Origin of the sequence: Solimicrobium silvestre (assembly GCF_002976435.1) — a bacterium.
GTDB lineage: Bacteria > Pseudomonadota > Gammaproteobacteria > Burkholderiales > Burkholderiaceae_D > Solimicrobium > Solimicrobium silvestre.
This window is the reverse complement of the sequence record NZ_PUGF01000001.1, coordinates 461,373-519,043: the sequence shown is the minus strand read 5'-3', so window position 1 is coordinate 519,043 and position 57,671 is coordinate 461,373. Positions and strand designations below refer to the sequence as shown.

The following is a 57,671-nucleotide window of genomic DNA, read 5'->3' as shown; positions in this document are numbered from 1 at the left end:
CCCGGCGGTTAGACAGCAAAGTCAACTCATCTAAGGTTGCCATTTGAACTGCGGCAATTTCTTGCTCTGCCATGCTAGCAAGATCGCGCAAAAGTTTACGGTCGTCTTCATTCAAATCACGAGGGGTCATATCAATTAAACATAGGGTGCCCAGTTTGCTTCCATTTGGAACCGTTAACGGGCAGCCTGCATAAAAGCGAATATGAGGATCGCTGGTGACTAATGGGTTATCGAAAAAACGCTCATCCGCAAGAGTATCGGGTACGGTAAAGATTTCGTCGGACAAGATTGCATGCCCACAAAATGAAATTTCCCTTGGAGTTTCACTTACCGATAATCCCATGCATGACTTAAACCATTGTCGATTTACATCGACCAGACTGACAAGCGCAATGGGCACATCAAAAATGCGTTTTGCCAACCGCGTTAATCGGTCAAATCGTTCCTCGGGTGCCGTATCTAATATATTGAATGATCGCAACGTGTCGATTCGGCTGACCTCATTGTCCGGTTTTTCTGGAATAAGCATTTAAGATTCCAATATATAAATTGAAACAGTCAATCTTTTTTAATAAGCTGGATTCATCTCAATCGGTCTAAATAATCATCTACATTTAAGATAGGTTAGATTGCAAATAATTACAATTTCTTATTATATCGGCGCAAATTAGATGTAATTATCTGGCTGAATCTATTCAATTACATATTTTGAATGCCCATATTTTTGCACATAGAAAGTCAGCAATGGGTTAGTGATGACGATCGTGTGGCATAGAGACTGGGAATAAAATATATTGTTTAAAAATAACTTTTGAGTTATTAAAACCGCATTTGATACGTTAGATTTTTTAAAACAATAGGGTGTATATAAAAAGGAGGAATTTTGAAGGGGGGATAATATGAATAAAGGGCCGCTAGGGCCCTTTATTTTGGTTCAGATCAACAAAAATTATGTCTCTTGATGATAAGCAGTAACCCGTTCCACTTCATTTTTAGAACCTAAAAATACCGGAACCCGTTGATGTAATTTTTCAGGTTGTACATCCAGCATGCGCTGTTTGCCATTGGTGGCGGCGCCGCCGGCCTGCTCAACTAACATCGACATCGGATTAGCCTCATACATCAAGCGTAATTTGCCGGCTTTATCCGGTTCACGCGCGTCGGCTGGGTACATGAAAATACCGCCGCGATTCAAAATGCGATGCACGTCGGCGACCATAGACGCAATCCAGCGCATATTGAAGTTTTTGCCGAGTGGGCCGGTGGAGCCTGCCAACATTTCATCAACATAACGTGTCACCGGTGGATACCAATGGCGCGTATTGGATGCGTTAATCGCAAACTCTTGTGTATCAACCGGGATTTTCATGTCGCGTTGCGTCAGCACCCAAGAACCCATTTCACGATCTAAGGTAAAGCAATTTACGCCGTGGCCTGTGGTGAGAACCAACAAGGTTTGCGGGCCGTACAGCGCATAACCGGCAGCTACCTGTTTGGAGCCAGCTTGTAAAAAGTCTTGTTCAGTCGGCGTTTCCATGCCTTCCGGCGCTTTTAATACTGAGAATATCGTGCCGATTGAAACGTTGACGTCAATGTTGGATGAGCCGTCCAATGGGTCGAACAACAACATGTATTCGCCTTTAGGATAACGGTTCGGGATTAAATGGATAGTTTCCATTTCTTCCGATGCCATGGCCGCTAAATGGCCGCCCCATTCATTGGCTTCCAACAGAATTTCGTTCGATAAAACGTCGAGTTTCTTTTGCACTTCGCCTTGAATATTCTCAGTTTCCGCGCTGCCCAACACTTCACCTAAAGCGCCTTTGCCCACGGCATGGCTAATGGTTTTACAGGCACGCGCCACTACCTCAATCAACAGCCGCAATTCAGCAGGGATGTTGTTGTTGAGGCGCTGTTCTTCGACTAGGTACTGCGTTAAGCTGATGCGTTTCATATGGTCTTTCTTCAATAGCTTGTTAATTAATTCGGTAGGGTGGGCACGGTTTTGTGCCCACGCGTAACCATTGATAAACAATGGATTTATTTGAAAATATTATTGATCGAACGTAACGCGTGGGCACGATGAACCTGTGCCCACCCTACGAAACTGGTATTCATTAAGCGGCAAGCGCCTTGGTCACAATTTCTAAAACATCTTTCGATAGATTTTTTGATGCCGCCACTTTTTGCAAAGCCGCTTGCATAAACTCTTGCAACGCCGGAGTGTATTTGCGCCAGCGATCTAAACTACGTGCCAAACGCGCCGCAACTTGCGGATTAATCGCGTTCAGTTCAATTACCAGATCAGCCCACAATGCATAACCGCTTCCATCGGCCGCGTGGAACTGCGACGGGTTGGCATTGCAGAAGGCAAAAATCAAACTGCGCGCCCGGTTCGGGTTGCTTAGGGTAAACGCAGGGTGCTTTAATAATTTACGCATTTTGGCGACATCGGTACTGCCAGCGCTGCCTTGCAACATAAACCATTTATCGATGACTAAAGCCTCTTGTTTAAAGTCGTTGTAAAACTGTTTCAGAGCATGTGCAACGGCTTTATTAGCTGACTTCGTGGCGTCTTTATGTGTACCGCCGGTTAAGATCTCTGCATTTACCATCGCGGCCAAGGCACCGATCCGGTCAGTCATATTTTTTGCGTTGGCACATTGGCTATCGGCTAATTCAAACGTGCTGGATTTAGGCCATTCTTGTAAATAGGCCAGCGCCAGATTTTTTAAGGCGCGCATTCCTGTGGAGCTCGCATCAGGACTGTATTTACCGGGTGTCAAATTGTTTTCATACGCAGTGAGTAAATCTGCTTTTAAATGACGGGTGATTTCGCTGCGCATAAAGTCGCGTGCGGCTTTGATGGCTTGCGGGTCGATCACATCCATCTGCTCTGCCACGTTGGTGGTGGAAGGCAATGTTAAAACTTGTTCGCGGAACGCTGCGTCCAAGGTGCTGTCATTTAAGGTTTTACGCAAAGCTTCAATGAACATCGTGTCCAGCTCTAACGGTTGTTGCACTTGCACCGCTGCAGTCAGTTTCAATAAGCGTCGCATAGCTAACCGTTGACCGGCTTCCCAGCGATTAAAGGCGTCGCTGTCGTGCGCTAATAAATGCGCTAACTGGTCATCAGAGTAGTCCATTTCCAATTCCACCGGCGCAGAGAAATTGCGCAAAATGGATGGCGTTGGTTGCTCGGTGACGTTGGTAAAGTGGAATACCTGTTTGGCTTTAGTGATTTCCAATACCAAGGTAGTACTGTCGGTTGGATTAGCCTGTTCCTGGCAATGCAAAGGCATGTCCTGACCCGCTGCATTTAGCAAGCCGACGGCCACAGGAATATGGAACGGCTGTTTTTTATCTTGTCCTGCAGTTGCTGGGCAAGATTGGGTGAACGTCATCTCGAAAGTCTGTTTGGCTGCGTCGTATTTTGTAGCAACTTTTAAACGCGGTGTGCCAGATTGGCTGTACCAGCGTTCAAACTGGGTCAAATCACGACCACTGGAGTCTGCCATCGCCGCGCGGAAATCGTCGCAGGTAACTGCTTGACCATCGTGGCGTTTAAAGTAGAGATCCATCCCTTTTCTAAAGCCTTCATGGCCCAGCAAGGTGTAATACATGCGCACAACTTCCGCACCTTTTTCATACACGGTGACACTGTAGAAGTTGTTGATTTCCACATACGATTCAGGGCGTACCGGATGCGACATCGGTCCTGCATCTTCCGGAAACTGTGCTTGGCGTAATACGCGCACATCGGCAATCCGGTTGACGGCGCGGCCGCTGTTGGTGCCGATCATGTCAGCAGAAAATTCCTGATCGCGGAATACGGTTAAGCCTTCTTTTAAGGATAACTGGAACCAGTCGCGGCAAGTAACGCGGTTGCCGGTCCAGTTATGAAAATATTCGTGTCCAACTACCGATTCAATACCGGCATAATCCGCATCCGTCGCGACTTTGGAGTTGGCTAACACGTACTTGGTATTGAAAATATTCAAGCCCTTGTTTTCCATCGCGCCCATATTAAAATCAGACACGGCAACGATCATGAAGCGTTCTAAATCCAGTTCCAGGCCGAAGCGTTGTTCATCCCAGAATATGCTGTTTTGCAGGGAGTCCATGGCGTGCTGGGTTTTATCCAGATTACCTTTTTCTACCCATACTTGCAGCAAGGCTTTACGGCCCGATTGTAGTTTAATTTTTTCTTCCTGGCAGACTAATTTACCGGCAACCAATGCGAATAAATACGACGGTTTTTTAAACGGATCTTCCCATTTGGCGAAATGGCGGCCATCGCTCAATTTGCCTTTTTCTATCAGGTTTCCGTTTGACAGCAGCACCGGATATTTCTTCTTGTCGGCGCGCAGCATGACGGTAAACTTAGCCATCACATCTGGGCGATCTTGGAAGTAGGTGATTTTGCGGAAACCTTCGGCTTCGCATTGGGTGAAAAAATTATCGTTAGAAACGTATAAGCCAGATAAGGAGGTATTTTTGATCGGGGAAATCTGGGTTTCGATGTCTAAGATAATTTCATTCGGCGGATTAAAAATCCGTAATGAGTGTTTATCAATCTCATAGGCGGTACGGGCTAGTTTTTGACCATTCATGCGGATCTGGACTAATTTTAATGATTCGCCAAATAAAATCAGGTCTTTTTCTGTGCTCTCCGTATTCCGTTTTAAGGTAGTCCGAGTCGAGACGACAGTGGATTTAGGATCAAGATCAAAACCCATCTCAACGGTGTCCACCCAAAAACTTGGGGCCGTGTAATCTTTGCGGTAAATGGTCAGGTTACTGTCAGTGTTAGTGTCTGTGCGCATAGGTATTGTGGTTATTTTAGGGGCAAGCCAATATTCTACCAATGTAGTGGGATTAACATATAAAATTCCGTCTATGAGCGCAAAAATAAGAAGCATTTTTTTACAAAATGAAACATTTGAGCGTCATTTTTATAGCATCATCAATAACAATTGCAAAAAAAGGAGAAGATCGTGAAAAGAAGTTTAATTTTATTTACCGTAGTTTTAACCGCACTACTGGCTGGTTGTGCGGCGCCTTCGGTGGTCAGCAACGTTACTGTATTTCATACCTTAACTGGCACTGAAACAAATAAAACATACATGGTAGAAGCGACTCCTGAGCAAGCGAATAACCTTGAATTTAGTAGTTACGTAACACTGTTAAACCAAGAATTACAGCATGTTGGTTATGTGATGGTGAATAAAGATCCGAGCTTAAAAGTTTCGCTCAACTATGGCACTACCCAGGCAGTCGCAAGCTCTTTGCAACCTGCGCCGATTTATGGCCCGTATGGATTCCGTCACGGACCTTATTACGGTTCTGGCTGGCAAACATCGGTTGATACCGTCTTCATGCATCACATGGAAGTGTCGATTAGTCGTATAGCCGACGGTAAAAATATCTACACCGTGCGCAGTCGTTTAATGAGTCCTAATCCGGAATTATCGATCAGCATGGACTATTTAATGGACAGCGCTTTCCAGAATTTCCCTGGTAAAAACGGATCAACAGAAACCATTACATTGCCGGTTCATCAGTAATCAGGTCGTTGAATAAAAAAAGCCTGACTAACGATTCGTTAGCCAGGCTTTTTTTATTCGCGATCGTCAATGACTGATTGTAAAGCCCTATCAACAACCGGCTCATCGCTAATCATCTGCGCTTTTCCTGAGCGGAAAATATCGAGTAGCTCTTCCGATGAAATAGAAAAAGCGTCATGTCCCTGGCGGTTGGTGAAAATAAAGCGGCTACGACGCGGGCTGACCCAGGCCAGTTTGAAGCGCACTACGGAGCCATTATTGCGTGTGAAATCAAACCAGCTGCCGCGTTCAATTTGATCAATAAAGAACACAAACTGATCCGGCATAGTGTGCTCATGCTTGTTCTTTTTCAGGCTGCGTTCGCTGGCTTTTTGCGCCACATTCACGGCCATTTCAACTTGGCGACGGGTGGATACCTCTAATGGCGCACGTGCAATGCTGGCGTGCCGTTCAGCGAGTTTGGAGAAGAAAATAACACGACTAGGGTCTTCCCATTTAATCGCATTCAACCAAGTATTTAGCGAGCTCAATAAAGCCGGTAATTTATTTACCAGCTCGTGTCGTTCTTCAACGCTATTTTTGGTTTTTACGCTCCAGATCAAGTCGTCCATCGTCTTCAACGTCCGCTCCAGTGCTTGGGGCTTTTGTTCTTTGACGGTGTGTGCCAACACTAAAATATTGACCCATTGCTGCTCTAAAAACGCCTCAATAAAACCGGCCACTTCACCGGTATCGGTGCGGGTGGCGACGTCATTGGTCGCTAGTTCACGCGCCTGGCGAATTTTTTCTTGCTGAATTGCTTGGGCAATCGGTTCTTCAATTGCTTTTTCGGAGAGTCGTTCTTCTTCTTCAATAAACTGGGTTAAATCTGCGGCAACATCAGAAAACAATTCCAGTTGTTGATCAAATTCTTTTTGAACCCGTTCCACCGTTCTGGCGATCATTTTATATAAAGGATCGTCCACCCCTTTATCGGGGTTCCAGGTAACGCTGGATTTGGCTAGTGTATCAATCAACACCCGTGCCGGATGGGTTTGTTTAAAGAAGAATTCCCGATCAATTAGCGCCGCTTTTAACGTCGGAATCTGTAACTGACCAATGAGATTTTTAAGGTCGGTTGGAATGTGCGGATCGGAAAAAACATAATCAAAAATCTTCGCCAGCAAACCGATAGTATTGTTATCGATTTGAGTAATAGTATTTTCAGGCGCCTGTTCAACAATGCCGCGCAAGGTGGGGGCATTTTGCGCCGCCGGCCCGAGTGCTGCACCGGTGGCCTGCACGCTGGTGAGATACTCAAATAACTCCCGACCTATCGTGACGGTTCCCTGTTTGCCTAACGCTATATTTTGGGTTTCGTCCAGAGGATTTCTTGCGTCATCCGGAAAACCAGAACCAGACCCAGAGCCCGAACCCGAACCAGAGCCCGAACCAGAGCCCGAACCAGAGCCCGAACCAGAGCCCGAACCAGAGCCCGAACCTTGCCCCGAACCGTAACCTTGACCAGACGCTTGGTGTTGACCGGAGCCTTGTCCTTGCTCACCCTGAGCGGCATCCCCCTGGTTGGCATATAAAATGCCCTTGATTTTACTTTCAAAAAAAGGATCAACGGCCAGCTTTTTTGATAGTGTAGACGAAGTTGAATTGGCTAGACTTTGATGTTTGTTTACGCGCAGCAGGTCGGTCGCTTTGGGCAAAATACCGCGTTCAATTAAGGCGTTATTTAATTCGCGCAGAACAGGGTTTAACTGTAAAAACATTTCCGGCCGCAGTATGCGTAAAATCATGTGATGTGAATCGGATACTGGTTCAAATTCACACCAGGCTTTATAAATCGCTTTTAAAAAAACTTCTGGGCGGAATGGATTGTATCTAACATTAATCTGTTCAATTTTTAATAGATGACTAATGCGTAAATTGAGCTTAACCAACTCATCGGCATTATCTAATTCGATCGATTGACTAAGGGTTTCCAGTAAAACCTTGTTTTCCATTTCGTCAAAGGTAACCAATGCCAATGAAGAGTCATCTTCCAGCTGCCGTGGTTTATGGCCTTTTTCTAAAATTCTCACTTCATGGGCAAATAGCTCGCTCAGTTTGCTTGAGGCTAAACGATAAAACGCCGAACTATTTTTCTTTAAATGATTGTAGGAGTGGAAGCTGATATTTGCTTCTTCAGGACGTACCGACTGATCCGAAAGACGAAACAGTGCCTCACCTAAGCGCAGTGAAAATCCTTCAAGTTGCGTAGCTGTCAGGCTGGTGGCAATGGGAACTAAGCTCTGTAAAATTACAATGCGGCTCGAATGCGACATTCCCTTTTTGGGTGGTTGGTGTTCTGTAATCATTTAAAAGTAAATTTATACAAATGCGCTTATTCAAGGTTTAAATCAAAATTCTAAAAGCGGATCAAGAACAGCTTTAAGACCAGTACGCTTCAGAAGCCCAAGTGATGACGCCGATTAAAAAAACACTAAACAGTAAGACCATCAGCAGCCGTCCGAATTTAGGATTTCCTTCATCTTTGGTAGTTTTTTTTCTGGCTATTTCAGTTTGTTCCGGTACTTGTGACATGGCTTACTTCCTCGCTGCGTTGTGCTTGCGTGCTTACATCCATTATTTACTCACTAATCAGCTCGCATCGGGTATTAAAATACTGCACCCCGTAGTTTTGCGTGCTTCCAGTTCACGATGTGCTTTGCCGACATCGGCCAGCGCATACCGTTGATTAATATGAACGATTAGTTTTTTTGTTTCAATCATGGCAAATAGCTCTGCTGCCATCTGTTCTAAATCAGAACGCACTGCTGTGTAATGCATCATAGACGGGCGAGTAATGAATAGCGAGCCACGGCTAGCCAGTTCACTCAAATTAAAGTCGGGAACCGGCCCTGACGCATTACCGAAACTGACCATGGTTCCTAGCGGCGATAAACAATCAAGTGAGCCAAAAAAAGTGTCTTTGCCTATCGAGTCATACACCACGGATACACCGCGTCCTGCGGTTATTTCTTCTACCCGTTCAACAAAATTTTCTTCGTTATAGTTAATAACGTGCGCGCAGCCATTGGCTTTAGCTAATGCTGCTTTGGCGGCACTACCAACGGTGCCTATCATAGTGACGCCCAATGCTTTGGCCCACTGGCAGGCTAGCAAGCCAACGCCGCCAGCTGCTGCGTGAAATAAAATGGTTTGGCCTGATTGGATTTTATACGTACGACAAAATAAATACTGAACGGTTAGTCCTTGCAGCATGACCGCTGCGGCGACATCGAAGCTTATCGAGTCGGGCAATTTGACCAACACGCTGGCCGGCATAATTCGGCGTTGCGCATAAGCGCCTGGCGGACCGCCTGCATAGGCTACCCGGTCTCCGACCTTGACGTGATGCACATCTGGCCCTACCGCTTCTACTATCCCTGCGCCTTCTACACCCAAGCCAGTTGGCAACAGTTGTTTATATAGCCCGGTCCGATGGTAGACATCAATAAAATTTAAGCCGCAGGCTTTGTGCTGAATGCATACTTCGCCTGCACCTGGCGTGCCTATCGCCACATCCATCAGTTGCATCACTTCTGGGCCGCCAGTTTGCGCGATTCTGATTGCTTTATTCATCTCGGCTTCTTTTCGGTAAAAAATATCCAATCGCACTTGTTGCGTGCTACCAGTGTAGTACCTCGAACGGCTAAACCCAATAGATGTCTGATGCAACACACACATTACCATGTGGCAACTAATATACAGTAGTCGCAAGGGGTAAAGTCGTTACAGAATGCAACAAAAGAAATTTATCACTACAAGTTTCATTGTTTTTAAGGATAAAAATAATGCTACTGCGTAGTGGAAAGTTCTAAAGTTGTCAACGTGCAATTGTAAACGATTGTGAGGTAATTGTTAAATTCAGCCTAATTATTTCTTGATACATTTCAAGCTGCAAACAATGTTGCCTATAGAGAACAGCTATTTTATAATTCGCGGCATATTGTGAAAATTATTTTGCATAAAAATTAAAAAGAGACACCATGAAAAAATTACTGCAGTTAATGACAGTATTGTTGGAACTGGACCGGCAGTTGTCGGAGGCGATGTACTAGTTGTTAATTACACTGGCTGGCTGTATCAAACGGGTGCCGCAAATGACGAAGGTACTCAATTTGGAACATCTGCAGGCGGTCAGGCACTTCAGTTTCAAATTGGTGCTAACCCGAGCCAGGTTATTGCAGGTTGGGATCAAGGCTTGCTTGGCATGCAAGCTGGTGGTGTGCGTACACTCACAATTCCTAGTGCAATGGCATATGGGGCGTGTGCTCCGGTGGGAAGTAATATTCCTCCGAATTCAGCCTTGGTTTTTACGGTTTCTTTAGTTAGCGTCTCTCCTTAGTGTTTTTGTGAGATTGAGTAAATCAGATCAACTGGTCTGATTTGCGCTGAATTTAAGGTTAAATTTGGGGTAAAGATAGCTCAGTCATATACTCCCAATTTTAATTAAAAAAATTAACGTATCCAATGGGTTTCCTGTTGATGGAAAAAGTATTTTTTGACAGTATATTTTAACGTCAAAGTATAATAATGCTCATAGCTCATAAATGTGAAAAGTATGCTCCGGTATGCTAAAATATGATTAGGCATTACCTGTTGTGCACCTAATTATTCCTGAGTTTAAAAACTACTAGTTACCACGGACTTACCATGAAAAAATTGATCGCTTTATTTGCTGCCTTATGTGTAGCTGCTACTTTCTCGATGGGCAGCGCTTTTGCTCAAGCACCTGCTCACGCAACTCACCATGCAAAACATGCAAAACATGCCAAAACATCGGCGCACAAAAAAGCACATAAAAAAGCGCATAAAAAATCGGCTAAGAAGCATCACGCTTAATACGCTTGTTGTAAGCAATTAGTAGAAATAAAAAAACCGGCATTGCCGGTTTTTTTATTTCTTCAAGCCAGTTGGACTGGCAACCTTAATTCGAACATCGCCAATACTCACCACTTGTCCCGCACGGATTTTGCAGGTTTTACGCAATTCTTGCTGCCCGTTTACCCGTACATTACCTTGTGCAACCAAGGCTTTTCCTGCGCCACCGCTGTCGCACAGCCCCATTACTTTCAATAAATTATTGAGTTCAATAAATTCATCGGTGAGTTCAAAGTGTAGCTGCTGCATGGCGTGGTTCCTAGATTGTTGGGAACGGAATTATACAGCCTTGGCGGTGATATTTTTTAATAGTGCATCAATCGAAAAACGCCCAGCGCCAAAGACGGCGATGACTACTAAAATGATGCCCCAATAAAAATGGTCATTAATCCCGGCAGGGCATTCAAATTCCCACAGTTGCGGATAAGAGATGACGGCCATAGCGTTGACAAAAAACAAGCCAATTGCGGCCGGGCGGGAAAATAGCCCGGCAATTAAGAAGCACGGCAAAACCAATTCACCACCGGCACCCATGTAGGCGGCTAAGTCTGGCGGCAGCAGTGGTACGTGATATTCAGTGTGAAACAACTCCAGCGTGCCAGGCCAGTTTTGGATTTTGATTAAGCCTGCGTGCAAAAATTGCCAAGCTACATAACAGCGCAAGATGAGGGATAAAAGTGTTCCGCCCCATTGCGTAATAACGTCATCAAAACGAGTGCTAAGTTGGTGAATTTTCAGGAGGTTTTTCATAAGGAAGGGTAGTTAGTTGTGCGATATGTTGCTAAAAAGCTGTTTACCGAACCAGTCAGCAAGTTCTGTCGGTAGCGCAAATTCGGGGTCGATAGCTAACGCTGATTCAAATGCCTGACCTAGCGGCTGTCCTGCATTCAGCGCTTGCAAAGCGGCGTAAGATGCCGCCGAAATTGCACTGATATTGGTTTGATGATGTTCACGCCAAATCAGACAATACGTTGCGCTGGCAAGTTGTTCAGGAAAAGGCGTATTAGTACCTTGATGCGCCTGCCAAATATCCACTACCGCCCAAGGCGATTCAAGTAAGACGCAACTAGGCTGCAATGTAAACTGCAGATCCCCTAACAGTTCCGGCGCGAAGCCAGCTAGCTGGGCTAATGTTGCCGGGCTGCGCTGTTCTAAATAATAGCTGCGATGGACTTGCCATTCGAGTGCGGCGACGTCGCTTAAATACGGATAGGCGCGGCAGTTTTCCAGAGTCGCGATGAAGCTGCTTAATGCAGCGCCAAACTCCGCTAAATTGCCACTTTGCGACGCATGGTTTAACCCATAAGCACGAGCCAAGTCGCCAAAAAATTCTGCACCTACCAATTGCTGCAAAACCGGGTAAGCGTTAACACAGGTTTGCTGCCAGATTGCGATGAGATTGCCGCGATATAAACCGAATCGCTCACGGTTCAAATCAGGATCGCCTTTGAAACTGGCCAAAGCAGGGTCTAGCGAATTGAGGTTGATTAAGGCGCTGGCAAAATCGTGCTGCAGTGTGGTGAGTTGCGGGGTTACTAAGTTAGCAGCGCGCATCGTTCCTCCTCTACACGTTCTGTGCGTTGTTTAGCTTGCTCGGCTTCGCCAAGTAAAACATCTAATTCGGGAATGTCGGTATCCCATTCAATTAGGGTGGGAATCTGGGCGCCAAATAACTGCCGCGCGTTTTCATACAGCGCCCATACTGCCGGATCAACCTGGCAGCCGTGGTGGTCTACCAGGCCGGAATCGGTGACTAAATGCCCGGCCAAGTGAATTTCGCCGATGCTGTTAGCGGGTAATTGTTGTAATAAAGTGAGGGCTTGTTGTGCCGATTCGCCGTGATTAACCTGATTCACGTACAGATTATTAATGTCTAATAAAATGCCGCAGCCAGTGCGTTGTACAAGCCGGCTGAGAAATTCGGTTTCCGACATTTCGTCGCAGGCAAAGCGCACATAAGTCGACACATTTTCTAGCAAAATCCGTTGTTGCAAGGTGTCTTGCAGATGCTCAACGCGCTCGCAAATTAAGTCGAGTGCGCTATGAATGAGTGGCAGTGGGAGTAAATCATTCAGATGGCGGCCAGCCACTGAAGCCCAGCATAAATGCTCAGAAATTAAAGCGGGCTGAATACGCTGCGCTAAGCTTTTTATTTTTCGGACATGTTCACTGGAATACCCTTGCGCCGAACCGATCCCAAGGCCAACACCGTGCAGGCTGATGGGATAGTCACGACGCAAGGTTTCCAGTACATCCAAGTCAACTCCAACGCCAAAATAATTTTCTGAATGAACTTCCAGCCAATCAATATTGGGGCGTTGTCGCAAAAAATCCCGGTAATGCTGGGTGCGTAATCCAACTCCATATCCTAACTCTGGAAAGGAGGGGAACTCGGCAATTTTAGCGTCAGAGAGACTCATGATGAATACAGTATGTTGCTAGATTATTTTGCTGCTGGTTTCATTTCTTCTACTTTGCCGCCCATTGAAGCGCAAGTACCGGCTGGAACATTTTTCCAGTCATTTGGGCTCAAGTCTTTTTTGGATTGACCAGCACAGGAATGGCCGCCAGCTTTGCTTGCGCAATCATTTTGACCGGCTTTAGCAACGCCAAAGCATTTTTCCATTTTTGCGCCACCTGCTGTTGCATCTGCTGCTGCAGCGAAACCAGAACTCATCAAACCTGCTAATGCAACTGCGATCAAAGCGTTATTCTTAGTCATTGTCATTCTCCAGAAATTAAAATAAATTAAGTTAATAAGCCCTCAACTAGACTCAGCCAATTCGGTAAGTTGAATCAAGGTACTGAGTGATAGTCGTAAGCATTCTATGTTTCCTTACAAGAAAATAAAAATTATTTTAAATAAATTTTTAACGGAGTTTGTAAGCGCGCATTGTTAGCTATAGATACACGTTAATTCATATACTCCCATTATTTTTTTAAATTTTTAACGTATTTAATGGCTTTGTGGATAAGTAAGTTTGAAAAATATGGCGGTATATCCATATCTTATTTATGTATAAGGATAAATTTAACTATATTTAAAAAATATACAGGGGTATATTAAAATAGAAGTCATTGTGAAAGTGTTGTAATTTAGCACAATGATTTGTAAACTGGATCGTAGAGATAAATCTGTTTTTTGCGTAAATTCAACAACCTTGAAGTGATATCCTGTGTGCGTATTTTTACCGTTACATCCACATAACCATTCCAGCACTATCTAAATTATGACTATCCGAGAAATTCTAAAAATGGGCGATCCGCGCCTGCTGCGGACCGCGCAACTGGTTCCACCTGAAATGCTGGGCTCTACGGAACTCAAGCAATTAATCGAAGATATGTTTGACACCATGCACGCCAATGACGGGGTCGGTTTAGCCGCGCCGCAAATTGGCGTTGATCTGCAATTGGTGCTGTTTGGGTTTGAAGATAGTGATCGTTATCCTGATGCGCCTTCGGTGCCGCAAACTGTATTGATTAATCCGGTGATTACGCCGTTGGATGCAGTGCAAGAGGATGGTTGGGAAGGGTGCTTGTCTGTGCCTGGGATGCGGGGTGTGGTTCCGCGTTGGGCGCATATCCGCTATGAAGGCGTTGATCCTGATGGTGTTTCTATTATGCGTGAAGTGGGTGAGTTTCATGCGCGGGTGGTGCAGCATGAGTGTGATCATTTGTTTGGGACTTTGTATCCTATGCGAATTAAGGATTTTTCTCAGTTTGGGTTTGTGGAGGTTTTGTTTCCGGGGCAGGATGTTGAGTCGGATGGTTAATTCGTAGGTTAATTAACTTCCTACGTTGATTTATTTTAGGCTTGGGGGCGGGGGTAGCCCGCCAGCTACTTACCTTTTTTGCTTCGCCAAAAAAGTGTAAGCCAAAAAAGGCGACCCACTGCCGCTGAATTCCCGATTAATTTAACTAAAAATGGGAAAAGTTCGAAACTCGCTACGCTCAAACAGCGAACCTTTCTGATCCATTTTTAGCTAAATTAACCGGCAGCGTCAGAATGGGAGGTAGTTCAAAGTCAAAAACAACAGCAACTTCAAAAACAACTTCAACAGCAACTTCAACAGCAACTTCAACAGCAACTTCAACAGCAACTTCAACAGCAACTTCAACAGCAACTTCAACAGCAACTTCAACAGCAACTTCAACAGCAATACCCATCAACTAGCGCAGCTTGCGCATAAATTAAATGAATATGAAAAAATACAAACACTATAAAGGCGGTATCTACGAATTTATTTGTAGCGCAACGCTCGAATCGGATCCAAGCATACAGATGATTGTTTATCGGGCGGCGAATGGGACTATCTGGACTCGGCCTGAAAACGTGTTTTTTGAGGAAATTGAGCATCAAGGGCAAAAAATTCCTCGGTTTGCGTTGATTAGTTAACGCTGCCTCGCGGTAAGTACCTCAATTGTGCGGCGCAGCATAGAACAGTGCCGCACAGGTCATCAAATTCCTTTTCTTCTTGGCAACGTTGTGCGATAGTTTCGGCTTCGCTGGTTCGTTCAGTTTTCACTCGTCTGCTTATGTCCAATCCTTCTCAATCAAACGCAGTAAAGCCGTATATCCCGGCTGATGCGCAACTTCCTGAATTTAGTTTGCGCGCCGTCATCATGGGTGTAGTTTTAGGTATGGTATTTGGTGCCTCTTCACTGTATTTGGTGCTTAAAGTCGGTTTGACGGTAAGTGCTTCGATTCCTGTTGCAGTTATTGCAATTACTTTATTTCGCCTGACTAAAAAATTAGGCGGACAAGATTCGTCGATTCTTGAAAATAGTATTACCCAAACGGCAGGTTCAGCCGGGGAATCTATTGCGTTCGGTTTAGGCGTGACGATGCCGGCGATTTTGATTTTAGGTTTTGACCTGGAAATCTCACGGGTCATGCTGGTCGGCGTCTTGGGCGGTTTGCTCGGTATTTTGATGATGATCCCTATGCGCCGCACCATGATTGTGGAGCAGCATAAAGAACTTAAATACCCTGAAGGTACAGCGTGCGCTGAAGTGCTCAAAGCGGCGGCTACTGAAACTTCACGGGTTGCGGCTGGCTTGGTTAAACCGGGTGATGCAGCGGCTAACGAAGCAGAGCTCAAAGCCGATAACAAACGCGCCTTTATTATTTTCGGCGGATTTGGGATTGGGCTGCTTTATAAGTGCATTAACGTTGCGTTTAAAGGTTGGAAAGATACGCCAAACTTCATTTTTGGCGCCCCGCTTAAAGCAGGCTCGCTAGGTGCCGAAGTATCTCCCGAACTATTAGGCGTGGGTTACATCATCGGACCAAAAATTGCCTCAGTGATGGCCGCAGGTGGTGTGATGTCGTATTTGCTTCTCATCCCAATGATTAAGTTTTTTGGCGATGCGTTAACTGTGCCGGTTGCGCCAGGACTTAAGCTTATTAGCGCAATGGGCCCAGATGAAATTCGCAGCGCTTATATTCTGTATATAGGCGCTGGTGCAGTCGCTACCGGCGGTTTGGTCAGCTTGGCGCGTGCGATGCCAACTATCTGGCGCAGTTTAACGGCTGGTCTGTCGGGCCTATCTATACCTGGAATGAATGGTAACGCGAACGGCAAAGCAAAAAATGGGCAGGCATCGGAAGTGCTGCGCACTGATCAGGATATTCCGATGAAGTGGGTATTAATCGGCGGTTTGGTCATTATTACTGCAATCACTTTATCGACTCCGCTGCACATGAATTTACTGGGCGCGTTGCTGATTATTGTGTTTGGTTTTTTATTTTCCACCGTTTCTTCACGCTTAACTGGCGAGATCGGTTCTTCATCGAATCCTATCTCTGGCATAACCGTGGCAACCCTGTTATTTACCTGTTTGATTTTCTTGTTAATGGGTTGGACCGGTAATCGTTATTACGTCACCGCGCTGTCAGTTGGTGCCATTGTTTGTATCGCAGCGAGTAACGCAGGCACGACCTCACAAGATTTAAAAACCGGTTTTTTAGTCGGTTCAACACCGCGCTTGCAGCAATACGCTATTTTGATTGGTGCGTTATCTTCCGCTCTGATTTTAGGCCCGATACTGTTGCAATTAAATGACTCAGCCACGGTGTATGTGCCAGCCGCCGAAGTAGCGCCAGGCATTGTTGTTGATGCCAGCACTTTAACCGACACAGCCAAGTTACAAGGCCCACAAGCCGCAACCGACAGCAATACCTATAAAGTCTGGCGCAAAAGCGATGAAGTAGGCGGCCCGTCAGGTAAATATCTGGTGGATAACAGCGGGAAGTTGGTTTACCTGGTTGATCCGGGTATTAACGGTACTCATACCAAACGTCCAGATGGCAGCGAAGTTAAGAAATTCGATGCGCCTAAAGCGGTGTTGATGTCCTACATTATTAAAGGAATTTTAGATCGTCAGCTGCCATGGGAATTAGTGTTATTCGGCGTGATGATTGCCGTTATTTTAGAAATGTCCGGTATTTCTTCATTGGCTTTTGCGGTGGGCGTGTATTTACCTTTGTCCTCGACTCTGCCAATCTTTGTCGGCGGTATGGTGCGTTGGCTAGTTGATAGACGCAGCAATAAAATGACCAAAAACCAGCATTTAACGGAAGATGAAAAACAAGCAGTCGGTGACCGTAGTCCCGGTGTATTGTTAGCATCTGGTTATATCGCCGGTGGCGCATTAGCCGGGATTTTGATCGCGATTACGGCTGGCGTAATGACTAATTTTGATCAAAAATTAACCGACTGGGCCACGCTGCATAATCCTTTCTTTGAAGGTGCCAATTCCGATTTACTGACGATGCTACCGTATGCGGTGATTGTGTTGTTGCTGTATTGGGTGGGGCGCGAGAAGAAAGAAGTTTGAGAAATTAGCAATACAAGAAGGTGTGGCTAATGAAGGCTACATCCCTTTATCTTTACTGTAAATTATAATGAGAAAAACGCGCCGCATGGCGCGTTTTTTTATGTCATTGAACGTTGTTGAATTAACCGACCACCAACACCACAACCGCCGCCACTAAACAATAGCCGCCAAAAAAATACCAGCGACCTTGCTCTAACCAGCGTGACAACCAGCGCAAAGCAACTAAGCCGGCTAAAAAGCTAAACACCAGTCCAAGCAAGCTAGGCATAGCCAAGTGCATTATCCAATCGGTGTGCGCTGCAGGGACAGCTAGTTGCGCTTGATAAACGCGATAAGCTTCTCTTGCGACTACCGCAGGAGTAATTGCCACACCCAGCGCAAAACTGAACTCTTCCGCTTTACGCCGCGCAACACCAACCACCAAACCGGTAGAGATGGTGGCACCTGAACGTGAAAAACCTCTGAACGGCAAACATAATCCTTGTACTGCGCCGATGATGAGCGCGCTCCTCAAGCTCATTTGACCTTCAGGTTTTTCTTTAATGCGTGATGAGCCAATAATTAATAAGCCAGCCGATGCCAATGCTGTTGCCATTAACGGTGCGCTTCCAAATAAATGCTCAATTTCAAATTCAGAAGGGTTTGCAACGAATACATACTTAATGATTTGTTGTAAGCCATATCCAACAATGCCGGTTAACCCGGTCGCAGCTACCAGGTAGAGTACATTTAAACGAAAGGCCGCTATCGATTCAAAGTATGTTTTTTTCCATGAACTCCAAAAATACACGATGGTCGCAAACATGGTTCCGGTATGCAGCATCACCAGTAACAGGGTCATTTCCGGAGAGGTTGGATCTAAGCCCATCATTTTTTCCGCCATGATGACATGGGCAGAACTCGATACTGGCAGCAACTCTGCCGCGCCTTGAATAACGGCGAGAATTAAAATTTGAAATAAGTCCATAAAGATGAATTTAGTAAGTGATGTTAAGTGAATGGAGGGAGCAAATGCGCTGGTTTAGTTCGACACATTGGGTTGCCATTTTATATCTAATAGCGCGACAGATACTGCCCGCGCTGGCTAAAAAAATGAAATTGTATTGTAAATAATGAATATATCCGCGCTAAAACAATAAATTTGCTGCACTGAACCATAACTTACATGCAGATTTTGACTATTTTCATGGTATCTTTCCGCGTCTATTAACTGGGGCGTACCTGACCTGGTTACTGGCAAAACAGATTGTGTTTGGTTTTCTGATTTCTCTTTTAATGCGCATAACCTGAGCAAAGCAGAGCGACAGAGGAAACCCGTTTAAAACTAGACAACGAATTGGGCTGACCAAGTCCAACGGAAATCATAAAAGCGAACAGCGATTAAATAATTCAATTTAGAGGATACAACGTTGAATACTCAACCTAGCGCAAATCCAGCACAGGCGTCCGTTATGGGCCATCCGGAAGGCTTGTTCTTCCTGTTTTTTACTGAAATGTGGGAACGCTTTTCTTACTACGGCATGCGTAGCTTGCTGGTGTTATTTTTGATTAGCAGTACTGCAAAAGGTGGCTGGGGTTGGGAGCGTGCCGACGCATTAAGCTTATATGGCAGCTATACATTCTGGGTTTATGTGACCGGTATTTTGGGTGGCTATCTTGCCGATAAAGTATTGGGCGCACGTAAGGCGGTTGTGATTGGCGGCTTTATTATCAGTGCCGGACATATTTGTTTAACGTTGGAGACACACGCCACGTTTTATCTGGGCCTGGCTTTATTAGTCGCAGGTACCGGTTTATTTAAACCAAATATTTCCACCATTGTTGGTCAGTTATACGGCAAAGGTGAAGCGGAAGATGAAAAACGCGATGCGGGTTATACCTTGTTTTACATGGGTGTTAACTCAGGCGCGTTTTTTGGCATGGCACTGTGTGGTTACATCGGTGAAAAAATCTCTTGGTCGTATGGTTTTGGTTTGGCAGGATTTTTCATGGTTTTGGGCGCATTGCAGTTTTATTTTGTGCAAGGTGTCTTTGGCAATATCGGTGGCGTGGTTAAAGATGCACCGATCGCTGTTGCAGAAGTAGAAGAGCATGCGCATATCGTGCGTGATCGTTTAATCGCCATCGGGATCTTTTCTGCAGTAACTATTTTCTTCTGGATGGCGTTTGAGCAAGCTGGCGGCTCCATGACAATTTTTGCCGCCGACTATACAGATCGCACGTTGGAAGGTACAACGGGAATGATTTTTAAAGTGGTTAACACGTTATTGCTGGTCATACCGACGATGGTGTTGACTTGGGTTTTATTCACCTTGTCGCGCGCGACAGTTAAACGTTACCCCTTGTCTAATTTCTTGATTTTTACGTGCTTTGCCGCAGTTTGGGGCTTGTTGATCTGGATGCTGGGCCGTGAATTTGCCTCCGATAAATCTGAAATTGCAGCAACCTGGTTCGGTATTTTAAATTCATTTTTTATTATTATCTTAGCTCCATTCTTTTCAAGATTGTGGCAAGACTACTGGAAACCAAGTGGCCCGATTAAATTTGCGACTGGCTTGATTTTGTTAGGTATCGGCTTCGGTGTGCTGGCATATGGTGCATCAGGCATTCCTAGCGGCGCAAAAACTGCTTCGGTAAGTATTATCTGGTTGGTGTTGGCCTATTTATTCCACACCATGGGTGAACTTTGTGTTTCACCTGTTGGTTTGTCTTACATCAGTAAATTGGCTCCTAGCCGTTTATTGGGTTTGATGTTTGGTGTGTGGTTTGTGATGACCGCGATTGCCAACTATTTAGCTGGTATGACTGGAAGTTTCATTGATAAAATTTCAAGCACCTATTCACTCAGCACCTTCTTCCTGATTTTTACCCTGTTACCGATCGGTGCAGGTTTGGGGATGATGCTGATCAATAAATGGATGCTGCGTAAAATGCACGGTGTACATTAATTAGTTAGAGTAATTAATGCAGTGTTAGGGGCGCTCCTTTGTGGGCGCCCCTATTATTTTATTGACGCGAATTTTAGTTCCATAAAGATAGAACCTAGACTATTCTTCCTAATATTCTGTTCTAAAGATATATAGTTTCTGTGAATTAATAAAAATACACGGTATAATTTTACATCTGTCTGTATTTGCACCTATGCTGCAGCTATCCCCTTCCTGAGTTTTACCCTAAATTAAATTGCAAAAATGAAAAATATACTTACTTTTAGTAGATCTTCGCGTCTATTGCGTTGGTTCATATCGGGTATCTGTGTTGTTCTATTATTGGCATTGATTAGTTGGCTGACGGTTCCTTCCTATCTTAAAAAAACCTTAGAACAACAAGTGGAAGTTGCGACTGGGCGGCAATTTAAAGTGGGTGAAGTGGCATTTAATCCCTTTACTCTCACTGTTCAGGTATCTCATTTTGTTCTTTATGAAGCAGACAAAAAAACACCGGCTTTTTCAGCTGATAACCTGTTATTAAAAGCTTCGCCTGCTTCGGTATTTCGCTTGGCTCCTATTGTGCGTGAAGTTGTGTTGACGCACCCTTCGTTGCAGTTGGTGCGTAGCCAGCATGATGGTCAGGAAGTGACTAACTTTAGCGATGTGATTGCACGTTTGGCTGAGCATCCAAGTACGGGTGAGCCGCTGCGCTACTCGGTTTCTAATATTCAATTGAATAATGGCGCGATTCATTTAGATGATCAAATCGCTGGCAAACAAATTCAGATCGATGCATTAACTATTGGGCTGCCTTTTTTATCTAATTTCACTGGTGCCATTGACGCGTTTGTTGAGCCTAGTTTGTCGGCAAAAATAAATGGTAGTCTGTTTGAATTAAAAGGCCGCAGTAAGCCATTTTTTATTACCCATGAAACTAGTTTGGCGATAGATTTTAACCAATTCGACTTGACTCAGTTAATTGCATTCTCACCTACGCCATTGCCATTTAAGGTAAGTTCCGCTAAATTTTCATCCAATTTGACCTTGAATTTTTCTGCTCAAAAAGACGCTGAGCATATTAACCTGTCAGGCACTGCCAGTTTGACTGATGTAGCGATGGCTGATCTGGCTGGCGCACCTTTATTTAAAGCCCAGGCAATTAATGTCAATATCCACGAGGCCAATTTAGTCACCGATAATGTCGCGCTGGATTCGTTAGAAATAAAAGAACCACAAGTTTGGGCCGGATTAAATCAGCAAGGCATGTTGAATTGGCTGGCATTGCAAACCAATAAAAAAACGGTAGTTGTAAAGACAGCTGAACCAGAACATGTCAGTGCAGCAAACACGAGCAAACCATTATTTGATCTGGCGCATTTTCAGTTGAAAAACGGGACAGTGCATTGGTCTGATGCGGCAAATGCGACGCCAACCATGGAGCTGCAACTCGCTAACGTTAATGTCGATGCACAAAAAATTTCAACTAACGAGAAAGCCAATCCAGCCAAATTAAGCTGGTCTTTTGGTGAAGCCGGGCAGCAGCAAGTGCATTTTGTCGGCACGGTTGATGCTACGCATGCAGCTGTTGCGGGTCAATTAACGTTGTCTGATTTAGCGCTGGCTGATTATCAGCCTTATGTTAACCGGATCATGGCGGCGAATGTGTCTGGAAAACTGTCGCTGCAAACTCAGATAGAAGCCAAAAATGGCAACCTCAGTTTGAGTGAATTTTCAGGTGCGCTGGAAGATTTAAAACTGCAAGCGACCAAGAGCGAATATGGTGGCATGTCGGCGAAAAAAATCGCCATTGAAAAATTGGCGTTGAACACTGAAACCAAACAAGCCAAGATAGAACAAATTCAGCTAGAGCATGTACAGGGAGATATTTTCCGTGGTGCTGATGGTGGATTGAATTTTAGTCACATGTTGAAGAAAGTGGCAGCTAAAAATGAAGTGCAACCGGCTGCGCAAGGATCAACTAAGTCAGTAACTAAGCCAGCAGCTAAATCACCAGAATGGCAAGCCGATATAAATCAAATTGCACTCACTGACAGTAATTTTGTCTTTGGCGATAAATCAGTACAGCCTGCGGTGAGTATCCGCGCCGATTCAGTCGAGGCACAGTTGGAACACGTTACCAGCAAGTTTGCTCAGCCGATCAATATGACGATGCGTGCCACGTTAAATAAATCGGGCAAATTTTCAGTGCAAGGTTCTGTAGCAGAAAAAGCCATGCAACTAAAAGTCGAGGTGCAAAATTTTGCACTTGCCGCGTTGCAGCCTTACTTTACCGAGTTTCTCAACATCACTTTGGCGACCGGTTCCGTCAGCACCAAAGGGCAGTTGGCATGGAAGGCGCCGAGTGAAGTTACATACCAAGGACTGTTGAAGTTGGCGAATTTACGTACCCAGGACAAAGAAAATTCGGATGACTTTTTGAAGTGGAAAATGCTGGAAATCGGCGGGATTAATGTTGCTCTGGGTGGCCAGCAACAGAGTATTACTTTAGGCAAAATTGACTTAACCGATTTCTATGCACGGGCGATTTTATCTGAGCAAGGTAAATTGAATTTGCAAAATATCGTGGTGCATCAGCAAGCTGACGCAAAGGCTGATGCTAAAACAGATATCAAAACAGACGCTAAGCCACAGCCGGTAATTTTGCCGCAAACTACTGCTACAGCGTCAGTCTCAACTCCAGCCGCAGCTCCAGCTCCAGCCAATTCTCCCATCATCAATATTGGGCAAATTAATTTTAATAACGGAATAATTAATTACACCGATAATTTCATCAAACCACATTACTCGATGCGTATGACAGGGATGAAAGGTAGTGTCGGTGCGATTCATTCCAACGTTGCGCAAGCTGCGCCGATTAATTTGGACGGTAAGATAGACAATGACGCGCCAATCGCTATTTCTGGTAGTTTGAATCCGCTTTTTACGCCCATGTTGCTTGATATTAAACTCACTGCCAGTGGCGTTGATTTACCGCGTTTGACGGCGTATTCAGCGAAATATGCAGGGTATCCGATTATCAAAGGCAAGTTGTCGCTGGATGTGCAATACCACATACAAAATAATCAATTAGCGGCGAATAACACGCTCAAAATTGATCAGCTTACTTTCGGTGATAAAGTCGACGGCCCTGATGCAACGCACTTGCCAGTTCCTTTTGTAGTGTCTTTATTGACGGATTTAAATGGGCAAATTAATTTGGATTTACCGATCTCTGGCACGCTTAATGACCCGGAATTTTCCATCGGTGGTTTGATTTTTAAAGTGTTTATTAACCTGATCGGTAAAGTAATCACTTCTCCATTTTCTTTGTTAGCGCATTCTTTTTCCGGTGGTGAAGAGCTGGCATATATTGAGTTTCCTTCAGGCTCGGCCAAGCTGACCGATGCCAGTAAAGCTAAACTGGATAGCCTTGCTAAAGCGCTGGAACAACATCCTAATTTAAAGCTCGATATTATCGGTCGTGCTGATCTAACTGCAGATACTTCAGGTTTGCGTACTGCGATGTTGGCTAAGCAAATTCAAAAATCTAAAGATGTGAAAGAAGAAAGTGATGCCGCTGCGGTAGATGCCGATACGAAGCCTCTCTCTGACGCTGAGCGCGCAAAAGCCATTGATAAAATTTATTCTGCGGCTAAATTTGACAAGCCGCGCAATATGATTGGATTTGCCAAATCACTACCGACTGCAGAAATGGAGAGCCTAATTATTAGCAATACCAAGATCAGCGAAGATGATATTCGTGCTCTGGCCGTTCGCCGCGAGGCAACCGTGCAAAACTATTTAAGCGTCACAAACCATGTCGGTGCCGATCGGATGTTTTCGATTGCACCGAAATTAAATGGCGACGATATTAAAGATAAAGGTGCTGTGACGCGAGTTGATTTTGAGCTGAAAATGTAGTGCGGGATTTGAGCGGATTTTGTTGCATTGTTCGTTTTGTCGGCAAAATCCGCATGGGAATATACTCCCCAGTTTTTTTGTAAAAATTAACCATTTATATAGCTTTCAGCATGGCTAAAAATATGTTTTATGCAGCGCACGTTAGCCCCATCAATAAGTAAGGGTTATTCAGTGTATGTAGTTAAAATATGCTGAGGTACGACTATAAAAATTGACGAAATATTAATTTTTGTAGTAATGTTCTTTCTTTGCTTTAAAAGGAGCACTAAATGCCTGTGAACAGCCCATCAAAGCGAACCACATTTAGTTGGCCTGTCGTTATCCCAAGCTTGGTTTTTGTGAGCTTGCTGGTCGTTATTTCCATCATCAACCCTAGCGCAGCAGAACATTGGTTTGCCAGCGCACAGTCGTGGGTTACCTTCAATTTCTCCTGGTTTTATACGCTGTTAGTTGCGTTTTTTCTCATGTTGTTAATCGGTATCGCCATGAGTAAATATGGCGCAATTCGCTTAGGTCCGGATGATGCCGAGCCTGAATTTCCCTTCACTTCCTGGATGGCGATGTTGTTTGCCGCTGGCATGGGTGTCGGTTTAATGTACTTTGGCGTGGGTGAACCATTACAGCATTATTTAACACCACCATTGGCTGCTGGCGGAACACCGGCAGGTGCGCGCGAAGCCATGAGCATGACCTTTTTTCACTGGGGTTTTCATGCATGGGCAATTTACGGCGTAGTTGGATTGGTGCTGGCGTATTTTGGCTTCAGATATAACTTGCCATTGACCATACGTTCCGGTTTATACCCGATTTTAAAAGAGCGTATCAACGGCCCGTGGGGACATGCCGTTGATGTGTTCGCGCTATGTAGCACCATTTTCGGGATTGCCACCACCGTTGGTTATGGCGTTAAACAATTGTCGGCTGGCCTGGGCAATATGACGGGTTGGCATACTGGCGACCTCAGTTTTCAGCTTGGTTTAATTGTGGTTGTGGTGGTGTTAGCCGGAATCTCTGCGGCCTCTGGTTTAGGTAAGGGATTACGGATACTTAGTGAAATTAACCTGTTGATCGCCATCGTATTAATGGGTTTTGTGCTGGCGGTTGGCCCTACCTTATATTTGCTGGGTAGCTTTAGTGAAAATCTGGGCGATTATTTATCCAGCATCGTAGAAATGACCTTCCGTAATTACACCTACGAGCCGACAAAATCCGCCGGTTGGTTTGGTAACTGGACCATTTTATATTGGGCCTGGTGGATTTCCTGGTCGCCATTTGTCGGTATGTTTATTGCGCGTATTTCACGCGGACGAACGATACGTGAATTCATCGTCGGCGTATTGCTGGTTCCATCTTTATTCAATTTTATGTGGATGACGGTGTTTGGTAATTCAGCGATTTGGATAGATACGCATGTCGCTGCCGGCGCCTTGGGTGCCACCGCTAGTAATGTAGATGCATTGTTATTTCAGTTCTTTAGTTATCTACCTTTTTCGGCGCTCAGTTCGATTGTTGCGGTGTTATTGATCGCAGTATTTTTTGTGACATCAGCAGATTCCGGTGCGTTTGTTATTGATAACATTGCCAGCCGCGGCAACACGAATTCACCGATTTGGCAACGCTTGTTTTGGGCTGCGTTAATTGGCTTGGTCGCTTGTTGTTTGCTGTCTGCTGGCGGTTTAAAAGCATTGCAGGCAATGACCTTAATTGCGGCCTTGCCGTTTGGGTTTGTGATGTTATTGCTGTGCGTTGGCTTGTTGCGCGGTTTGCAGGCAGATGCGTTGCATTCACAGCAAAAACTGTCTTACGCCAGCAATTTTTGGACCGGCAAACATTGGAAACGCCGCTTAGCGCAAATTTTGCATCAGGCGGGCCAAGTTGAAACGCAAACGTTTATGAATGAAATGGTGCAACCTGCCATGCGCACCATGCAGCAAGAATTTGCAAAAGGTGCTGTGCAAGCGGAAGTGATGGTGAATGGAGACGGAAGTGTACAGCTAAAAATAGCGCAAACCAGCTTGCGTGACTTTGTTTATGGCGTGCGATGTGTTGCTAAAGAAATCCCCGCTTTTGCGTTGAACAATGACGCTTTGCCAGCTTCCTCCAACGCGCAAACCTATGAGCCAACCACCTACTTTGCCGATGGGCGTAAAGGCTATGACATTCAGTATTTTTCGGAAGAGGAATTATTGGCCGATATATTGAAGCAGTACGAACGTCACCTAAGTCTTTCTATGAATGCGCAGGCGCAGTTGCTGCAGCAGGCACCTAGCCATCAGTAACAAAAGCACACGGTTACCTGCAACCGTGTGCTGAGCAGCTTCCCAGAATAATTTAATACGCAATACTAAAACGCTGGCGTGTATGGACTGGATTTTCCAATTCATTCAACATCGCGACGGCATAATCTTGCAAAGAAATATGGCTCTCACCTTTCGCATCCACCAGCAACTGATCCAAACCTAGACGGAATTGGTTGGTGCGTTGTCCAGGCTCTATATGCGCTGCAGGACTTAACATCGTCCAATTTAATTCGGTTTCTTGTTTTAATAAAGTTAAAGCTTGGCGTGCACCTTCTGCGGTTGCTTTCCATTGTTCGGGAAAAGACGGTGTATCTACCACTTGCAAACCAGGAGCCACTTCCAGACTACCTGCGCCGCCCACCATTAATAACCGCGGTGATTTTTTATCTGTTTTTGCCGCCTTGGTTGCGGCAATAATTGATTGAACACCTTTTACATAATACTCATACACATCCGCTTGGGCGTGACCGCTAAAGGCGCTGATAACTGCATCTGCGCCGCGCAATTGCTCAGTCAGTGCTGTTGTGTCATTTACATTCGTTGCGACGATGGTCAGATTAGCTTGTGCCGCGATTTTGGCCGGATTAGAAACCAGCGCCGTTACCTGATGTTGACGAGATAACGCTTCTTGTAATAAAGCAGAACCGATAAAGCCGCTAGCGCCGATTAAGATGATTTTCATGATGTAAGTCCTTAGTTATTTAAGTGAATTAAGTTTGAAACAGTGTGCACATCTTGATCGATTTAATTGATTAGATAAACGGATGATTGCATAATTCATTATTATGAAATTCTAATTAATGAGGCAGCTATGTCATTACCCGGGCAGATTGATTTGAATGATTTGGTGATCTTTGACGCCGTAGTAGAAAGCGGTGGCTTCACTGCGGCAGCGGAGCGTTTAGGTGTGGCTGGCGCCAAGGTGAGCTTGGAAATTGGTCGTTTGGAGGCCAGCTTGGGTACACGTTTATTTACCCGTACAACGCGCAAAGTTATCTTGACCGATGCCGGGCTAAGTTTGCATCAGGAATGCCAGCCATTGTTGCGCGGATTGCAGGAAGCGCTGAATCAATATGGATCGGTAAAAACTGAATTAATCGGCACTTTACGTATTTCGACGACGGTAGATCATGCCACTCAATCATTAGGGGCTGCGTTGGCGCAATTCTCGGCGCTCCATCCCAAATTACAGATCGATTTACGTACTGGTGACCGGGTGCTAGATTTGGTTGGCGAGGGCGTTGATTTGGCTATTCGCATCGGCTGGTTGCGCGACTCTTCCATGCACGCTTTAAAGCTAGGTGAATTTGAACAATATATGGTGGCGTCGCCAGAATATTTACGGCGCAATAAAGTACCTAAACACCCTGAGCAGTTGGCTGAATTAGACTGGGTTGCCTTGACGCTGATGAAAACACCGCTGACGTGGCAATTCACTTCTAAAGCGGGTGAGGAAGTGCAAATTCATGTGAAGTCGCATTTTAAGGTGGATTCACCGAATGCCTTGCGCACGGTGTTACGTAATCATGCCGGGATTTCTGTGCTGGATCAGCGCAGCGTGCAACAAGATATTGAAGAAGGGCACCTAAAGCGCCTGCTGCCAGACTGGACACTGCCCAAAGGGGGAATTTATGCAGTGTATCCAGCTGGCCGGCACGTACCTCAAAAGGTGAGGGCGTTTATTGATTTTTACCGGAATTATTTGATTCAGAAGACATAGGAATTGCGGTGGCGGGATTGGCAACAGGAGCAGATGTCGCTGGATTTTCCCGTACTGTTGCAACTAATTTTTCACCATCCCACTGCACAAAATGGTAACCGCGTTTAATCAGTTCATCGAGTAACATCGGCAGCGCGATCACGGTTTTTGGGTGTATATCGTGCATCAAAATAATACCGCGCCCTGCGTGTTCCAGCTCTTGCAAAATACGGTGCACGATCGATTCCGGCACTGGATCAGACCAGTCAAGCGAATCCACATTCCACAGCACTGAGCGTAAGCCACGTTCGCCGATTTCACCCAATATCATGGAATTACGTGCTCCGTACGGCGCACGGAACATGTGGGTGCGATGTGCATCTTCAGGAATAATTAAGTCCAATAAGGCTTGGGTTTTGTCGATCTCTTGCTGTACTTGCGCCTGATCTAATTTAGGTAAGAACGGATGCGTAAAACTGTGGTTGGCTATCGCATGTCCGGCGTTCAAAATTTCTTTTTCAACCTCTTCATTGCGGGTTAATTCAGCATGCCCATCGGTGACTGTGCCTAAGTTTTGACCAAGCTGAAAAAAGATCGCTTTTACTTTATAGCGGGCTAAAATTTCTAAAATTTCTTTGGTATAAACCGGATGCGGGCCGTCATCAAACGTTAGCAACACTGTGCCTTTTTCAAGCTGCAAACCTTGCCATTCATTGGCACGCGTTTGCGCAACTAATTCCGCCGTTTTATCCGATGGCGTAGCCTGCTGTTCCTGGTTTGGGATGGCATGACCTAATTCTTCTAATACTGTATTTGGTGGGTATTCTTTTTCGATTTCGGCGATATAAGCGGCCCAGGCTGGTCGTTCCGGTTTGGATTGAGTAATGGTTTTCTGGCTTAATACGACGCTCAATTCTTGCCCGTATTTATTGTGTGCGATTGCCAGGTTTTTTAAAACAGCGCGTATTTGTTTTCCTTGCGCCGAACTTAGCTGCCCTTTTTTAGCAACCTCGGTCACGATGCTGCGTACTGCAAACAGATCGGCATCTTGTAATGCCGGATTATTTAATGCCGTTAAAAAATCATCAATATCGGTTTGAGTGCCATGTTGCGGATGTACTAATAAGCGCTCAGTAATAGAGGTAGATAGATGTTGATTTTCAATAAATAAATATTCACCTATCCGTACCGCTTCCTGGTGTTTAGGTGTCGCGGCATTGGCGCTAATGCTCAGCTCTTGTAGAGCCAGAATACGGCGGTAGTTATTGATTAAGGTCTGTACGTCGGTAGACATGGATGCAGGTGGCTGGCTATTTTGCGCATGTGGTGCCGTGCATAAAAGTGTTAAATAAGCGCCACAAACCAAGCCGGCAAGCCATTTTTTTGTTGTTGATGTTGAAATTAAGGCGAACATGTAATAGTGTAGTTAAAATGTGAAAGGGCAGTTGGAACTAGGTGTTTAAGCTGAGTGTTTAAGCAAGTAGCCATCATAGCTAGATTTTCAAAGATTGATAGTGGTTCTGTTGATTCATTGTTTGCGTACCTTATTTGAGTAACTTAAATATAGACACAACATCATGAAAAAAACCTCTTTCTCGCTTGAGCAATATTTCAATCGAATTCATTTCCAAGGCGAAGCCAGAGCTACCATGGCGACCGTGACGGAAATGATGCGCTGCCAACTTTTTTCCGTCCCATTTGAAAATCTCGATGTGCAAGCCGGAAAAATCATTTCCCTTCATCCCAGCGATATTGTCGAAAAAATAGTGCATCGTCAGCGTGGCGGTTATTGCTATGAAGTGAATGGCTTATTTGCGATGGCATTGGACGCTTTAGAAATTCCCTATTATTTTGTAGCAGCCCGACCCATTTCGCACGGTGGTATTAAACCCAAAACCCATATGGCAATTATCGTGCTATTAAAAGGTGAAAAATGGTTGTGTGATTTGGGTTTTGGCGGCTATGGGATTCGCGCGCCACTGCGCTTGAATCTACTTGATACATCTGTCTGTCAGGACGGTGATTTATTCATGTTAAGTCTGCAAACCGAGCATGAAATGGTAGTGAAAATTCATACCGCTAACGGCTGGGACGAGCAATATGCTTTTGAACTTGCCCCGCAAATTTGGGCCGATTTTGCTGCAGCAAATTATTACAATTCAACTCACCGTGATTCCATATTTGTTAGAAAATTATTGGTGGTGTTATGCAGCCCTAATGGTCGAAAAATTTTGTTTGGGAACACATTCAAAAAACTGGAAAACGGCCAGCAAGAAAAGCAATTCCTCACAACAGAAAACCGTGCCACGATTCTGCGTGAGGAGTTTGGGCTGATTGAGTAAGCCGTTTTAATTACTTACTACTTATTGCCTAACGCTACCTGACGTATCGCTTCTAACGTCGCACCCGGCGTAATCAAATTCCCGTCATAACGTAATTCAATTAAAGCAGGTAGGCTGTTTTCACGACTGAAGGCTAACGCACGTTGTAGCGCTGGGCCGAATTCTTCCGTGTGTGTAACGACTTCACCTGAGCCGCCATAAGCGCGCGCCAAGGCCGCGAAATCGGGATTGTGCAGCTCTGTGCCGACTACGCGGTTAGGAAATTCGCGTTCTTGATGCATGCGGATGGTGCCGAACATGCCGTTGTTGAACAGGATAATCACCACGCCAGCGCGGTATTGAACGGCGGTGGCGAGTTCCTGTCCGTTCATCATGAATTCACCGTCACCGGCAAAGGTGATGACGGTGCGTTCCGGATGGGTGATTTTTGCGGCAATACCTGACGGAACGCTGTAGCCCATTGCGCCGGAAGTAGGCGCTAACTGGGTGCGCATGGCGCCGTAGCGGTAGTAACGATGTGCCCAGGTTGTGTGATTGCCAGCGCCGTTGGTGATGATGGTGTCAGCTGGCACTTGAGCGCTCATTTCTTGCACTACTTGCCACAAATTCAGCGGGTGTGTGTTGTTTTGGAAAATAGGCGATGGTGCCTGGTTGGCGATGTAGTCGGCGCGCGCTGTTTCTACGCTGGCTTGCCATGCGCTGGAATCAAGTGTTGGTAATGCTGCCAACGCTTCGGCAATTTGCGGCATGCCGCTATTGATGAGCATATCGGCTTGGTAGACGCGGCCTAGTTCTAAGGCATCGGCGTGAATGTGGATCAAACTTTGTTTTGGTACCGGCGCTTCTAAAATGCTGTAACCGCTGGTGGTCATTTCGCCTAAACGTGGGCCGATGGCGATGACTAAATCTGCCTGTTTAATCCGTTCTGCCAGTTTTGGGTTAATGCCAATGCCGACATCGCCGGCGTAATTAGGGTGCTGATTATCGAATAAATCCTGGAAGCGGAATGCGCACGAAATCGGTAGTTTTTGTTGTTCTGCAAAACGTTGCAGGTTGTCGCAAGCGGCTTTGTTCCAGCCGCCCCCACCTAGGATGACTATCGGACGTTTGGCTGCTGCCAGGCGGCTGCTTAATTCGTTCATTTGCGCGTTGCTTGGCGCGGCTTGCACGGTTTGGTAATGGCGTACTTGAGGAATCTTGTCTACTTCGACGAGCTGCGAGAGCATGTCTTCAGGCAGTGCCAATACAACTGGGCCCGGACGACCGCTAGTGGCAACCTGAAAGGCGCGAGCCACGTATTCATGCACGCGATCAGCGCGGTCAATTTGCGCGACCCATTTCGCCATCTGGCCATACATGCGGCGGTAATCAATTTCTTGAAACGCTTCACGTTCGACAAAATCATTACCGACTTGGCCGATGAATAAAATCATCGGCGTGGAATCCTGGTAAGCGGTGTGTACGCCGATAGAGGCATTGGTGGCACCGGGGCCGCGGGTTACAAAGCAAATGCCGGGTTTGCCGGTCAGTTTGCCGTAGGCCTCGGCCATAAATGCCGAACCACCTTCTTGACGGTTAATGATAAAACGGATGGGATTTTTTATATTGCTTTCATTATTTTTATGCTCATGCAATGCATCTAGTACTGGCAAATAGCTTTCGCCCGGCACGCCAAAAATAGTGTCAACACCGTGAATTTGTAAAGCATCGACGATTAACTGACCGCCAGAACGCGAAGCGGAAGATGTTGAATTTAAGGCATTAGTAGGGCTAGACATAGTGTTTTTGCTTGTAATGAAAAGACGTTACGCTACCAGAAAAGTGACTATCGATGGTAGAATCTCGCCCGAAGCAAGCCAGACAGTCGCTGGTTTTGTTGCTTTTGTTCGCAAAAGCAACGAGACGGGAGGAAGGTCCGGACTCCATAGAGCAGGGTGACGGTTAACGGCCGTCCGCTGAAAGCCGTAAGGTATAAGGTGAGGAATAGGGCCACAGAGACGAGCGTATTAAGTTACGGTGAAACGCGGTAACCTCCACTCGGAGCAATTTCAAATAGGCACGCTTTGATGCGGCTCGCGGAGCGTGCGGGTAGAAAGCTTGAGCCTTGGAGTAATTCAAGGCCTAGAGGAATGACTGTCATAACACAAGGTGGTTAGCAATAACTGCGGCGTGTCGTAACAGAATCCGGCCTATCGGCTTGCTTCACTTTTTTAATTTTAGAATTTAGAAAACATAGGCCTATGTAAAAGCCCTTGAGTTACATAGTAAGTACCTGCTTTTGCAGGGAATATTGCCTTAAAGTAATAGAATATCTGCTCCCAACAAACTCCGCAGCAACACTCCATCCTTCATGTTTTTGCCGCTTAATAATCCGCTTAAAAACCCTATAACCATGTGTATAGCTAATCCTTAACTTTCATAGTATTTGCTAAGTACTTAATTTTATGCACTATTTTAAATATTAAGTAATTTGGCAATATTCGCTAAGTCCTTGACTTCATTGTAGAAATTCGTGTTTTTAGCTTTATTTTGCTTGACCACGCCAATTGCATCATCTAAAGTGGGTGATAGTGTTAAAAAGTGTATTTAAGTGGGAGATTTATGTAAAGTTTCCATACGTCAATAAATAACTCCATCATTGCAAATAAGAGGTTTCCCGTGTTTCAAGGCGCGTCAGCACTTACTCTCGATGTGAAAGGCCGGATGACTATTCCCGCCAAGCATCGTGACGCACTTTTAATGCAGTGCGAAGGCCGCGTTACTTTAACGCGCCATCCGCACGGCTGCATTCTGCTGTTCCCGCGCCCGGTTTGGGACGCGCATCGTACCGAAATTGCTGCGTGGCCGATGTCGGCACGTGCCTGGCAACGTATATTTTTGGGTAATGCCTGTGATGTCGACATGGATGGCGCTGGCCGGATTTTGGTCGCGCCTGAATTACGTAGTGCGGTGGAGCTTGCCCGTGACGTGATGATGTTGGGCATGGGAACGCACTTTGAAGTGTGGGACGCCAAAAAATTAGCAGAGAGCGAAGCCCAAGCCGTCGCTACTGGCATGCCTGACGTGCTCAGCAATTTTTCATTCTAACGAGGGACGCATGACTACTCCCTCTACAACAATACAAACTGGCTCGTCGTCTTCAACAGAAAATTCCGAATTTGCCCACAGCACAGTGCTGCTAAATGAGGCAATTGCTGCCTTGCAGCCACTGAAAAGTGATGGCATTTATATAGACGGCACTTTTGGGCGCGGCGGCCATAGCCGATTATTACTTTCACAATTAGCACCAGGCGCGCGCCTGATCGCTTTCGATAAAGATTTGCAAGCGATAGCAAACGCCAATCAAATCACCGACCCCCGTTTCTCCATTGTGCATAACAGTTTCGCGACGATGCAGGAAGAACTGAATGCGCGCGGCGTTCATAAGGTGGATGGCGTATTGCTTGATTTAGGAATTTCATCACCACAGGTGGACGACGCAACCCGTGGCTTTAGTTTTCGCGCAGATGGTCCGCTCGATATGCGCATGGATACCACGCGCGGTATGTCGGCAGCAACCTGGTTAGATACGGCGACGGAAAAAAACATAGAGGAGGTAATACGAAATTATGGGGAAGAACGGTTTGCTTTTCAGATTGCAAAGGCGATTACTGCTCGCCGACAGCTCGCACCAATTTCAAGCACACGAGAGCTTGCCGAACTCGTGGCAGGTGCCGTCAAAACGCGTGAGAAAGGTAAGGATCCGGCCACTCGTACCTTCCAGGCTATCCGGATTTTCATCAACAAGGAACTTGAAGACCTTGAAAGCGGCTTAACCCAAGCGTTTGAATTATTAGCGACCGATGGCAAATTGGTGGCGATTAGTTTTCATTCCTTGGAAGACCGGATTGTGAAGCAATTCATGGCGTCCAAAGTGTTGCTGAAACAACCTGACCGACGCTTGCCAATACGTTCAGAAAATCTGCCGCAGCCGCAAATGAAATTGCTCGGCAGAGTCAAGCCAAGTGATGATGAGGTGGCAGCTAATCCACGTGCCCGTTCCGCCATTATGCGGGTTGCATTGCGCTTAGCTGACCCTGCCTCTGAAAGTGCAGGGAAGGCAAGATGAGCGGTCGTTTAAATGTGGTTTTGTTGTTGGCATTAATGGTTTGTGCGCTGATTTTAGTGAGAACCCAATATCAGGCTCGCCATTTATTCATTGAATTAGAACGGTCACAAACAGAAGCGCGCCAATTGGACGTGGAATGGTCGCAATTACAGCTTGATCAATCTGGTTTAGGTAAGCATGAACGTATCCAGGCAAGCGCAATTAAAGATTTAAATATGGTGCCAGTGACACCTGACCGCACGCAATACATAACTGTGGATAGCAAGCAAACACGATGACTAAAGGCCCAAATTCGCGTAACGCCAATGCTAAAGGAGTGCCGTTTTCTATGAATCCGGTGCTAGCCTTAAAGCTATCGGCCTGGCGTTCGCGTTTGGTGATGTTTGCGTTGTTTATTGGATTTGTAGCCTTGATTTGCCGCGCATTTTGGCTGCAAGCCGTGAGTACCGATTTTTTGCAAAAGCAAGGTGAATCGCGTTATGCGCGGACATTAGAGTTGCCGGCAACGCGCGGAAAAATTACCGATAGAAACGGATTGGTTCTGGCGTCCTCCGTGCCAGTCAAAGCGATCTGGGCAATTCCGGAAGATGTGCTGGCGGAACCTAAAGAAAAAATTCAACAATTGGCCGTTTTGCTGGAAATGAGCGAAGCTGATCTGCGTAAAAAATTAGATTCAGATCGCCAGTTTGTCTACCTTAAACGGCAAGTTGAGCAAGCCACCGCCGATAAAATCGTTGCACTCAATCTTAGCGGGATTCAAACGCGCAAAGAATACAAACGGTTTTACCCCGAAGGCGAAGCAATGGCGCATGTGGTTGGCTTCACCAATGTAGAAGATGCCGGTCAAGAGGGAATGGAGTTGGCGGAGCAAGCTAGCTTGGCGGGTAAGTTGGGCAGCCGCCGTGTTATTAAAGATCGCTTGGGACGTATAGTTGAAGATCTGCGCGCCGTGAATGAACCGCACGATGGAAAAGAATTGGTATTGTCGATAGACAGCAAAATTCAATATTTAGCTTATGCACAGCTCAAAGAAACAATCGAAAAATTTAAAGCCAAAGCGGGTGGCGTGGTTGTCATTGATGTTCAGACAGGTGAAATTTTAGCCCTGGCAAACCTGCCTTCTTACAATCCAAATCAACGTTCAGAATTAACCGGCGCACAGCTACGCAATAGGGTAATGACGGATGCGTATGAGCCAGGTTCGGTGATGAAGCCATTTACCGTGTCTTTAGCGTTAGAAACTAATCGGGTCACCCCTGAGACTGTTTTTCAAACTGCGGGAAGAATGACTATCGGCACAGCGACGATTGGCGATGCGCATGAAAGTGCGGCGTTGACCGTGGCGCAAATTATTGAAAAATCATCCAATATCGGCACGGCAAAAATTGCTTTGGAAATGCCTGCGCAAGAAATGTGGGAAATGTTTACCAAGGTGGGTTTTGGCCAGGCGCCAAAATTTAATTTTCCAGGAACCGCAACTGGACGCTTACGCAATTATAAAACTTGGAAGCCAATCGAACAGGCGACTATGAGCTACGGCCATGGATTGACTGCTTCTACTATTCAATTAGCACATGCGTACACAATTTTTGCTCGCGATGGCGAATTGATTCCGCTGTCCTTGCAAAAGGTCAGTCAACCTCCTGTGGGCGAACGCATTATTTCGGCAAAAACTGCACAAACCATGCGCATGATGCTGGAAACCGTAACCGGACCGGGAGGCAGTGCGATCCGTGCCAGAGTCCCTGGTTATCGTGTGGCGGGTAAAACCGGAACCGCCTATAAAGTAGAGCACGGACAATATGTGAAGAAATACATCGCCTCGTTTTGCGGCTTTGCACCAGTTTCTAACCCTCGCATTATTGTTGCCGTTATGGTGGATGAACCCGATCCATCCATCGGGCATTATGGCGGAACCGTTGCTGCACCACTGTTTTCAAGCATCACCGCCAATGCCTTACGTACTTTAAATGTGCCACCAGATACCAGTGTAACTAGCGTGCTTCCAGATAACGGTTTGGGAGACATAATGTAATGGATAATTTTCAAAAAACAATCCCAGTAGTAATGAACACAGTGCAATGGCTGCAAAATCTGGCTCCAGCAACTACGCTTAATTTAGTTTCCGATTCTCGCAAAGTGCAAGTTGGCGATGTATTTTTCGCCTATCCGGTTGGTAATGCAGATGGTCGCAATTATATACAGCAAGCCATTGCGCAAGGTGCTTGTGCGGTGGTTTATGAAGAGCTGAATTTTACTTGGGATGCCAAGTGGAATTTACCGCATTTTGCTGTGGCTAACTTGTTGTGGCAATCCGGCTTTATCGCCAGCAGCTATTTAAACCAACCAGACGCAACGTTATTTACCGTTGCTGTTACTGGCACCAATGGAAAAACTTCTTGCACTCAATGGCTGGCACGCGCCATGTCATTGTTAGGAACGCCAACGTGTGTGGTCGGAACTCTGGGTGTCGGTCTGGTTAAAAATGGAAGGGCCGGTGAATTTGATGTCACTGGTTTTACAACTCCGGATGCAATTCAATTACAGCAAAAAATAGCCACCCAGCGTGATCTGGGCGCTGCGGCAATAGCCATTGAGGCGTCAAGTATTGGGTTAGAACAAGGCCGGATGAATGGCATGCATGTGGATGTTGCGGTGTTGACAAATTTCACGCGCGACCATCTTGATTTTCACGGTGATATGGCGAGCTACGAAGCCGCTAAAACCAAGCTGTTTGAATGGTCGAATTTAACAGCAGCAGTGCTTAATTTTGACGACGCTGCCGGTTTGCGCCTGCTTCAACTATGTAAAACACGCGGTACACAGGTACTTGGTTATACCGTTGAGTCGACGGTTGATGCAGCCATTGATTTCGGTGAACAGGTTTCCGTATTAAGAGCTAGTAATTTACGTAATTATCATGGCGGCACTAGTTTCCATTTGGATTCCCCATTCGGCTCCGGTGTAATTAAAACGCAAATGATAGGCCGTTTCAATGTCAGCAACGTGCTTGCTGTATTAGCGACCCTGTTCGCTAAAGGCATAGCATGGCGCGACGCAGTTCATGCGATAGAGCAGTTAACGTCAGTCGCTGGACGGATGGAGCAATTGAGTGCGCCGGGACGTGTTTTGGTGATTATTGATTATGCACATACGCCGGATGCCTTAGAAAAAACTCTGCTTAATTTAAAAGAAGTCGCGCAACAACGGCAAGGAAAATTGTGGTGCGTATTTGGTTGTGGCGGTGATCGCGACCCGGGTAAGCGTCCTGAAATGGGCAAAATTGCTGAACTTGCCGATGAAATTATTGCGACTAGTGATAATCCGCGCAATGAAGAGCCAGAGCACATCTTGTCGCAAATTGCTGCCGGATTTACCGCCAATAGAACCCCAGTTCCAATGATGGAACCCGATCGGGCAAAAGCTATTCTGTATGCGATTAAGCATGCTGATAAAAATGATGTGGTCTTATTGGCAGGCAAAGGCCATGAGGCTTATCAGGAAATTAAAGGTAAAAAATTACCTTTTTCAGATATCGACCATGCACACATTGCACTCGCGGATTTGGCGACTAAATTTGTAAATAAGGGAGGCGCTGTATGAGAGCAAATTTAGCGCAGCTAAAAAACAGCGTAACTTGCCTTAGTCAGTTGATAGAGTCACTGGATGTCAGTTTCGACGGAGTAGTAACGGATAGTCGGAAAATTACACCTGGTTGTTTATTCGTTGCCTTGCGCGGCGAGCATTTTGATGCGCATGATTTTTTAAACGATGTGATAAAGCTTGGCGCGGCGGCCGTAGTGGCTGAGCGACTTCCAGCTAATTTTTCTTTGCCTGCATTGGTGGTTCCAGATACCCGTTTGGCTTTGGGTGAAATTGCGCACTATTGGCGTTCGCAGTTTGCGTTGCCGGTTATTGCTGTGACCGGCAGTAATGGAAAAACTACCGTTAAAGAAATGATCTCTGCCATATTGACTGCTGCATTTGGCGGCCAATTTGCATTAGCAACGCAAGGTAATTTAAACAATGACATTGGTGTTCCGCAAACGATTTTCCGTATCAATGATCAGCATCGTGCCGCGGTGATTGAACTTGGGATGAATCATCCCGGTGAAATTGCCCAGTTAGCCGCCATTGCTCAACCTACCGTTGGTTTAGTCAATAACGCACAGCGCGAGCATCAGGAATTCATGCAAAGCGTAGAAGCTGTTGCGCAAGAAAATGGCGCGGTGATTTTGAGCTTGCCGGTTGATGGCGTTGCAGTATTTCCTGCCAATGATGAGTACAGTGATTTGTGGCGTAGTTACGCAGGCAGCCGAAAAGTAATTAGCTTTGGTTTGGCTGGTCAGCACGGGACATCATCGCCTGAAATTTCTGCAACTCATCAGGCAACCGATTTTGGTAGTACGTTGCAAGTTCAAATCGGAAGTGCGCCAGTTGAAATTGAATTGGCAGCTGCTGGTTTGCATAGTGTACATAACGCATTGGCTGCTATCGCTAGTTGCCATGCAATTGGATGCAGCAATGATGCCATCGTCGCCGGTTTGCAAAGTTTCAAACCGGTTTCAGGCCGACTGCAAAAAAAGCAGGCACACAATTCAGCGGTCGTGATTGACGATACTTATAACGCTAACCCTGACTCGGTGCGTGCCGCGATTGATGTATTAGCACAAGCAACCGGACAGAAAATATTAGTGTTGGGTGATATGGGTGAAGTTGGCGTAGATGGGCCGGCTTACCATGATGAAATTGGGATGTATGCCAAGCAACAGGGCATAGATGTTTTGTATACCTTGGGTACGTTGGCTTGTCATAGCAGCGCGACGTTTGGCAACGCTGCACAGCATTTTGAAAAAATTGAAGCTCTGTTAGAAAACCTGGATACCAGTCTCACTAGTAGTTCTACCGTATTAATCAAAGGGTCGCGTTTCATGAAAATGGAACGAGTAGTGGTGCATTTATTAAATGCACAGCATTAAAACTAAATTCAAAAATAAATAAAGAAAGAATGTCTTATGTTGTTATGGTTGGCACAATATTTTCAGCAAGATATGGGCGTATTACGTGTTTTTAATTTCATCACGTTTCGCGCCGTATTTGCTACCTTAACGTCTATCACGATAGGCCTTTTGGCAGGCCCAGGTGTTATCCGTATGTTGACGCGCTTAAAAGTTGGTCAGGCGGTGCGTACTGATGGCCCGCAAACACATTTAATCAAATCCGGGACGCCAACTATGGGCGGCGTTTTGTTGTTGATTTCAATTGGTATTTCCACTTTATTGTGGGCAGATTTAAGTAATCGTTTTGTTTGGGTGGTGCTCGTTGTGACCTTGGGTTTTGGCGCGATTGGTTGGGTTGATGATTATCGCAAAGTCGTTTTTAAAGACCCAAAAGGAATGGCCTCTAAAGAGAAATATTTTTGGCAATCACTGATCGGCATCGTGGCAGCTGTGTATTTGGCCTTCTCTGTTTCAGCACCGTCCAATGGTCAGTTTTTTGATATTTTCATAAACTGGGTTCAATCCGGTTTTACGATGGACTTGCCAAACAAAGCCGATTTGATCGTACCGTTTTTTAAAACGATCAGTTATCCATTAGGCGTTTGGGGTTTTATTGCACTGACTTATTTTGTCATTGTCGGCACCAGCAATGCGGTAAATCTGACTGACGGTTTAGATGGTTTGGCCATTATGCCAACCGTCATGGTAGGAAGCGCCTTGGGCTTATTTGCCTACGTGACCGGTAATGCTAGTTATTCAAAATACTTATTGCTTCCGCATATTCCAGGTGCAGGCGAATTACTGATTTTTTGCGGCGCAATGGCCGGAGCGGGATTAGCTTTTTTATGGTTTAACGCACATCCGGCGCAAGTATTCATGGGTGACGTTGGTGCATTAGCATTAGGCGGTGCATTAGGAACGATAGCCGTGATTGTGCGTCAGGAAATTGTTTTATTCATGATGGGCGGTGTGTTTGTGGTTGAAACGATTTCCGTGATTTTGCAAGTGGGTTATTTTAAATTTACTAAAAAGAAATTTGGCACAGGAAAGCGCCTGTTTTTGATGGCGCCGTTGCACCATCATTTTGAACAAAAAGGCTGGAAAGAAACGCAGGTTGTAGTGCGGTTCTGGATTATTACCATGATGTTGGTGTTGTTGGGTTTATCAACCCTGAAGTTACGTTAAATTTAAATACGATATAAGCATGAGCTATTCGAATAAAAAAGTACTGGTATTAGGACTCGGGGAATCCGGTCTGGCTGCAGCGCATTGGCTGGTGCGTTGTGGTGCGGTACTGCGTGTTGCTGATACGCGTGAAGCACCGGAGCGGTTAGCTCAGTTAATGGACATTGCACCGCAATGTGAATTTATTAGTGGAAAATTTAGCCCAGCCTTGTTGGATGACATTGACTTCATCGTCGCGAGCCCAGGTTTGTCTGAAAATAATGAGCTCGCTGAAATAGCGCCGATAGCAGCGCAACGAGCAATTCCTGTGTGGAGCGAAATAGAAATTTTCGCGCAAAGTTTATTGCATTTGCGAGAAGCACAAAATTATCAGCCTAAAGTGTTGGCGATTACGGGTACCAATGGCAAAACCACGGTAACCAGTTTGGTTGGATTGTTAGTAGAACGTGCTGGTAAAAGTGTGCGGATTGCGGGAAATATCAGCCCGGCGGTATTGGATGTGTTACGTATCGCGTTAGATGAAAATCGCTTGCCGGAAGTATGGGTGTTGGAATTATCTAGCTTCCAATTACATAGTACCTACAGTTTGCAGGCAGATGCGGCAACGGTACTCAATCTGACGCAAGATCATCTGGATTGGCACGGCAGCATGGAAGCTTATGCTGCTGATAAAGCACGTATCTTTTCTGAGCACACCGTACAAGTTTTAAACCGCGACGACAGTGCTGTGATGGGCATGCAAACGCTGGCAACTGAGCAATTTACGTTTGGCCAATCAGCTCCAAAACGCCCAGGCGAATTTGGTTTGCACAGTGAGCACGGCATGAATTGGTTGTGTGTGGCGAATGCAGTGGAAGATGAAGCAGCGCCAACTAAGCGTAAATTAAAAAATCAGATTGCAGTCGAAGTTGAAGTGCATGTTGCACGCTTAATGCCGGCCGACGCGCTGAAAATCAGAGGTAATCATAATGCCACCAATGCGCTTGCTGCCTTGGCGTTGTGTCGTGCGATAGATTTGCCATTGGCGCCGTTGCTGCATGGCTTGCGTGAATATCAGGGTGAGCCGCATCGCGTGGAATTAATTGCCACCATTGACCAGGTCGATTATTACGATGACAGCAAAGGCACCAATGTAGGCGCGACTGTTGCGGCTATTAATGGATTAGCCAGTGCCCATTCCAAAATTTTATTAATTGCTGGTGGCGCCGGAAAAGGTCAAAACTTCACGCCATTGCATGACCCGGTAGCGAAATCAGTCGCCGCTGTATTTTTGATTGGCGAGGCTTCGGATGAAATTGCTTTGGCGCTGGATAGTAGCGGTGCCGAGTTAGTGCGTTGCGCTAGCATGGAACAAGCCGTATCTGAAGCTGCAGCAATGGCACGTTCTGGAGACATGGTTTTGCTGTCACCGGCTTGCGCAAGTTTTGACATGTTTAAAAATTACGCACATCGCGCACAAGTATTTATTGATGCAGTCAAAGAAGTTGGTTATACGCGTGGTGAGGTTGGCTTGTGAGAGTTGAATCATGAAATCAAGTCTATCCGCACTGTGGTCCTCAAAGCATAGCGGTCGTTCGCCTATGCTGGAGTACGACCAAATGTTGGTGTGGGTAACAGTTATTTTGATGTTGTTTGGAATGGTGATGGTGTATTCCGCATCCATTTCACTGCCTGATTCACCGAAGTATGCTGGCTATACCAATAATCATTTTTTGATTAGGCAGGCGTTGTTTATTTGTTTTTCTTTGATGGTGGGATATGGCGTATTCCACATCAAGCTGGAAATCTGGCAAAAGTACGCGCCGTATTTTTTTGTGATTACCTTGATATTGTTAGTTGCAGTATTAATTCCCGGCTTAGGCAAAGGGGTTAATGGTGCCAAGCGTTGGCTGTCTTTGAAAGTATTAAACGTTCAACCATCGGAATTAATGAAACTGTTTGTAGTTTTGTATGCAGCCGACTATACCGTGCGCAAACAGCAATACATGCATAAATTATCTAAAGGCTTTATGCCGATGGCGTTGGCAGTTGGTTTTGTTGGATTGCTGCTGTTGTTAGAGCCGGATTTAGGTGCGTTTGGCGTGATCGTTTGTATCGCAATGGGGATATTGTTTTTAGGCGGTATCAACGGAATTTGGTTCGGTGGTATTGCGACTCTGTTAGTCGGTATTTTTAGTCTGGTGATTGTGCTCTCGCCTTGGCGGCGTGAACGGATTTTTGCTTATCTCAATCCGTGGCAGGAAGACAATGCACTGGGCAAGGCGTATCAGTTATCGCATTCATTGATTGCCTTTGGGCGCGGCGAAATCTTCGGCGTAGGATTAGGCGGCAGCGTTGAAAAACTGCATTACTTACCTGAAGCGCATACCGATTTTTTGTTGGCGGTAATTGGCGAGGAACTAGGATTTGTTGGCGTTATCGTCGTGGTGTATTTATTTTACTGGCTAGTAAAACGAGCGTTTGATATTGGACGCCAGGCGATTGCGTTAGATTTAACTTTTGCCGGCTTAACCGCTAAAGGCATCGGAATTTGGATAGGCGTGCAAGCGTTTATTAATATGGGCGTGAATATGGGTTTGTTGCCAACCAAAGGACTTACTTTGCCGTTAATGAGTTACGGCGGTTCAGGCGTGTTAATTAATTGTGTTGGATTGGCGATTTTGTTACGTATTGATTATGAAAATCGGGCGTTAATGCGCGGAGGTCGCGGCGTATGAATATGGCGACTAAAGCTAAACGCATCATGATTATGGCGGCAGGGACTGGCGGGCATATTTTCCCCGGGCTGGCAATTGCAAAAACCTTGCAAGAACGCGGTTGGGAAGTAAGCTGGTTAGGTACGGCACACGGAATGGAAGGCGAGATTGTTGCTAAAAATAATATCGCGATGGATGTGTTGGATTTTGCGGGCATGCGCGGCAAGGGATGGCGTCATAGCTTAACTGGCGCAGTGAAATTGGTGGCTAGTTTTTTGCGCTGTTTCCAGTTTTTAGGGCAGCGCAAGCCTGATGTGGTTTTGGGTATGGGCGGTTATGTGACCGTGCCGGGCGGATTAATGGCCAAGTTACGTGGCATACCTTTGGTGTTGGTGAATGCTGATGCGGCGCTTTTGTTATCGAATAAATTTTTAGCCCGATTTTCACAACGGGTTTTGTTTGGATTTCCGGCTGATTTCGGTGTGGCAGCTTCTATTGCGCAAGTAACCGGTAATCCGGTACGCAGTGAAATTTGTACATTGCCAATTCCAACAGTACGGTTTTTTGGACGCAGTGGACCATTGAATATATTAGTCGTCGGTGGAAGTTTAGGCGCTAAAATTTTGAATGAAACATTGCCAGCAGCATTAGCCTTATTGCCGACAGAATTGCGCCCGAACGTTACGCATCAATCAGGCAAGGCGAATATAGCCGCGTTGCAAGCAGCTTATGAAAAAGCGCAAGTGCAGGCAAAAGTGGTCGCATTTATTGATGATATGACGAGCGAATACGCCAGCGCAGATTTGGTTATTTGTCGGGCCGGGGCAATTACCGTGTCGGAGTTAACGGCCGCTGGTGTGGCAAGTGTGTTGGTGCCATTGATGGCTTCTTCTACTACGCACCAAAGTAATAATGCTAGCTGGATGGCGGAACAACAAGCGGCGTTGCATTTGCCGCAAAAAGAAATGACAGCAGAAAAATTAGCGCAATTGTTGAAAACAATGACGCGCGCGGATTGCCAGGTATTGGCAGAAGCGGCTTATAAAATCGGACAGCGGCAAGCGAATAATAAAATTGCCGATGTGTTGGAAGAATTGATCGGAAAGCGGTCAGGGAAGCAATCATGAAACATAAAGTAAAACATCTGCATTTTGTTGGTATCGGTGGCTCAGGTATGAGCGGAATTGCTGAGGTCTTGATGAACCTTGGCTATGCCGTGTCGGGATCGGATTTGGCAAGTAATGCAGCTTCTCAGCGCTTAGCTAAATTGGGCGCCAAAATCATGTTGGGCCATGACGCGAAAAATATTATCGGTGCTGACGCGGTCGTCACTTCAACCGCAGTGAAATCGGATAACGCTGAAGTTCTTGCTGCACGCGCCGCGCATGTACCTATCGTGCCACGTGCCATGATGCTGGCGGAATTGATGCGCTTAAAAAGAGGTATTGCGATTGCCGGTACGCATGGCAAAACCACGACCACGAGTTTAGTCGCAAGCGTGTTGGCACAAGGCGGATTAGATCCTACCTTTGTCATCGGCGGCTTATTAAATAGTGCCGGTGCCAATGCGAAATTGGGTAGTGGTGATTTTATTGTGGCAGAAGCCGATGAATCGGATGCGTCATTTTTAAATCTGTCACCAGTTATCTCGGTGATTACCAATATTGACGCCGACCATATGGAAACCTATGGTCATGATTTTGCCAAGCTCAAACAGGCATTTATTGAGTTTACTCAGCGCCTGCCGTTTTATGGTGTTGCGGTGCTGTGTTTGGACGATGCCAATGTCCGTGAAATCATGCCGTTTATTTCTAAGCCAATTTCTACTTATGGTTTTCATGCTGAAGCCGATGTGCGTGCAGTGAATGCCGTGGCGGTTGCCGGAAAAATGCAATTTACGGTAATACAAAAAGATTATCCGGACATGCAAATCAGCTTGAATCAACCTGGTATGCATAATGTGCAAAATGCCTGCGCTGCGATAGCGATTGCCCGTGAATTAAGTGTTTCAAACGAGGATATTCAAACAGCACTGAATGACTTTAATGGTGTTGGACGTCGCTTCACACGTTACGGTGAAATTGCATTGCCAGCGCAAGCAGGTATGCCAGTTGGTCGCTTTGCTTTGGTGGATGATTATGGACACCATCCGGTCGAAATGGCGGCAACCTTGTCGGCGGCGCGCGGTGCATATCCTGGGCGTAGATTAGTGCTGGCGTTTCAGCCGCATCGTTATACGCGTACCCGTGATTTATTTGAAGATTTCGTTAAAGTCATGTCGAGTGCTGACGTAGTTGTGTTAGCTGAAGTCTATGCAGCCGGTGAACCGCCAATCGTCGCGGCGGATGGTCGTAGCCTGTCACGCGCTTTGCGCGTATTAGGTCAGGTTGATCCGGTTTTTGTTGAAAACATTACTGATTTTGCGTCTACCTTATTAGGTATTTTGAAAGATGGCGACGTGGTAATTACGATGGGTGCTGGGTCGATTAATGGCGTGCCGGCACAATTGGTAAATTCTCAGGATCAAATAGCGATTCAGATTGAAGCTAATTCTGCAGCGACTAAAATTGAACAAGCAAGTGAATAAGTAAGTGAATAAGGAAATGGCGGACACAATGACAAACGTAACTATAAACAGCGCAGTGCAAGAATTAGGCAAAGTCGGCGTGCTATTTGGCGGACGCTCAGCGGAACGTGAAGTGTCTATCATGTCTGGCACCGGTGTTTTATCTGCATTGCAAAGCCTCGGTGTTGATGCGCACGCGTTTGATCCTGGCGTGCAAAGCTTGGCCGAACTAGCCGAGCAAAAATTTGACCGGGTATTTATCGCATTGCATGGTCGTTATGGTGAAGATGGCACTTTGCAAGGTGCATTAGAACAATTGGGAATTCCCTACACAGGTTCTGGCGTATTGGCCTCTGCACTGGCGATGGATAAAGCCATGACTAAACGCATCTGGCTAGCTAGTGGCTTATCAACGCCTAAATTCGCCATGTTGTCGGGCGCCAGTGATTGGGCAGCGATTGCGCAGTATTTGGAGTTGCCGTTAATCGTTAAACCTGCACATGAAGGTTCAACGATGGGCTTAACTAAAGTCACCGAAGTGAGCCAATTGCCTGCAGCGTATGCGCTGGCGGCGCGCTTTGATAGTGCAGTGATTGCCGAACAATTTATTGAAGGTATCGAACTGACTTGCGCCATTTTGGGTAAAGATGAATCTGCGCATGCATTGCCGCTGATTCGTATTGCTGCACCTGACGCGAATTATGATTATCAGAATAAATATTTCACCGACGATACCCAATATTTTTGTCCGTCTGGATTGCCGGAAGAACAGGCTCGCGCCATTCAGGAAATGATGGTTGCTTCGTATAAGGTGCTTGGTTGTCGTGGTTGGGGGCGAGGTGATGTGATGGTGCGCGCCTCAGATAATAAAGCGTTTTTGCTGGAAATGAATACTTCCCCTGGCATGACGGGACATTCTTTGGTGCCGATGGCAGCCAGAGTAGCAGGATTGGGCTACGCCGAGTTATGCCTTGAAATTTTAAAGATGGCGGAACTTGATTTACATGTATCAGCTGATTGGAAGCCATAGATTCCATGTTAGTTCTACATTAAAAAGATAGAGAAGAGCGCGCACGCATGTGGCAAGACATTAAATTATTAAATGCAACGGCAAATGTTTTATTTGGTGCGTGTGCCTTATTGTTATTGTTGTCCGGTATATGGGTTGTGATGCATCGCCCGATGTTTACGTTGAACGTGATTCAGGTTGAAGGGCAAGACAATACTGTTTTAAAGCATGTGAATTCAGAAATTATTCGCAGCACAGCGCTACCTCGAATTAAAGGGAATTTTTTTACCACCAATTTAGACACGGTACGAAGTTCATTTGAACAGGTGCCTTGGGTGAGAAAAGCTTCTGTGCGACGCGAATGGCCTGATAAATTGATCGTTACTCTGGAAGAGCATATGCCGCTCGGCACTTGGGGAGAAGATGGGCAATTACTGTCGGTAAAAGGTGAAATATTTACCGCCAATCTGGCTGAAGCGGAAGAAGATACCAAGTTGCTGGAATTTAGTGGCCCGGTAGGTAGTGAGAAAGACGTGTTGGCGCATTATCTGGAATTTAAAGAATGGTTTAAAGCGATTGAATTAACTCCGTTAGCAGTCGCATATAGCAAGCGTTATGCATGGTTGATTAAGTTGGACAATGGTGTGGCAGTGCAGTTAGGGCGTGAAGAAAACAGTGCGGTATTGAAGGAAAGAGTGTCTCGGTTATTACACGTATATCCGGAATTAACCAACCGCTTGCAAGGAAAAATTGAGAGCGTGGACCTGCGCTATCCAAATGGTTTTGCATTAAAAAACCTGGGGCAGGAATTGAGCGTTGTTGGAAAAAAGAAGAAGCAATGATATGACAAAAGATGCAAAAAATTTGATCGTTGGTTTAGATATCGGAACCTCTAAAGTGGTTGCCGTTGTGGCTGAAGTGATGCCAGACGGAAGGCATGAAGTGATCGGTCTTGGGCAGCATGAATCCAAAGGTCTGAAAAAAGGCGTGGTTGTTAATATTGAAGCTACTGTTGAATCTATTCAGCGCGCTCTTGAAGAAGCCGAATTAATGGCCGACTGCAAAATTAGAAATGTGTATACCGGCATTGCGGGAAGCCATATTCGCAGCATTAATTCACGCGGCATGGTGGCGATTAAAGATAAAGAGGTGACCGCTGCGGATGTGTCACGTGTAATAGAAACCGCTAAAGCGATTAATATCTCCACCGATCAGCAATTGCTGCACACCGTACCGCAAGAATTTATTGTTGATAATCAGGACGATGTGCGAGAACCGATCGGTATGAGCGGAATCCGTTTGGAAGTCAAAGTACACATCGTGACCGGCTCGGTATCGGCGGTACAAAATATTGTGAAATGCGTGCGTCGTTGCGGTTTGGAAGTAGCCGATTTAATTCTGCAACCGATGGCATCGGCAGATGCGGTGCTGACCTTGGATGAAAAAGAATTAGGCGTAGTGTTGATTGATATCGGTGGCGGCACGACCGACGTTGCGGTGTTTAGCGAAGGTGCGATCCGTCACACCGTCACGATACCGATTGCCGGCGACCAGATCACCAATGACATCGCCATGGCGATACGCACGCCAACCGCCGAAGCGGAAGAGATAAAAATTCGTTTTGGTGTCGCCAAACAAACGTTGGCTGATCCTGCGCAAACGCTGGAAGTGCCTGGTCTTGGTGACCGCGAGCCGCGCTCCATGTCGCGCCAGGCGTTGGCTGCAGTGATTGAGCCGCGAGTAGAAGAATTATTCGCTTTTGTGCATCAGGTAATTCGTGAATCAGGCTATGAAGATGTATTGTCTTCCGGCGTGGTGTTGACCGGTGGTAGTAGCATGATGCCGGGCATGGTTGAGATGGCGGAAGATATCTTTTTGAAGCCGACTCGTATCGGCATGCCGGAATATCAGGGACAGTTATCCGACGTGGTTCGTAGCCCGCGTTATTCGACAGTGTTAGGGTTGTTGTTGGAAGCAAAGAAGCAGTATTTACGCGGGCATTTAGTGTCGCGTCAAGAAGGTTCAGCAAAGGCAGTTTGGCAGCGCATGAAAGAGTGGTTTTTTGGGACTTTTTAACTATTTCTTACAGAAAATTTACTGTAAAAATGGAGTGATCAATTTATAATGTTGTGCACAATGCAGTGTTTAGTCGTTAGTCGTGACAATGTGAAGTAATGTGATGATTAATGACTAGGAACTGCCAACCTGGAGGAACATGCAATGGAATTTGAAATGATAGATAATGCTACGCAAGGTACCATCATTAAAGTGGTGGGTGTTGGCGGTGCTGGCGGAAATGCAGTTCAGCACATGATTAACAAAGGTGTGAGCGGCGTTGAGTTTATTGCCGCAAATACCGATGCACAGGCGCTGGCTCATTCTAATGCGCACAACGTTATCCAAATTGGTGAAACCGGTTTGGGTGCTGGCATGAAACCTGAGGTTGGTCGTCAGTTAGCTGAAGAATCAAAAGCACGTATTGAAGATGCATTGCGCGGCGCGCACATGGTATTTATTGCTGCAGGTATGGGCGGCGGTACTGGTACTGGCGCTGCACCGATCGTTGCGAAAATCGCTAAAGAACAAGGCGCGTTAACCGTGGCCGTGGTTTCTAAGCCATTCTCTTACGAAGGCCAAAAATGCATGGACATCGCCGATGCCGGTTTGGAAGCATTGTCTGAGCATGTCGATTCCCTGATTATCATTTTGAATGAAAAGCTCGAAGAAATTTACGAAGATGGCACGATGCTGGAGTGGATGCAGCATGCGGATGATGTCTTAAATAACGCCGTTGCCGGTATCGCTGAAATCATTAATGTTCCAGGCCATATCAACGTCGATTTCAATGACGTAAAAACCATCATGAGCGAGCAAGGTAAAGCCATGATGGGAACCGCAACTGCTTCCGGTATTGATCGTGCGCGTATCGCGGCGGAACAAGCCGTTGCTTCACCGCTGTTGGATGGCATTGATTTATCCGGCGCGCGTGGTGTGTTAGTGAATGTCACTGCAAGTCGCAGCTTAAAAGGTAAAGAAATCCGTGAAGTGATGGCTGCGGTGCGTGCGTTTGCTGCACCTGACGCGTCGATTGCACAAGGTATTGCGTACGACGATAACATGGGCGACAACATTCGCGTAACAGTAGTGGCTACTGGTTTGGGTCGTAGTAAAAAATCTATCCAGTTGGTTCAACAAGCACCAATGCTGCGCACTGGTACGAATAATGAACCTGTGATGTCCGGTAATATTAATGTTGGACATGTTGCTCATGGTGCGCAAGGCGGAACTACCCAAACGACCAGCGGTTCTATGCATGGTTTTGATAGTCCAAAAGGTCCTGCTGTCTGGCGTCGTGAATCTGCTTCTGAAACAGTACGTGCGTTAGAGAAAAACGGAATGGAAACTTACGATATTCCGGCATTTTTACGTAAGCAAGCTGACTAAGCAAATCGTACTCGTTAGTTAAATGGTTGATACGAAACTGAATAATCGACCATTCAGCAAATAAAATTAGACTCAGGCATACTAGCGCCTTAGCTGTAAACGCCGCAAACAGCCCTGTTTGCGGCGTTTTTTTAATACAGATTCAATTTAACTCAACTCAAGGAGAGTGTAATGACTACTACTGCACAAATTAAAATTGGCGACAAATTACCGAATGGCAGTTTGGCTGAATACATTGAAGTGGCAAGCGGTGCTTGCAGCATCGGCCCAAATACGTTTAACGTTGCTGATTTAACTAAAGGTAAAACCATCGCTATTTTTGGTTTGCCTGGTGCGTACACACCAACCTGTTCAGCACAGCATGTGCCGGGTTATGTTGCTTTGTCCGCTCAATTAAAAGCGGCTGGCGTAGATGAAATCTGGTGTATTTCAGTGAATGATGCTTTCGTGATGGGTGCTTGGGGACGTGACCAAAAAGCAACCGATATCGTGCGTATGATGGGCGACGGCAATGCTGACTTTAGTCGCGCTTTAGGGCTAGATGCAGATTTTAGTAAGCACGGTATGGGCGTGCGTTCACAGCGTTATTCGATGTTGGTGGTCGATGGTGTAGTGAAGCAGCTCAACGTTGAGCAGGGCGGCAAATTTGAAGTGTCCAATGCTGAAACTTTGTTAGCGCAATTGGCGTAATGCTGTAATAGTGTGCCGATCGTTTAATCTGTGTTTGGTTTTACTTCACAATTCAACACAGATTAAGCGGTTTATAAGTAAAAAAACGTGTATAAAGCACGAAATTCATATACTCCCCCTGTTTCTTGAGATTTTTTAACGTAGCTAATGGGATTTCTGACCATAAAAATCTAATTTTTATGGTGTATATTTTCAATCCCAAGCTGTTTACTCGCAAATTAAGGTGTTTTATTCAATAAATACTATCGTATTCTGAAATGAAACTTCTTGTTTCGTTTTGGCATATCGTCAGTGAAAAGGTGTATCTTTCGCTCAGTCGCCTTATTTTTACCAGCAAAATTTACCCTCGAAATTATGTTAAAGCAAAGAACAATTAAAACAATCGCCAAAACGATCGGTGTCGGTTTGCATTCGGGTACCAAAGTAGAACTCACATTGCGTCCGGCAGAAATCGATGTCGGGATAGTTTTCAGGCGCGTAGATTTAGATCCTCCCGTTGAATTTCCTGCCTCCGCACTAGGCGTTGGCGACACGCGCATGGCGTCAACCTTAACGCAAGGCGGCGTAAAAATTTCCACGGTTGAACACGTTATGTCGGCCTGCGCTGGCCTTGGCATTGATAATTTATATATCGACGTGAGCGCGGAAGAAATCCCCATTATGGATGGTTCTGCCTCTTCTTTCGTCTACCTGTTACAGCAAGCTGGAAAAGAAGAGCAGGAAGCCGCCAAAAAATTCATCCGTATTTTAAAACCGGTTGAAGTGCGGGAAGGTGCGGGCGCGACGGAAAAGTGGGCGCGGTTAGATCCGTACCATGGATATAAATTAAAATTTTTTATTGAATTTAATCATCCAGCAGTTGATGGCACAAATCAAACTGCTGAGGTAGATTTCGGTAGCGTTTCATATGTAAAAGACGTGGCAAGAGCGCGTACTTTCGGCTTTATGCAAGATGTGGAAAGCCTGCGTGGGATTGGCCTGGCACGCGGCGGTTCGTTTGAAAATGCGATTGTATTAGATGAGTTTCGGATTTTAAATGCCGATGGCTTGCGCTACGAAGATGAATTTGTGCGTCATAAAATTTTAGATGCGATCGGTGATTTATATTTGATCGGCCATCCTTTATTAGCCAGTTACAGCGCACACAAATCAGGTCATGGTTTGAATAACCAGCTGCTCCGCGCCTTGCTGGCGCAACCCGATGCTTACGAGATTATTAGTTTTGACAGCATGGAATTAGCACCACATTCCTATTTAAAACAAGTCGCCGAACAGTGGTTGCCGACGTAATCGGGCGAGGTTTTTTTACCTAATTATTGCAGCTATTTTTTGTGCCGGTTCAACAGCGTACGTAGCGCGCCGAGTAATTCGTCATTGTGCTTTGATCCGGCCAAATTCTTTTCCAAGCTGTCAAAAGCTTTTAATGCCGAATCGGAAAAAAGGCATTGTTTTTCAGCCGGTTCGTTATGCAGCGCCAGAGTGACTTGTACTTTAATGCGGATTGCGTTAATCTGCCACCCAGCTTTTTGTAATGCTGTTTGAAGTTTTGGAAGCTGCTGTTTCAGTTTGCTGGCAAGTGCCGCATTCGGTGCTGCAAGTACTAATTGTTCGGCCTCAAGCTGAAGCACTTGGCAATATAAAAATAACTGCGGTAAAGCTGTCGCACATTCTTTTTGTAATGCAGCGTTATTGCTAATAGTTGGCCACAAGTGCGCAAGCTGGTTACGCAATAGTGAATTCACTTCAACACTTTGGCTTGGTTTGCCCTTGTTCGCTGGGCGCGCAGAGCCGGCCCTAAACGGAGCGGTTGACGGACGGTTGGTTTTCATTGGTGTTGCCATAAGCTCGATGTTACCTTAGAGTTACCTTAGATTCTGTGTTACTGGAGTATTGATGCAAATTATTGTAATGCACCCGCGCTTCACGCGAGCAAAGTCAATCAAAATAACGCAAAAGCATGTTTACCTGGCATTGTTTGGCTTGACGCTGATGGTCGTTGTGGGCAGTTTTTTACTCTCCCTATTATGCCTTCGTTTGGCTAACTATTCCGAATCGGTTCGTAATCTTCTTCCTGTTGAATTTAGTGCTCCGGACAGCAATTCACAAGCAAAATACATGAAGCAAAATTTAGCTAAGATGGCGATCAAGCTAGGTGAAATGCAGGCACAAGTGATGCAGTTGGATGCCTTGGGTGAACGTGTACAAGGTTTGGCAGGTGTTAAGCCGGAAGAGTTTAATTTTAAAAATGCGCCACCACGCGGAGGCATAGCGCCGTCTGCTAATGCGCCGACGTTGAGCATGTCTGAATTTCAAACTACGCTGGATGCTTTATCGATCGATTTAGATCGTCGCTCAGATTTTCTGAATGTGGTAGAGACGACATTAATGGAATACAAAGTTCGCTCGCGCTTATTACCTACTTCGCAACCCGTTAACGTGACTTTTAACTCGTCGAGTTTCGGCTGGCGCTTAGATCCGTTTACCGGACAAAAAGCATTTCATGAAGGGCTCGATTTCCCCGCCCCAGTGGGAACCCCGATTGTCGCAGCAGCGGGCGGTGTGGTAATCACTGCTGAATACCACCCCCAATTTGGCAATATGTTAGAAATTGATCATGGAAATGATTTAGTGACACGCTATGCGCATTGCTCGCGCATTCTGGCAAAAGTTGGCGATATTGTAAAACGTGGACAACATGTGGCCGATATCGGCACGTCAGGGCGCTCCACCGGTGCGCATTTACATTTTGAGGTGCTATTAAAAGGCCGCCCGCAAAATCCCAACAAATTTTTAATGGCTGGTGCAAACCAAGCCAATCCGGCAAATCCAGTTGCTGCAAATTGAATAGCGGGGATGGCAGCTTCCCCGTTACAATGACGCTTTCCACTTTACTCTGTTTGTAAAATTTACAAGCACATTGCACGCCATGAAAGTTCGTACACGTTTTGCCCCTAGCCCGACCGGTTATCTTCATTTAGGCGGAGCACGCACCGCTTTATTCTCTTGGGCTTTTGCCCGTCATTTCGGCGGTACTTTTGTACTGCGTATCGAAGATACCGATTTAGAGCGCTCCACGCCAGAAGCAGTACAAGCCATTATTGAAGGTATGGAATGGCTAGGTTTGCAACATGACGAAGGCCCGTTTTATCAAATGAAGCGCATGGAGCGTTACTCTGCGGTGTTGGCAGAAATGCTGGCAGCGGGTAGTGCGTACCATTGTTATTCATCCCCAGAAGAAGTCGAAGCGATGCGCGAAAAACAGCGCGCGATTGGTGAGAAACCGCGCTACGACGGAACCTGGCGGCCAGAGGCTGGCAAAACTTTGCCAAGCATTCCAGCTGATCGCAAACCAGTAATTCGTTTTAAAAATCCGTTGGATGGCGAAGTCACTTGGGATGACGTAGTCAAAGGCCAAATCACGATTGCGAATCGTGAAATGGACGATTTGGTGATCGCACGTCCGGACGGTACGCCAACCTATAATTTCTGTGTTGCGGTCGACGACTGGGACATGCAAATCACCCACGTGATACGTGGTGACGATCATGTGAATAATACGCCGCGCCAAATTAATATTTTGCAGGCATTAGGAGCGACGTTACCTAAATATGGTCACGTACCGATGATTCTCGGCGCTGACGGTGAAAAATTATCCAAGCGGCACGGTGCAGTTAGCGTAATGGATTATCCGGCGCAAGGTTATTTACCCGAAGCGATGCTGAACTATTTATCGCGTTTAGGTTGGAGTCACGGCGATGATGAAGTGTTTAGCATGGAACAAATGTGCAGCTGGTTTAATTTAGATCACCTCTCAAAATCGCCAGCGCAATTCAACCCAGAAAAATTAGCCTGGTTGAATAATCACTACATCAAATTGGCCGACAATTCTCGTTTAGCTGGCTTGGTTAAACCGGCCATGCCAGACGCTCAGTTTGATGGCGCACCACCGTTGGATGCGGTCATTGGCTTGCTAAAAGAACGCGCAAATACCACAGTAGAGTTGGCGAATAGTGCCATGCTGTTTTATCGCCAACCGCAACCAGATGCAGCCTTGTTAGTACAACACTTAACCGATGCGGTACGTCCGGCATTGCAATCGTTTGTAGAGCAATGCGCGACTGTTGCATGGAATAAAGCTGACCTATCAGCATTAATGAAATCGACCTTGGCTGCGCACGGATTAAAAATGCCACAGCTAGCTATGCCGTTGCGTTTGCTGGTGACCGGGCAATTGCAGACCCCATCAATTGATGCTGTGCTGGAGTTATTTGGACGCGATGTAGTGGTGAGTAGAATTTTGCAGGGTATTTAATTTATTCAATAACATTCGCAGCATAACTACTCTAAATAGAGAAATTAACTAGCCATTGCAAGCAGGTTAAAAAGCGCAGAAAAAACTTGTAAGCAGCAGCAAGTTTTGCTATAGTCTCGTTTCTTCGCGAGGGGGGTGTAGCTCAGTTGGTAGAGCGCTTGCATGGCATGCAAGAGGTCAGCGGTTCGATTCCGCTCACCTCCACCAAGTAACTGATGTATGTAAAACACATATTAGTTATTAAAGTGAAGAGGAAGTAAGAAAAATGCAGAAATATGAAATTATTTCTTGCAGAGATTAAAAAGTCATACTATAATCTCGGTCTTGCTTCGGAGCTAGTTAAAAGTTAGCTGAGAAAAAATGCAGTAAGAAGCACAGGTCAGTAACAAGGACAGATTTTTGTCCCCATCGTCTAGAGGCCTAGGACATCACCCTTTCACGGTGAGTACAGGGGTTCGAATCCCCTTGGGGACGCCAGTATCAACAAAAAAGCCACGCTATATGCGTGGCTTTTTTGTTTGCGTTAAGCGAATAGGGCTACTGGACTTAGGGTTGTAGTTTTTATTTTCTTTTTGATAATCATTCAAAATTATCCTGATGCGATGTTTAAGGATATGTCCGACTGCATTTAGTATTTATTTTGTAGTGAGTAAATAAACTATTTTCATTTGCGCTACTTTTTAAAAAATTTAAATCGTTCTGAAATCCTCAACGTTATGCGATCTTGCTAGTTTTGAAAATAATTTCATTGAATATCCGATATTAATAAGAAGCAACATATTTGATATATATGGAATAATGCCCCTCGGAATATAGATTTAATGTTTTTATATTTAATTCCACTAGTGTCCGGTTAAATTGAGGGTCATAGCCGGCAAAGCTAATGCTGGTGCGGGTTTTGACGGATTTAGGGGTATCCACGATTTGAAACTGAAATTTGCCATTTGCGATAATCTCCGGTTTATTGAACTTGGGGTTAAGCATGAACATGGGCAAAACGCTGTTTGCGCAGGTTATGGAATTCGTGCCATGGAAAAATTTCAGTCGCATCATCGGTCGGCATGGTGGTGACGCTGGAGTAAAGACCCTGAGTTGTGCCGATTTGTTTCGGATCATGGGATTTTCGCAGCTGACCTGGCGTGAGTCGTTGCGGGACATTGAAGTTTGCCTGACTGCCAATCGGGCGAAGTTGTTTCACATGGGATTGAAGAATATTCCGGCACGATCCACACTGTCTGATGCACTCAATCAACGTGACTGGCGAATCTATCATGCGCTGGCTCAGCGATTGATTATACGAGCCAGAGAGTTGTACGCTGATGCGCCGATGACGGTGGATCTTGATGCCAGTGTTTATGCATTGGATGCCACAACGATTGACCTGTGTTTGTCGCTGTTTGATTGGGTTCCGTTTCGTAAGGCCAAAGCTGCAATCAAACTGCATACACTGCTTGATTTGCGAGGGGCGATACCCGCATTTATCCATATCAGCGATGGAAAAATGCATGAAGTGAAGGTGCTTGATTTTTTGCCGATAGAAGCGGGTGCGTTCTACATTATGGATCGAGGTTATCTGGATTTTGAACGGCTCTACAACATGCATCAGGCCGGAGCATTTTTTGTAACTCGGGCCAAAATTAATATGAATTTTAGGTGCATTTATTCTGCGCTAGTTAACAAAGACATGGGAATAATTTGTGACCAAACCATTTGTCTGAACGGGTTTTATAAAGTCGAAAGAATATTCGGAATTTCTGCGTCGGATTCGATTCAAAGATGCTGATACCGGTCAGACGTTGGTGTTTTTGACGAACAATACTGCGCTGCCAGCAACAACCATTGCGGCGCTGTACAAAAGTCGTTGGCAGGTTGAATTGTTCTTCAAATGGATTAAGCAGTATTTGCGCATCAAATATTTTTTGGGTAACAGCGAGAACGCCGTGAAGACGCAAATCTGGTGCGCCATCTCGACTTATGTGCTGATCGCCATTATTAAAAAGGAATTGCAATTGAACGCCTCGCCCTACACTTTATTACAGATTTTATCGGTCTCCGTTTTTGAGAAAACTCAGATTTCATGCGCCTTTCAGACCGATGGCTACATTTCTGAAACAGCACCCACCGCTAACCAATTGAATTTATTCG

The 57,671-nt window shown here is 45.7% G+C and carries 47 protein-coding genes, 2 tRNA genes, 1 other RNA gene and 1 pseudogene (2 of these 51 cut by a window edge); 34 read left to right on the top strand and 17 right to left on the bottom strand.

The window, feature by feature from the left end; genetic code table 11:
• The 3 genes from S2091_RS02175 to pepN all read right to left on the bottom strand — a co-directional run.
• Positions 1-529 carry the 5' portion of a sensor domain-containing diguanylate cyclase gene (locus S2091_RS02175; RefSeq protein ID WP_105530113.1) on the bottom strand. Its footprint begins 431 nt before the window's first position, so 529 of the gene's 960 nt are visible here — the first part of the coding sequence; its start codon is at positions 527-529; its stop codon lies off the left edge, out of view.
• Between the two features lie 420 nt (positions 530-949).
• Positions 950-1,954: a class 1 fructose-bisphosphatase gene (locus tag S2091_RS02170; RefSeq protein WP_105530112.1), complete on the bottom strand. Its 1,005-nt coding sequence runs from the start codon at positions 1,952-1,954 to the stop codon at positions 950-952.
• 163 nt (positions 1,955-2,117) lie between these two features.
• On the bottom strand, positions 2,118-4,826 hold the full coding sequence (gene pepN / locus S2091_RS02165) for an aminopeptidase N (RefSeq protein ID WP_105530203.1): 2,709 nt from the start codon (positions 4,824-4,826) through the stop codon (positions 2,118-2,120).
• 171 nt (positions 4,827-4,997) lie between these two features.
• Between pepN and S2091_RS02160 the strand changes: the two genes are divergently transcribed.
• Positions 4,998-5,567, top strand: coding sequence for a DUF4136 domain-containing protein (locus tag S2091_RS02160; protein ID WP_105530111.1), 570 nt, complete (start codon positions 4,998-5,000; stop codon positions 5,565-5,567).
• A gap of 53 nt (positions 5,568-5,620) precedes the next feature.
• Here the strand turns inward: S2091_RS02160 and S2091_RS02155 are convergent, their stop codons facing one another.
• The 3 genes from S2091_RS02155 to S2091_RS02150 all read right to left on the bottom strand — a co-directional run bounded on the left by S2091_RS02155 (position 5,621) and on the right by S2091_RS02150 (position 9,182).
• Positions 5,621-7,915 (bottom strand): DUF1631 family protein, encoded by a 2,295-nt coding sequence (locus tag S2091_RS02155; RefSeq protein WP_105530110.1) that lies wholly within the window; start codon positions 7,913-7,915, stop codon positions 5,621-5,623.
• Positions 7,916-7,988: 73 nt separating this feature from the next.
• Positions 7,989-8,141, bottom strand: a complete 153-nt coding sequence (locus S2091_RS23935; protein ID WP_165794884.1) for a hypothetical protein — start codon at positions 8,139-8,141, stop codon at positions 7,989-7,991.
• A 57-nt stretch (positions 8,142-8,198) separates the two neighbouring features.
• Complete coding sequence (locus S2091_RS02150) at positions 8,199-9,182, bottom strand: quinone oxidoreductase family protein (protein ID WP_105530109.1); 984 nt, start codon at positions 9,180-9,182, stop codon at positions 8,199-8,201.
• 385 nt (positions 9,183-9,567) lie between these two features.
• Between S2091_RS02150 and S2091_RS02145 the strand changes: the two genes are divergently transcribed.
• The gene (locus tag S2091_RS02145) at positions 9,568-9,948 is read left to right on the top strand and encodes an FKBP-type peptidyl-prolyl cis-trans isomerase (RefSeq protein WP_105530108.1); all 381 of its coding nucleotides are present in this window, start codon (positions 9,568-9,570) and stop codon (positions 9,946-9,948) included.
• A gap of 308 nt (positions 9,949-10,256) precedes the next feature.
• A complete protein-coding gene (locus S2091_RS02140; protein WP_105530107.1) occupies positions 10,257-10,445 on the top strand; it encodes a hypothetical protein in 189 nt (62 codons plus the stop codon).
• A gap of 54 nt (positions 10,446-10,499) precedes the next feature.
• Here S2091_RS02140 and S2091_RS02135 read toward each other — a convergent pair whose 3' ends face one another.
• From S2091_RS02135 to S2091_RS02115, 5 genes are read right to left on the bottom strand one after another with little or no spacing between them, the layout of a single operon-like run.
• Entirely contained in the window at positions 10,500-10,733 is a 234-nt protein-coding gene (locus tag S2091_RS02135; protein WP_105530106.1) for an RNA-binding S4 domain-containing protein, read from the bottom strand.
• Between the two features lie 30 nt (positions 10,734-10,763).
• Positions 10,764-11,234, bottom strand: coding sequence for a DoxX family protein (locus S2091_RS02130; protein ID WP_105530105.1), 471 nt, complete (start codon positions 11,232-11,234; stop codon positions 10,764-10,766).
• Positions 11,235-11,246: 12 nt separating this feature from the next.
• Positions 11,247-12,038, bottom strand: a complete 792-nt coding sequence (locus S2091_RS02125) for an HvfC/BufC N-terminal domain-containing protein (RefSeq protein ID WP_105530104.1) — start codon at positions 12,036-12,038, stop codon at positions 11,247-11,249.
• Complete coding sequence (gene bufB / locus S2091_RS02120) at positions 12,020-12,904, bottom strand: MNIO family bufferin maturase (protein ID WP_105530103.1); 885 nt, start codon at positions 12,902-12,904, stop codon at positions 12,020-12,022. The genes S2091_RS02125 and bufB overlap by 19 nt, the downstream gene beginning before the upstream one ends.
• A gap of 23 nt (positions 12,905-12,927) precedes the next feature.
• A complete protein-coding gene (locus S2091_RS02115; protein WP_105530102.1) occupies positions 12,928-13,206 on the bottom strand; it encodes a BufA1 family periplasmic bufferin-type metallophore in 279 nt (92 codons plus the stop codon).
• Positions 13,207-13,714: 508 nt separating this feature from the next.
• Between S2091_RS02115 and def the strand changes: the two genes are divergently transcribed.
• Positions 13,715-14,257: a peptide deformylase gene (def, locus tag S2091_RS02110; protein ID WP_105530101.1), complete on the top strand. Its 543-nt coding sequence runs from the start codon at positions 13,715-13,717 to the stop codon at positions 14,255-14,257.
• Between the two features lie 178 nt (positions 14,258-14,435).
• Here the strand turns inward: def and S2091_RS23930 are convergent, their stop codons facing one another.
• Entirely contained in the window at positions 14,436-14,651 is a 216-nt protein-coding gene (locus tag S2091_RS23930; RefSeq protein WP_165794883.1) for a hypothetical protein, read from the bottom strand.
• Positions 14,652-14,685: 34 nt separating this feature from the next.
• On the opposite strand from S2091_RS23930, the gene S2091_RS02100 reads away from it, so the two are divergent.
• On the top strand, positions 14,686-14,880 hold the full coding sequence (locus S2091_RS02100; RefSeq protein ID WP_105530202.1) for a DUF1653 domain-containing protein: 195 nt from the start codon (positions 14,686-14,688) through the stop codon (positions 14,878-14,880).
• Between the two features lie 140 nt (positions 14,881-15,020).
• Positions 15,021-17,324: an OPT family oligopeptide transporter gene (locus tag S2091_RS02095; RefSeq protein ID WP_105530100.1), complete on the top strand. Its 2,304-nt coding sequence runs from the start codon at positions 15,021-15,023 to the stop codon at positions 17,322-17,324.
• A 121-nt stretch (positions 17,325-17,445) separates the two neighbouring features.
• On the opposite strand, the gene S2091_RS02090 is transcribed toward S2091_RS02095, so the two are convergent.
• A complete protein-coding gene (locus S2091_RS02090) occupies positions 17,446-18,291 on the bottom strand; it encodes an undecaprenyl-diphosphate phosphatase (protein WP_105530099.1) in 846 nt (281 codons plus the stop codon).
• A 442-nt stretch (positions 18,292-18,733) separates the two neighbouring features.
• Here S2091_RS02090 and S2091_RS02085 point away from each other — a divergent pair, with 442 nt between their 5' ends.
• From S2091_RS02085 to S2091_RS02075, 3 genes are all read left to right on the top strand, one after another.
• A complete protein-coding gene (locus tag S2091_RS02085) occupies positions 18,734-20,272 on the top strand; it encodes a peptide MFS transporter (RefSeq protein ID WP_207769584.1) in 1,539 nt (512 codons plus the stop codon).
• A 243-nt stretch (positions 20,273-20,515) separates the two neighbouring features.
• Positions 20,516-24,175 (top strand): DUF748 domain-containing protein, encoded by a 3,660-nt coding sequence (locus tag S2091_RS02080; RefSeq protein ID WP_105530097.1) that lies wholly within the window; start codon positions 20,516-20,518, stop codon positions 24,173-24,175.
• 269 nt (positions 24,176-24,444) lie between these two features.
• A complete protein-coding gene (locus S2091_RS02075) occupies positions 24,445-26,454 on the top strand; it encodes a BCCT family transporter (protein ID WP_105530096.1) in 2,010 nt (669 codons plus the stop codon).
• 52 nt (positions 26,455-26,506) lie between these two features.
• Here the strand turns inward: S2091_RS02075 and S2091_RS02070 are convergent, their stop codons facing one another.
• A complete protein-coding gene (locus tag S2091_RS02070; protein ID WP_105530095.1) occupies positions 26,507-27,157 on the bottom strand; it encodes an NAD(P)-dependent oxidoreductase in 651 nt (216 codons plus the stop codon).
• A 129-nt stretch (positions 27,158-27,286) separates the two neighbouring features.
• Between S2091_RS02070 and S2091_RS02065 the strand changes: the two genes are divergently transcribed.
• Positions 27,287-28,195, top strand: coding sequence for a LysR family transcriptional regulator (locus S2091_RS02065; protein ID WP_105530094.1), 909 nt, complete (start codon positions 27,287-27,289; stop codon positions 28,193-28,195).
• Here S2091_RS02065 and S2091_RS02060 read toward each other — a convergent pair.
• Entirely contained in the window at positions 28,155-29,588 is a 1,434-nt protein-coding gene (locus S2091_RS02060; RefSeq protein ID WP_105530093.1) for a polysaccharide deacetylase family protein, read from the bottom strand. The two genes, S2091_RS02065 and S2091_RS02060, sit on opposite strands and share 41 nt — an antisense overlap.
• A gap of 163 nt (positions 29,589-29,751) precedes the next feature.
• On the opposite strand from S2091_RS02060, the gene S2091_RS02055 reads away from it, so the two are divergent.
• Entirely contained in the window at positions 29,752-30,516 is a 765-nt protein-coding gene (locus S2091_RS02055; protein ID WP_105530092.1) for an arylamine N-acetyltransferase family protein, read from the top strand.
• 17 nt (positions 30,517-30,533) lie between these two features.
• On the opposite strand, the gene S2091_RS02050 is transcribed toward S2091_RS02055, so the two are convergent.
• Positions 30,534-32,294 (bottom strand): thiamine pyrophosphate-binding protein, encoded by a 1,761-nt coding sequence (locus S2091_RS02050; protein ID WP_105530091.1) that lies wholly within the window; start codon positions 32,292-32,294, stop codon positions 30,534-30,536.
• A 70-nt stretch (positions 32,295-32,364) separates the two neighbouring features.
• Here S2091_RS02050 and rnpB point away from each other — a divergent pair.
• From rnpB to lpxC, 18 genes are all read left to right on the top strand, one after another.
• Positions 32,365-32,724, top strand: an RNA gene (gene rnpB / locus S2091_RS02045) — RNase P RNA component class A.
• A gap of 450 nt (positions 32,725-33,174) precedes the next feature.
• On the top strand, positions 33,175-33,603 hold the full coding sequence (locus tag S2091_RS02040; RefSeq protein ID WP_105530090.1) for a division/cell wall cluster transcriptional repressor MraZ: 429 nt from the start codon (positions 33,175-33,177) through the stop codon (positions 33,601-33,603).
• A gap of 10 nt (positions 33,604-33,613) precedes the next feature.
• Positions 33,614-34,624 (top strand): 16S rRNA (cytosine(1402)-N(4))-methyltransferase RsmH, encoded by a 1,011-nt coding sequence (rsmH, locus tag S2091_RS02035; protein WP_105530089.1) that lies wholly within the window; start codon positions 33,614-33,616, stop codon positions 34,622-34,624.
• On the top strand, positions 34,621-34,902 hold the full coding sequence (ftsL, locus tag S2091_RS02030) for a cell division protein FtsL (protein WP_105530088.1): 282 nt from the start codon (positions 34,621-34,623) through the stop codon (positions 34,900-34,902). Before rsmH ends, ftsL begins: the two co-directional genes overlap by 4 nt.
• Positions 34,899-36,659, top strand: a complete 1,761-nt coding sequence (locus S2091_RS02025; RefSeq protein WP_105530087.1) for a peptidoglycan D,D-transpeptidase FtsI family protein — start codon at positions 34,899-34,901, stop codon at positions 36,657-36,659. Before ftsL ends, S2091_RS02025 begins: the two co-directional genes overlap by 4 nt.
• Positions 36,659-38,227: a UDP-N-acetylmuramoyl-L-alanyl-D-glutamate--2,6-diaminopimelate ligase gene (locus S2091_RS02020; RefSeq protein ID WP_105530086.1), complete on the top strand. Its 1,569-nt coding sequence runs from the start codon at positions 36,659-36,661 to the stop codon at positions 38,225-38,227. The genes S2091_RS02025 and S2091_RS02020 overlap by 1 nt, the downstream gene beginning before the upstream one ends.
• Entirely contained in the window at positions 38,224-39,603 is a 1,380-nt protein-coding gene (locus S2091_RS02015) for a UDP-N-acetylmuramoyl-tripeptide--D-alanyl-D-alanine ligase (RefSeq protein ID WP_105530085.1), read from the top strand. The genes S2091_RS02020 and S2091_RS02015 overlap by 4 nt, the downstream gene beginning before the upstream one ends.
• A 36-nt stretch (positions 39,604-39,639) precedes the next feature.
• A complete protein-coding gene (gene mraY / locus S2091_RS02010) occupies positions 39,640-40,809 on the top strand; it encodes a phospho-N-acetylmuramoyl-pentapeptide-transferase (RefSeq protein WP_105530084.1) in 1,170 nt (389 codons plus the stop codon).
• Between the two features lie 19 nt (positions 40,810-40,828).
• The gene (murD, locus tag S2091_RS02005) at positions 40,829-42,325 is read left to right on the top strand and encodes a UDP-N-acetylmuramoyl-L-alanine--D-glutamate ligase (RefSeq protein WP_105530083.1); all 1,497 of its coding nucleotides are present in this window, start codon (positions 40,829-40,831) and stop codon (positions 42,323-42,325) included.
• Positions 42,326-42,335: 10 nt separating this feature from the next.
• Positions 42,336-43,526 (top strand): putative lipid II flippase FtsW, encoded by a 1,191-nt coding sequence (gene ftsW, locus S2091_RS02000; protein WP_105530082.1) that lies wholly within the window; start codon positions 42,336-42,338, stop codon positions 43,524-43,526.
• Positions 43,523-44,632, top strand: a complete 1,110-nt coding sequence (murG, locus tag S2091_RS01995; protein ID WP_243405280.1) for an undecaprenyldiphospho-muramoylpentapeptide beta-N-acetylglucosaminyltransferase — start codon at positions 43,523-43,525, stop codon at positions 44,630-44,632. Before ftsW ends, murG begins: the two co-directional genes overlap by 4 nt.
• The gene (gene murC, locus S2091_RS01990) at positions 44,629-46,092 is read left to right on the top strand and encodes a UDP-N-acetylmuramate--L-alanine ligase (protein WP_105530080.1); all 1,464 of its coding nucleotides are present in this window, start codon (positions 44,629-44,631) and stop codon (positions 46,090-46,092) included. The genes murG and murC overlap by 4 nt, the downstream gene beginning before the upstream one ends.
• A 28-nt stretch (positions 46,093-46,120) precedes the next feature.
• Positions 46,121-47,101, top strand: coding sequence for a D-alanine--D-alanine ligase (locus S2091_RS01985; protein ID WP_105530079.1), 981 nt, complete (start codon positions 46,121-46,123; stop codon positions 47,099-47,101).
• A 47-nt stretch (positions 47,102-47,148) separates the two neighbouring features.
• Complete coding sequence (locus tag S2091_RS01980) at positions 47,149-47,922, top strand: cell division protein FtsQ/DivIB (protein ID WP_105530078.1); 774 nt, start codon at positions 47,149-47,151, stop codon at positions 47,920-47,922.
• A gap of 1 nt (position 47,923) precedes the next feature.
• Positions 47,924-49,156 (top strand): cell division protein FtsA, encoded by a 1,233-nt coding sequence (ftsA, locus tag S2091_RS01975; protein WP_105530077.1) that lies wholly within the window; start codon positions 47,924-47,926, stop codon positions 49,154-49,156.
• A gap of 144 nt (positions 49,157-49,300) precedes the next feature.
• Positions 49,301-50,524 (top strand): cell division protein FtsZ, encoded by a 1,224-nt coding sequence (gene ftsZ / locus S2091_RS01970; RefSeq protein ID WP_105530076.1) that lies wholly within the window; start codon positions 49,301-49,303, stop codon positions 50,522-50,524.
• Positions 50,525-50,695: 171 nt separating this feature from the next.
• Positions 50,696-51,214, top strand: a complete 519-nt coding sequence (locus S2091_RS01965; protein ID WP_105530075.1) for a peroxiredoxin — start codon at positions 50,696-50,698, stop codon at positions 51,212-51,214.
• A 354-nt stretch (positions 51,215-51,568) separates the two neighbouring features.
• Complete coding sequence (gene lpxC / locus S2091_RS01960) at positions 51,569-52,504, top strand: UDP-3-O-acyl-N-acetylglucosamine deacetylase (protein WP_105530074.1); 936 nt, start codon at positions 51,569-51,571, stop codon at positions 52,502-52,504.
• A gap of 32 nt (positions 52,505-52,536) precedes the next feature.
• Here the strand turns inward: lpxC and S2091_RS01955 are convergent, their stop codons facing one another.
• Positions 52,537-53,043: a DciA family protein gene (locus S2091_RS01955; RefSeq protein ID WP_105530073.1), complete on the bottom strand. Its 507-nt coding sequence runs from the start codon at positions 53,041-53,043 to the stop codon at positions 52,537-52,539.
• A 64-nt stretch (positions 53,044-53,107) separates the two neighbouring features.
• On the opposite strand from S2091_RS01955, the gene S2091_RS01950 reads away from it, so the two are divergent.
• The 5 genes and pseudogenes from S2091_RS01950 to S2091_RS01925 all read left to right on the top strand — a co-directional run.
• Positions 53,108-54,058, top strand: coding sequence for a M23 family metallopeptidase (locus S2091_RS01950; protein WP_105530072.1), 951 nt, complete (start codon positions 53,108-53,110; stop codon positions 54,056-54,058).
• Between the two features lie 82 nt (positions 54,059-54,140).
• Positions 54,141-55,526 carry a glutamate--tRNA ligase gene (gene gltX / locus S2091_RS01945; protein ID WP_207769583.1) on the top strand — a complete coding sequence of 462 codons (1,386 nt, stop codon included), beginning with the start codon at positions 54,141-54,143 and terminating at the stop codon, positions 55,524-55,526.
• Between the two features lie 131 nt (positions 55,527-55,657).
• Positions 55,658-55,733: transfer RNA gene (locus S2091_RS01940), tRNA-Ala, on the top strand.
• 194 nt (positions 55,734-55,927) lie between these two features.
• Positions 55,928-56,003, top strand: a tRNA-Glu gene (locus tag S2091_RS01935).
• Between the two features lie 505 nt (positions 56,004-56,508).
• Positions 56,509-57,671 (top strand): annotated as a pseudogene (locus tag S2091_RS01925) (IS4 family transposase) (it continues 8 nt past the right edge of the window).

Bases quoted from the DNA above. Each gene is read 5' to 3' on its own strand.
- ftsA (WP_105530077.1), top strand. From the start codon at position 47,924: ATGACAAAAGATGCAAAAAATTTGATCGTTGGTTTAGATATCGGAACC.
- rsmH (WP_105530089.1), top strand. From the start codon at position 33,614: ATGACTACTCCCTCTACAACAATACAAACTGGCTCGTCGTCTTCAACA.
- S2091_RS02070 (WP_105530095.1), bottom strand. From the start codon at position 27,157: ATGAAAATCATCTTAATCGGCGCTAGCGGCTTTATCGGTTCTGCTTTA.
- S2091_RS02100 (WP_105530202.1), top strand. From the start codon at position 14,686: ATGAAAAAATACAAACACTATAAAGGCGGTATCTACGAATTTATTTGT.
- ftsW (WP_105530082.1), top strand. From the start codon at position 42,336: ATGAAATCAAGTCTATCCGCACTGTGGTCCTCAAAGCATAGCGGTCGT.
- pepN (WP_105530203.1), bottom strand. From the start codon at position 4,826: ATGCGCACAGACACTAACACTGACAGTAACCTGACCATTTACCGCAAA.
- S2091_RS01965 (WP_105530075.1), top strand. From the start codon at position 50,696: ATGACTACTACTGCACAAATTAAAATTGGCGACAAATTACCGAATGGC.
- mraY (WP_105530084.1), top strand. From the start codon at position 39,640: ATGTTGTTATGGTTGGCACAATATTTTCAGCAAGATATGGGCGTATTA.
- S2091_RS02055 (WP_105530092.1), top strand. From the start codon at position 29,752: ATGAAAAAAACCTCTTTCTCGCTTGAGCAATATTTCAATCGAATTCAT.
- S2091_RS02095 (WP_105530100.1), top strand. From the start codon at position 15,021: ATGTCCAATCCTTCTCAATCAAACGCAGTAAAGCCGTATATCCCGGCT.
- S2091_RS02170 (WP_105530112.1), bottom strand. From the start codon at position 1,954: ATGAAACGCATCAGCTTAACGCAGTACCTAGTCGAAGAACAGCGCCTC.
- S2091_RS23935 (WP_165794884.1), bottom strand. From the start codon at position 8,141: ATGTCACAAGTACCGGAACAAACTGAAATAGCCAGAAAAAAAACTACC.
- S2091_RS23930 (WP_165794883.1), bottom strand. From the start codon at position 14,651: ATGGGTATTGCTGTTGAAGTTGCTGTTGAAGTTGCTGTTGAAGTTGCT.
- lpxC (WP_105530074.1), top strand. From the start codon at position 51,569: ATGTTAAAGCAAAGAACAATTAAAACAATCGCCAAAACGATCGGTGTC.
- def (WP_105530101.1), top strand. From the start codon at position 13,715: ATGACTATCCGAGAAATTCTAAAAATGGGCGATCCGCGCCTGCTGCGG.
- bufB (WP_105530103.1), bottom strand. From the start codon at position 12,904: ATGAGTCTCTCTGACGCTAAAATTGCCGAGTTCCCCTCCTTTCCAGAG.
- S2091_RS02125 (WP_105530104.1), bottom strand. From the start codon at position 12,038: ATGCGCGCTGCTAACTTAGTAACCCCGCAACTCACCACACTGCAGCAC.
- S2091_RS02025 (WP_105530087.1), top strand. From the start codon at position 34,899: ATGACTAAAGGCCCAAATTCGCGTAACGCCAATGCTAAAGGAGTGCCG.
- ftsZ (WP_105530076.1), top strand. From the start codon at position 49,301: ATGGAATTTGAAATGATAGATAATGCTACGCAAGGTACCATCATTAAA.
- S2091_RS02090 (WP_105530099.1), bottom strand. From the start codon at position 18,291: ATGGACTTATTTCAAATTTTAATTCTCGCCGTTATTCAAGGCGCGGCA.
- S2091_RS02155 (WP_105530110.1), bottom strand. From the start codon at position 7,915: ATGATTACAGAACACCAACCACCCAAAAAGGGAATGTCGCATTCGAGC.
- ftsL (WP_105530088.1), top strand. From the start codon at position 34,621: ATGAGCGGTCGTTTAAATGTGGTTTTGTTGTTGGCATTAATGGTTTGT.
- S2091_RS02060 (WP_105530093.1), bottom strand. From the start codon at position 29,588: ATGTTCGCCTTAATTTCAACATCAACAACAAAAAAATGGCTTGCCGGC.
- gltX (WP_207769583.1), top strand. From the start codon at position 54,141: ATGAAAGTTCGTACACGTTTTGCCCCTAGCCCGACCGGTTATCTTCAT.
- murD (WP_105530083.1), top strand. From the start codon at position 40,829: ATGAGCTATTCGAATAAAAAAGTACTGGTATTAGGACTCGGGGAATCC.
- S2091_RS02075 (WP_105530096.1), top strand. From the start codon at position 24,445: ATGCCTGTGAACAGCCCATCAAAGCGAACCACATTTAGTTGGCCTGTC.
- S2091_RS02065 (WP_105530094.1), top strand. From the start codon at position 27,287: ATGTCATTACCCGGGCAGATTGATTTGAATGATTTGGTGATCTTTGAC.
- S2091_RS02050 (WP_105530091.1), bottom strand. From the start codon at position 32,294: ATGTCTAGCCCTACTAATGCCTTAAATTCAACATCTTCCGCTTCGCGT.
- S2091_RS02130 (WP_105530105.1), bottom strand. From the start codon at position 11,234: ATGAAAAACCTCCTGAAAATTCACCAACTTAGCACTCGTTTTGATGAC.
- murC (WP_105530080.1), top strand. From the start codon at position 44,629: ATGAAACATAAAGTAAAACATCTGCATTTTGTTGGTATCGGTGGCTCA.
- S2091_RS02135 (WP_105530106.1), bottom strand. From the start codon at position 10,733: ATGCAGCAGCTACACTTTGAACTCACCGATGAATTTATTGAACTCAAT.
- S2091_RS01955 (WP_105530073.1), bottom strand. From the start codon at position 53,043: ATGAAAACCAACCGTCCGTCAACCGCTCCGTTTAGGGCCGGCTCTGCG.
- S2091_RS02015 (WP_105530085.1), top strand. From the start codon at position 38,224: ATGAGAGCAAATTTAGCGCAGCTAAAAAACAGCGTAACTTGCCTTAGT.
- S2091_RS02140 (WP_105530107.1), top strand. From the start codon at position 10,257: ATGAAAAAATTGATCGCTTTATTTGCTGCCTTATGTGTAGCTGCTACT.
- S2091_RS01985 (WP_105530079.1), top strand. From the start codon at position 46,121: ATGACAAACGTAACTATAAACAGCGCAGTGCAAGAATTAGGCAAAGTC.
- S2091_RS01950 (WP_105530072.1), top strand. From the start codon at position 53,108: ATGCAAATTATTGTAATGCACCCGCGCTTCACGCGAGCAAAGTCAATC.
- S2091_RS02115 (WP_105530102.1), bottom strand. From the start codon at position 13,206: ATGACTAAGAATAACGCTTTGATCGCAGTTGCATTAGCAGGTTTGATG.
- S2091_RS01980 (WP_105530078.1), top strand. From the start codon at position 47,149: ATGTGGCAAGACATTAAATTATTAAATGCAACGGCAAATGTTTTATTT.
- S2091_RS02080 (WP_105530097.1), top strand. From the start codon at position 20,516: ATGAAAAATATACTTACTTTTAGTAGATCTTCGCGTCTATTGCGTTGG.
- murG (WP_243405280.1), top strand. From the start codon at position 43,523: ATGAATATGGCGACTAAAGCTAAACGCATCATGATTATGGCGGCAGGG.
- S2091_RS02150 (WP_105530109.1), bottom strand. From the start codon at position 9,182: ATGAATAAAGCAATCAGAATCGCGCAAACTGGCGGCCCAGAAGTGATG.
- S2091_RS02020 (WP_105530086.1), top strand. From the start codon at position 36,659: ATGGATAATTTTCAAAAAACAATCCCAGTAGTAATGAACACAGTGCAA.